Raw genomic sequence first — 56,981 nt, 5'->3', positions numbered from 1 at the left:
CGCAGCCGCCTGGCATGCTTTTCAGGCTGCGAAGTTCCGGGAGCCGCCGCTTTTTCTCTATCGCCCTCTGACGCTGCAAGTGGAAGCGGAGAAACGGAAGCTCTTCTCTATCGCCTTCGATCGTTTTGAAGACCCGGTCCTGCACCAGCTTTATCGGGAAAAGCAGCAGGAACTCGATCTCCAGCTTTCGATGATTTCAGCCCGGGAGACCGCGCGCTTCGTGGAATACGGTCGCGCCCTTTACGGACCTGTGGAGCGCCCTCTTCTCAAGGCCGCAACCGATCTTCTCGCGCAAACCGCAAAACACGCGGGCGAAGATGACGATCCCAGCGGCGACATCCCTTATGACTGGCAGGAGATCGTTGCGGCCGCCGAGGCGATGATTGCCGCCTATCGCCAGGTCTATGCCGGCTTCGAGGCGACAGTGGAGGTTCGCGATGACCTGCCGTCCGGCCTACTCGTGTCGAGCGGCAAGCTGCTGGTCGCGCGCGGCACGCTGATTGCCGCAAACCGGTTGGAAGCCCTGCTCAGTCACGAGGTCGGCGTGCACCTTCTGACCTACGTCAACGGTTCCGCCCAAGGGTTGCGCCTGTTCCGCTCCGGTCTTGCCGGCTATGAAGGCATGCAGGAAGGCCTCGCTGTCTTTTCCGAATATATGGTTGGCGGCATGACGCCTGCGCGCCTGCGATTGATTGCGGCCCGTGTCGTCGCCTGCGCCTCGATGCTGTCGGGTGCGGACTTCATCGAGACGTTCAATCTGCTTGTTCGTGACCATGGTTTCCGTCCCGCTGGAGCGTTCCACCTGACGTTGCGGATCTATCGCGGTGGCGGTCTTGCCAAGGACGCCATTTATCTGCGCGGTTTGCTGGAGCTTCTCGCCCATCTCGAAGCCGGTGGTGCGCTCGATCCGTTCTGGATGGGCAAGATCGCCGCCTCGCATTTCCGTGTGATGCAGGAGCTCGGCCTTCGCGGCCTGCTAAAGGTTCCCGCCGTCCGTCCCGCTTTCCTCAAAGCCCATGGGGCACAGGCGCGCCTCGACAACGCCCGCGCCGGCCTCTCTCCCCTCGTCATGATCACATCCTAGGAGCCCGTCCCATGCGCATCGCGTTTTTCGTCAATTCCATCGAGGGTGAGGCTGCCCATTATACCACTGCCGCGCTCGCCGTCGCGGCCATGGCCCGGGGTCACGATGTCTGTTACGTCACCCCCGGAGATTTCGTGCTCAGGCCGGATGACAGCCTGATGGTGCGCGCCACCGTGCTGCCCTCCAAGAAATACCGCAAGACTGACGCTTTCGATGCCGCGCTGAAAAGCAGCGAGGCAACGATAGAGACCCTCGATACGGCCGAAGTCGATGTGATCTTTCTGCGTAACGATCCCTCGCTCGACGCTGATGATCGCCCTTGGGCTGCTCATATCGGCGCGATGTTCGGCCGGCTTGCGTGTGAACGCGGCGTCCTTGTCGTGAACGACCCTGCCGGTCTGGCTCTCGCCCAGAATAAGCTCTATTTTCAGGGTTTTCCGGAATCCGTGCGTCCGACAACGCTGATTTCCAAGAGCATCGAGGAAATCCGCGCCTTCATAGCTGACAACAAGAAAGGCGCCATCCTGAAGCCGCTCCAAGGGTCGGGCGGCAAGAACGTCTTCAAGATTGCCTCACCCGATGACGCCAATCTCAATCAGATTTTCGAAGCCGTCAGCGGCGAGGGTTACCTCATCGCGCAGAGCTATCTGCCGGAGGCAAAGGCCGGCGACGTCAGGTTCTTCATGATGAACGGCAAACCACTGGTGCGCGACGGTGTCTATGCTGCCTTTCGCCGCGTTCCTGCCAAGGGGGAGGTTCGCTCCAACATGCACGCAGCCGGCACAGCAGCCGAAGCCGTTATCAACGACCAAATTCTCGCCATCGCCGAGATGGTCAGGCCGAAGCTGGTGGAAGACGGCATGTTCCTTGTGGGTCTAGATATCGTCGGCGACAAGATCCTGGAGATCAACGTCTTTACCCCAGGCGGCCTGCCGGATATCGCCGCGCTGCACGATATCGACTTCTCCCAAGAAGTGATCGTCGCGTTGGAAAACAAGGTTGCGATTCACAAGGCCTATGCCGGCCAGCTCTCCAACCGGGCAATAGCCACGCTCTGACAACCGGCTGTCACCGGGGTGGTGCCACATCCCTCATCTGTGCTATCGCGCGGGCATAAACCCCTGAAGAGAGAACGCCCGTGCTTCCCTGGATCCAGCTCGATATCGCGACTATGCCCGATGGCGGTGGGGAATTGCGACTGAAGCAGCGCGGCAGCGAATTCTCGATCATGCTCGGCACAATCGAGCTGATGAACAGCTGGCTCAGCGGGTCTGAAGAACAGCTGGCGCGGCTCTCGTTCGATCGCATCAGGAGCCATCCGAAGCCGCATATGCTGATTGGCGGGCTGGGCATGGGGTTTACGCTACGCGCGGCCCTTGCCATCCTGGGTGATGATGCGCGTGTCACCGTCGGTGAACTGGTGCCGGCCGTCGTCGAGTGGGCGCGCGGACCAATGGCGGAGGTGTTCCAAGGCTGCCTCGATGATAGCCGTGTCAACATCAGGACTGGTGATGTCGGGCTGCTGATCAAATCGGGCAAGGTTGCCTATGACGCCATTCTGCTTGACGTTGACAACGGTCCCGAAGGCCTGACCCGCCGCAAGAACGATGACCTCTACAGCGTTGCAGGCCTGCGGGCCGCGCGAGCGGCGTTGAGACCAAACGGCGTGCTCTCCGTCTGGTCATCCGCGCCTGATGCAGGCTTTACCCGAAGGCTCCATGAGGCCGGTTTTTCCGTTGAGGAACTGAAGGTTCGCGCCAGCACCAAGGGCAGCGGTGCCCGTCACGTCATCTGGATGGCGACGAAAGCGGCTCACTGAGGTCTGCGGGCTATAAACCCTCGCGCTCCAGCAGTGTGCGAACCTCCTCGAATCGAGCCTTGTTTTCCTCGTTCTTCTCGTCCGCCGAATAGCAGGTGCTGGATAGGCAGAAACGGCTAAGCTTGAAGGGGGGCTTCGTCGCGCCGAACTCGCATTCGATCGTATCCACCATATCCTTTTTCTCGACGCCATCCCGGCTCGAATAGGTCATCCGCGCCCTTGGCGGCTTGAGTTCGGGGAAGGATTGCACGACGCCGACATGCAGCGTTTCGATCATCAGAAGATCCTTGGCAACCTTCTGGCAGACATCTTCGACTTTCAACTCCTGCGCGGCTGCCGGGGAGGCCAGCAAGGCGAGGACAAGGATCAGCTTTTTCATGGATATATCTCCTGCGCGGGTCCGGCGTCGGGGCCTTGGGCGGAGGTTTGAAAGCCGAAATGCCAGCCATGCCTCCGCGGGGCGAGGAGATAACGGAAATGCTGCTTTTTGGTTCCGTTCTAGAGACTTGCGATCCGGCGAAGATCATCGATGGCGCCCGGCGCGGCTGCAAGGACGGGCGCCCCTTTTATCAGCCGATCACCCTCCACCGGGAAAGGATGAAACCAGCCGCCCGCCTCGCGGACAAGGCAGAAGCCGGCCATGCAGTCCCAGGCGTGCATGTAAGGCTCGTAGTAGCCGACAAGTCTGCCGGCTGCGACATAGGCAAGCATCAACGCCCCTGAGCCGTTGCGGATGAAGTTGCCGCCCGCATCCAGAAGCTTTTCAACCATGTTGCCGACGAAGGCGGGCGTCACATAGCTGTTGGCGCCGATGCCGGTGACGGCGTTGCGAATTGTGCGCTTGGGATCGAGGGACAATACCGTGCCGTTGAGCGTCGCGCCTTTGCCGAGTGCGCTGGCATAGATCTCGCCATGGCAAGGCGCCACGATCACCCCGATCACCGGCTGACCGTCTCGCAGTACCGCGACCGACACGCACCAGTTCGGCATGCCGTTGACGAAGGGGCTGGTCCCGTCGATCGGATCGACCACCCAGGTATAGCCGGAAGTGCCGGCCAAAAGGCCATATTCCTCGCCAAGAAAGCCATCATCGGGATTGGTCGCGACTACCTGTGCGCGGATCAGGTTCTCCACTTCGCGGTCGGCGATCGAAACCACGTCCTGCGGATCTCGCTTGGTTTCGATGATCAGGCTCTCGCGGTTTTCATAGTAGCCAAGCGCGACCTTGCCGGCTTCCTCGGCGATCGCGAGAGCCAGGGCAAAGCGGGCGTCAAGCCCAAAATTTTCTGATTTCATGTACGGTCTCGGGAAGCTGTGTACCTTGGCGAGGATGCCGGTCGTCAGGCTGCAACTCACACGGCAATATGTTTGCAAGCGCGTGCAACATTGGTCCAATCAGGGCGCTGATGTCAACGCCGGAGGCGTTCTTTTTGGACGGCGTGATTTCGCTAAAGATTCGCTAAACACGTAAATGGATTGTGACAATCCGTTTGTATAAAGCGGATTTGCACATCGTTGCAAAAAAACGCAGGACCTGTCGGAAGACCAGTGAGGAGCTTCGTGGTGTCGCCAAAGATTTTTGTCAGCGCGCAGGAAGTTGCCGAGCGTGCCGGCGTTTCCCGGTCCGCAGTTTCACGCACCTTCACGCCCGGGGCCAGCGTGTCACCTGAAACCCGGCGCAAGGTGATGGAAGCTGCCGACGCGCTTGGATATCACGTCAATCATCTCGCCCGTGGATTGATGCGCAACGAAAGCGGCATCGTCTGCCTGATCGTGGCCGATCTCGGCACGCCGTTCCGCGCAAATCTGATCAAGGCGCTGACGGACGAACTACAGACGGCGGGCAAGGTGGCGATGCTGATCAACACCGATCGCTCGGATGGAAGCGTCGATGCAGCCTTGCGCCAGGCGATCCGGTATCGGGCGGATGCTTCGATCGTGCTGTCCGGTATGCCGGACAAGTCGATCACCGATCTGTGCATGAAGAACGGCCAGACGCTGATCCTGATCAACCGTGATGACAACCGCCCAGGGCCTCTGCGCATCAATCTCGACGACCGCGAGGCGGCCCGCACTGTTGTCACCGCATTTCTCAGGGCGGGCTGCAGACAGCTGGCCTTTGCCAATTCCGAAGCCGGCACGCCAAGCCTGATGGCCCGTGAGCACGGTTTCATCCTCGCTGCCGGGGAGCAGGGTCTTGAGGTTGTTGTCGAGCGTTTCGGGCGCACAGGCTATGAGGCTGGCAGGGTTTTGGCCCAGCGGCTGCTGATGCGCAGGGAGCGCCCGGATGCGGTGTTCTGCGCCACGGATCTGCTGGCTTGCGGCTTTATGGACGCCGCCCGCCATCAATTTTCGCTCAGTATTCCAGGAGATCTCTGCGTGGTCGGCTTCGACGATATCGAGCAGGCGTCGTGGACATCTTATGATCTAACCACATTCGGCCAACCGATCGCGGAAATCGCCAGAAAATCCGTGTCGTGGCTCGCGGCGGGCATGCCAGACGATGAGGCACGTGAGCCGGTGGAACTGCACGCCCAGCTCGTCTGGCGCCGTTCGATTCGCGGAGCCTGATCGCTTCGTCAAGAATATGGCGCAGGTGCGAGATTTTCCCTTCGGCTCCGCACAAAAGCAGGTTAGTCTTTTTTCATTCAGCGAATCCCGGACCCGCCTGGCTCTCAACCGGGCTGGGTTCCCCTAGTCCCGCAAGCACGGTGCAGATGCAAGAAAAATGTTCTGAAGGGAGGCAGGCCTGATCCAAAAAGCGTTTTGGAATCAATATATTGCATTGAAGCCGTTGACTTCACGATAATATGTCTGCGCGCAATCGCAGTTGTACCTGAACTTTACGGAACAAAGGTGTTCGAGCCGAGTTCCAGCGCAAAATAGTGAAGGAGAACAGCATGAGCGATATCAAGGAAGACGACATCCAGAAGCGTGCCTACGCACTCTGGGAGGCTGCCGGGCGCCCCGAAGGTAGCCACGAGAACCATTGGCATCAGGCGCGCGAGGAACTTTGGAGCTCGACCGTCCCGAAACCTCAAATCAAGGTGAGGAAGGCCTCTGCCGAGAAGCCGGTAAAAACGGCCGCAAAGAAATCCGATGCGGATGAAGCGATCGTGGCGCCGGCGGCCATTAAAGGGCGGGGAAAGAAGGCATCGACCGCGACGACCAACGGGACCGTGAAATAAGCCGCGTCCATTCATCGAAGACCACGCAAAATTGTGCCCGGGGTTGTTGACCCGTGCGATTTGCAAAAGGCAGCAAGGGCACAGACTTCGTGAACATCTTATCGGTGACGTCGGAAATCTTTCCTCTCATCAAGACCGGCGGTCTTGCCGACGTTACCGGCTCTCTTCCAAAGGTCCTCAAGGCGCATGGCTGCTATACGCGTAGCCTTGTTCCCGGTTATCCGCGGGTCATCGAGCGACTTGACGAAATCTCGCGGGTCCATTTCTTCCCTGATCTTTTCGGCGCCCCCGCGCGCCTTCTCGCCGCAACGGGGCAGGGGCTCGATCTGCTTGTTCTCGATGCGCCGACGCTCTATGACCGGCCGGGCGGGCCCTATGTCGATGAAGACGGTGTCGATTTTCCCGACAACTGGAAGCGCTTTGCTGTGCTTTCCTACGTCGCCTCAGCAGTCGCCGGCGGTCTGCTTGAGGACTGGATACCCGACATCGTCCATACCCATGACTGGCAGACAGCCCTGACCTCCGTCTACATGCGCTATTCGAGCAATGCGTCCCATGTGCCGAGCGTTCTGACGATCCACAATCTTGCCTTCCAGGGCCAGTTCGGAGCGGATCTCATCAACGAGATCGGACTACCGCCTGAGGCCCTTTCGGTGGATTGCCTCGAATATTACGGCGACATGAGCTATCTGAAAGGTGGTATTCGGACGGCCACTGCCATCACCACGGTCAGCCCGACCTATGCTCGCGAGGTCATCTCGACCGATCTCGGCATGGGCATGGATGGTGTGCTGGAATCGCGGCTGAATGCCTTCATCGGCATCGTCAATGGCATCGATACGGAAATATGGAACCCGGCAACGGACGATTATCTGCCGGTCAAATACGACCGCACCCGCACGCGCCAACGCACCGGTAATCGCCAGCGCCTGCTGGAAGCTTTCCAGCTTGAGGACACGCGAGGCCCCATCTTTGCTGCAATTACGCGCCTGACCTGGCAGAAGGGTGGCGACATGCTGGCCGATGTAGCCGAACATATTCGCCACAAGGGCGGCAAGCTGGTCGTGCTCGGCAAGGGAGATCCTGGCGTGGAAACTGCCCTTCTCGCAGCGGCCGGCCGGCATCCCGGCTGGATCGGCGTTAAGGTCGGCTATGACGAGGCAACCGCGCATCTCATGCACGGTGGCGCCGATGTCGTCATTCAGCCGTCGCGCTTCGAGCCCTGTGGGCTGACCCAGCTTTACGCGCTGCGCTACGGCGCGGTGCCGTTGGTTTCACGCACGGGCGGTCTTTCCGAAACCATCATCGACGCCAATGACGCCGCCTTTTCCGCGCGCGTTGCAACCGGCTTCCAGTTTCATCCGGCGACCAGCGAAAACCTTCGCTCAGCGATTGACCGGGCATTCCATGCCTATCTCGACCCGAAAAAATGGGCTCGGTTACAAGGTCAGGCGATGAAGGCTGACTTTTCCTGGGAGCGAAGTGCTACACAATATGCAGCGCTTTACGCGCGCCTTTTGCCACCTGCACCCAGGAAGCAATCGCCGATCATCCGCGCTGCGGAATAAAGACGATCAATCTTCGTATATCTCTCGCAGCGTTTTCAGGGTGTGTTTTAGGACAGGCGGCGGCACCATGCCGAGGAGCCTGATCAAACGTTTTCTATCCACTGAACGTGTCTGGTCCAGCAAGATAAGTCCATCGACGCCCTGGAAAGTGACGGGCACGCGGAATCCCGCGGGGCGATTCGCGGATGTCATGGGGGCAACGATGACCGTGCGTAAATGATCGTGCATTTCAGCAGGCGAAATGACCAGACAAGGGCGTGTTTTCTGGATTTCGCTGCCAATTGTCGGATTGAGTGCAGCAAGCCATACCTCGCCGCGCGTTACCATTTAAGCTTTCCATCTTCCTCATTGGTAAACTCTGGCCAGACGAGGTGATCATCACCCTCGGCTGCAATGCGTTTCGCATCTTCAGCCCAACCCTGGCGTATGGATTTCACCACCCGCTCTATGACGATGCGGTCTCCCTCCACGTGCATCTCAACACTATCGCCAGCTTCTACTCCGACCTCAGATAGGAGGGGCTTGGGAATAATGACACCTGCAGAGTTTCCGAACTTTTTGACTGAGCTGATCATGGCGGCCTCCATATTCCATCGCATATCACGACAGGCCATGCCGTTACAACATTGTTATTACGACGGCGCGCGCATCGCGAAACAGTCTCACGATATCGTTCACAAATAGAAGACAATCCGTTTGACAGTCGCGGGCTATCGCTGAACGGCGGATAGGCACATCTATACGCCATACAACGGCCCCAGGGGCAGAAAGGGACTCAACCATGCTCGACCAGATCAAGGGTTTGCATCACGTCACGTCGATGGCTGCCGATGCCCGCACCAACAACAATTTCTTCACCGACACGCTCGGCCTGCGCCGCGTCAAGAAGACCGTGAACTTCGATTCACCTGATGTCTATCATCTTTACTACGGCGACGAGACCGGCTCGGCCGGCACCGTCATGACCTACTTCCCGTTCCCGGATATCGGCCGTGGCCGTCCCGGTACAGGCGAAGTCGGCACGACCGTGTTTTCGGTTCCGCAGGGCTCGATCGGCTTCTGGCAGGATCGCCTTTCGCAGAAGGGCGCAACGGGCCTGAAGACAGAAGAGACCTTCGGTGAAAAACGCCTGAACTTTGCCGGCCCCGATGGCGATGGCTTCGCATTGGTCGAAGTTCGCGATGACAGTCGTGCGCCCTGGACCCATGGTGGCGTCAGTGAAGATCATGCGATCCGCGGCTTCCATTCGGTTGCGATGCGGCTGCGGGATGAAGGCGCCACTGCCGACCTCCTGAAGTACATGGGCTATGAAGCGCTCGAAACCAAGGATGGCGTAACCCGCCTGATCGTTCCGGGCGGCAATGGCGCCGGCCTGATCGACCTTGAAACCATGCCGAACATCCAGCGTGGCCTGCAGGGCGCAGGTTCCGTTCATCACGTCGCCTTTGCCGTCGACAACCGCGAAAAGCAGCTCGAAGTGCGCAAGGCGCTGATGGACACGGGTTATCACGTCACGCCGGTAATCGACCGCGACTATTTCTGGGCGATCTATTTCCGCACGCCGGGTGGTGTACTGTTCGAAATCGCCACCAACGAGCCGGGCTTCGACCGCGACGAGGATACGGCTCATCTGGGCCAAGCGCTGAAGCTGCCACAGCAGCATAAGCACCTGCGCCCGATCCTGGAGCAGCAGCTCCAGAAGCTCGACAACTAAGGAGGCATCCATGACCGAACATGGTTACGTGCACCGGCTGAAGGCCGGTGCACCCGGCAAGCCGATCTTCTTCACATTCCATGGCACTGGCGGAGACGAGAACCAGTTCTTCGACTTCGCCGCCCGGCTTCTGCCGGATGCGACGATCGTCTCTCCTCGAGGTGACGTCTCGGAATATGGCGCTGCCCGCTTCTTCCGCCGCACGGGTGAGGGCGTGTACGACATGGCCGATCTTGCCCGCGCAACGGACAAGATGGCCGCCTATGTCGCGGCGATGAAAGAGCAGCATCAGGCCTCCGAAGTCTACGGCCTTGGCTTCTCCAACGGCGCCAACATTCTGGCCAACGTGATCATCGAGAAGGGCGACCTCTTCGACCGATCGGCCTTGCTGCATCCTTTGATCCCGTTTCAGCCACGCGACAACAGAAAAATTGCCGGCAGGAAAATCCTGATCACCGCAGGTGAGCGCGATCCCATCTGCCCGGCACCATTGACGCAGGCGCTTGCGGATTATTTCGAGCGCCAGAAGGCTGACGTGACAGTCGAGTGGCACTCCGGCGGACATGATATCCGCCAGAACGAGATCGAGGCGATCAATCGATTGTTTACGTAGAAGTGAAAAGCCCTCTCCCCGTCCGCGGGGAGAGGGGAAGAACTGGAGCGCCTCAATACCCGCGCGCCGCACCAGCTCCGGCGCGGCTATCCATTGCCCCATAATATCTCGCTCCGCCACCTTCCTTGATCTCCGCTAAATCCTCGCCGCCGACGAGGATGCCGGCTGCCTGTCCCCAAATCGGCCAGTCCATGTCGATCGAGACATCGTGGCCCATCTCGGACAGCAGCTTCATCGTATCCGCCGAAAGCGCAAAGGGCTCCATATAGACCTTGTCGGGTAGCCACTGGTGATGGACGCGGGGCGCGTCGATCGCTTCCTGGATCGTCATGCCGTGATCGATGACATTGATGATTGCTTCAAGCGTGATGGTGATGATGCGCGCGCCACCGGGGCTGCCGATCACCATGAACGGCTTGCCATCCTTTGAGATGATCGTCGGGCTCATGGATGACAGCGGCGATTTTTTCGGCTCGATCGCATTGGCCTCGCCCTGCACCAGTCCATAGAGATTGGGCACGCCGGGCTTTGCGGTAAAATCATCCATCTCGTTGTTAAGCAGGATGCCGGTGCCCGGCGCCATCACGCCGGCGCCGAAGGAGCCGTTCAGCGTATAGGTGACGGCGACCGCGTTGCCGTCCTTGTCGATGATCGAATAATGGGTCGTTTCTGTGCTTTCGCCGGAAGCTGCCGGCTTGAGATCAGCGGAAATGCCGGCCTTGAAAGGGCTGATCCTTTCACGGATTTCTGCAGCATAGCCCTTGTCCAGCAGTTTGGAGACGGGGTTCTTGACGAAATCTGGATCGCCCAGCGCCGAGTTGCGATCGACATAGGCGTGCCGCATCGCCTCGATCATCACATGGACGGTCTCGGCCGATCCATATCCGAGATAAGCAATCGGATAGGCTTCGAGGATGTTGAGGATTTCGCAGATGATGACGCCGCCGGAACTGGGCGGTGGCGAGGAGACGATCTCGTAACCGCGATAATTGCAGGTGACCGGGGCAAGCTCCCGCACCTGATATTGCTCGAAATCCACTTTTGCGAGGATGCCGCCGGCTGACGCGCTTGCCTTGACGATCTCCTCCGCGATGCCACCCTTGTAGAAGGCATCCGGCCCATTTTCAGAGATGTTGCTCAGGCTGAGGGCGAGATCAGCCTGTTTCAAGGTTTCACCGATCTCGAACGGCTTGCCGTCAGGCTTGAGGAAGATCGCGGCGGATGCTTTGTCCTTCGAAAGCTTCTTGAAGCCGGCTTGCAGCGAGGCGACGTCGCCCTGTTCGAGCCCAAAACCTTCCGAGGCCAGCCGAATGGCCGGGGCCATCAGCTCCTGGCGCGGCAAGGTACCATAACGCTCACGGGCGGCTTCCAGCCCCGCGACAGAGCCCGGCACGCCAACGGCGAGATAGCCTGACGTGCTCAGCCCTTTTACCCTCTCGCCCTTGTCATCGAGATACATCGTCTTCGTCGCGGCAAGCGGCGCGCGTTCGCGAAAGTCGAGAAAGGTCGTTTTGCCATCCTTCAGCCGAATGGTCATGAAACCGCCACCGCCGATATTGCCGGCGGTCGGATAGACCACGGCGAGCGCATAGCCGACTGCCACCGCGGCATCGACGGCATTGCCTCCCTTTTTCAGGATATTGATGCCGATATCGGACGCGAGATGCTGGGCCGTCACCACCATCCCGTTTTCGGCAGAGACGGGATGAGGGGAGGCCGGATAGGCTGAGCCGACGGGCGCAATCGTAATGGTAAGGGAGAGCAGAAGTGCCTTTGAGGGCGAGCTGGACATGCGAAATCCTCCGCAGTTGCTTCGACGTTCATGCCGATGCGGAAGGGTATCTCAGAACCGCGGCGAGTGGAATTGTTTTGGGCGTCCGACCTGAGCAGATCAGACCGGCGGTAGCACCTTGCCCGGATTGAGGATGCCGTTTGGATCGAGCGCTGCCTTGATGTGGCGCATGACGGCAAGTTCTTGAGGGCTGCGGGAATGGCCGAGATAATCGCGTTTCAGCGTGCCGATACCGTGCTCGGCCGAAATCGAGCCGCCGTACTGACGTACCAGATCATAGGCGATCTCGTCGATCGTATGCGCATCGTCCTCTGTGCCGGCCTGCGTCGCGATGGTGACATGCAGATTGCTATCACCGATATGCCCGAAGAACGAGACATGTGCACCCGGGAAGCGCGCCAGCATCGCCCTCCCGCATTCGGCGGCATAGTCACCGATCCGGCCAATCGCCATGCTGATATCGAGATTGACGAGCGAGGGCAGCATCTTGTCCATGGTATAGCCCTCGCGCACGGACCAGAAATTGCGCGCTTCCTTCTCAGATTGCGCAATCAACGCATCGTCGATCAGGCCTTCCTCGAAGGCGGCGGCCAGAAAGGCCTCGAAACGCTCGCCGCCCTGATCATTTCCGAAGAGATCCTCTTCCACGATCACGAGGAAGGGATGATCCACGTCGAAGAACTTGAGCCCGAGAGCCTCAGCATTGAAGCGAAAATAGCTGTCCCACATCACTTCGAAGGCGGAGACATTGGCAAGCATCAGCTTTGCCATGCGCAGGAGTGAGACGACCTTCTCGTAGCTTGTCGCCGCACAGAGCGCCGTCGACCGACTGCTCGGCAGCGGTTTCAGCTTCAGGACAGCGCGGGTGATGATGCCGAGCGTGCCCTCGGAGCCGATGAAGAGTTGGCGAAGGTCATAGCCGGTGTTGTTCTTCATCGTCTTGTTGAGCGATGAGAGAATAGTGCCATCGGCGATGACGGCTTCGAGCCCCAGTACATTGTCACGGGTCACGCCATGGCGGATAACGCGGATGCCACCGGCATTGGTGGCGATATTGCCGCCGATCTGGCAGCTGCCGCGCGACCCCAAATCGATCGGCAGCAGAAATCCTGCCTTCTCGGCCGCTTGCTGGGCAACTTCGAGTGGCGTTCCAGCCCGCACCGTCATCGTTGCCGCCGCTGCATCGATTTCCTCGATGCCGGTGAACCGTTCCAGCGAAAGCGCGATATCGCCGCCGCGCGGATTGGCGCCGCCGGCAAGGCCGGTCAAACCACCTTGTGGTACGACACTCTGGCAGTGACGGTCGCAGATCGCGAGCGCCTGTGAAACCGCTTCGACAGTTGCCGGACGCAGGACCGCAAATGGCAAGGCACGGCCAGAATGGCTTTCGTCGCTGCGGTAGCGTTCGCTGATCTGGTCGCCCGTCAGCACCACGTCATCCCCGAGCGCCGCTTCGAGTTCATCAAGAAGAGCCATTTAGTGCCGTCCTTTCCGTCTTACGCGACCGTGTGGGGAGTATGTAGCGAGGCCGGCAGGTCCCGCACGGTAGCGCATCCTAGCTGCGCCATGGTCGATTTTAACTCGGCTTTGAGAATGCCGATCAGGTGATCCGCCCCATCATGGCCGATTGCCGCACTCGCGAAAATAAAGGGCCGGCCGATCAGCACCATATCCGCACCGAGCGCGATCATGCGCGCGACATCGAGGCCAGAGCGAATACCACCATCGGCGAGAATGACGGCGTCGGGACCCAGCTTCCTGCGGATGAGCGGCAACATATCCACGGCACTTGGTGCCGCATCCAGCTGTCGTCCGCCATGATTGGAGACGATCAAACCGTCAGCACCCAGCGCTATATAAGCGGCGGCTTCTTCAGGATCGAGCACGCCCTTGACGAAGATCTTGCCTTTCCAAGCCGCGCGGATCTGCGCCGTGCGCTCGGCAGTGATATGGCCTTGCATGACACGACCGACGAATTTGGCTGATGCGGCAAGCGATGCGCCCTTCGGATAGTAGGGAGACAGATTCTCGAACTCGGGGATGCCGTGGCGAAGCACGTGCAACGCCCAGGCCGGATGCGTTGCGATTTGCAGCATCGTGGCAAGATCGAGCCGGGGCGGCACGGAAAGACCATTGCGGATATCGCGTTCGCGGCGGGTTGGAGCCGGAATATCGACCGTCAGAACCAGCGTTTCGTAACCCGCCTTTCCCGCGCGGACGAGCATGTCGGCTTCCATCGCAGGATCGTTCGGCGGATAGAACTGAAACCATCCGTTTTCACCGGCAACCGGCCGGATCGTTTCTATCGAACGATTGGAGAAGGTGCTGAGAACATGGGAAACGTTATGCCCGCGAGCGGCACCAGCGATCGGCACCTCGCAGCCCGGCCAGAGAAGGCCGGCAAGCCCAAGCGGCGCCACGGCAAATGGCGCGGCAAAATGCCGGCCGAAGAGCGTAACCGCCGTGTCAGGGGTAGAAGCATCGGAGAGATAGCGAGGCATCAGTTGCACGTCGCGCAGGCTTTCGACGTTGCGACGAACGTTGTCTTCACGGCCAAGACCACCGATCAGATAATCATGCACGAAGCGCGGCATCCGCCGCTTCGCCGCCTTCTCCATATCTGCCACGCAGGGAAAACGTCGCTGCAGATCCACCATTTCGGCTGAGAACTCCCGGAATCAGTCGCGCCGGACAGCGCGCTCTCGGCAGTTATGCTTTTCCGGACAAAGGGTTCAAGGGGATTGCAGTCATTCTAGTTTGGTTGGCGAAACAACGTCTTCTAACTCATCGGAAAATTCTGGATTAATCAACTTTAATCATTATGATTGATAACGATTAAAAAGGATAAGAAGATGGAAACTAAGGTCCTTACCGCGCATGTGCCTTTGCCACTTGCAGAGAAGATCGATCAAATCGCCGCACGCCTTGAGCGTTCCCGTGGGTGGATTGTCAAACAAGCTTTGTCTGATTGGATTGATCAAGAGGAAGAACGCCGACGCCTGACGCTTGAAGCTATGGCAGATGCCGATGCCGGCAATGTCATCAATCATCAGGCCGTTCTAGCTTGGGCAAACAGCCTTGATAGCGAAAATCCTCTGCCGCCGCCGCTATGACGAACATCATCTGGTCGAAAAAAGCCGTTGCCGATCTTACTCGGCTTCATGACTTTTTGACACCCGTCAACCCGCAAGCCGCGGCGCGCACTGTGCAATCAATCGCGGCTGCGCCTTCCCGCCTTCAGGAGCAACCGCGTCTCGGCGAGCGTTTGGAAGAATTCAGCCCACGCGAAGTAAGGCGCATTCTCATTGGCTCCTATGAGATGCGCTACGAAATAAAACAGTCAACCATCACCATCATACGATTCTGGCACACGCGTGAGAAGCGGTAGCCACTCTACTCGGCAACAGTCGGTTCCATCGTTCCCACCACCTTCCGCCGCCGGAACGAACGCAGGGTGACATAAAACACCGGTGTCAGGAACAGCCCAAGGATTGTCACCCCGAGCATGCCGGAGAAGACGGCGGTACCGAGCGCCTGGCGCATTTCCGCACCCGGTCCCTTCGCAATCATCAGCGGCACGACACCGAGAATGAAGGCGAAGGCGGTCATCAGGATCGGGCGCAGACGCAACCGGCTGGCCTCGATCGCGCCCTCCACCGACGTCATGCCCTGATCCTCTGCCTGCCGCGCGAACTCAACGATCAGGATCGCATTTTTGGCGGCAAGGCCGATCAGCACGATCAGGCCGATCTGGGTGAGGATATTGTTGTCCAGCCCGCGCAGGAAGACCCCGACAAGTGCGGCCAAAACCGCCATCGGCACGACGAGGATGATGGCAAGCGGAAGGACCCAGCTTTCATATTGCGCCGATAGCGCCAGGAAGACGAAGATCACCGACAGCGCGAAGATGAAGATCGCCGTATTGCCAGTGTTCCGCTCCTGGAAGGCAAGCTCGGTCCACTCGAAGGATGTGCCTGGCGGCAGGATCTGGCCGGCAAGCGCCTCCATCTTGAGCAGCGCCTCACCGGTGGAGACGCCGGGGGCGGCATTGCCCTGCAACGGAACGGAGACGTACATGTTGTAGCGCTGGACAAGCGACGGACCGGAAGAATCGCGGATGTCGACGATCGTGCCGAGTGGCACGAGGGCGCCCGTTGCGGAACGGACCTTCAGCGCCAGAATGTCCTCGCGCTCCATGCGATATTGCTGATCGGCCTGCGCGCGCACCTGATACACACGGCCGAGCGTGTTGAAATCGTTGACATAGGACGTGCCGAGATTGATCGAGAGGGTCTCGAAGATATTGGGGATCGGCACATTGAGCGCCCGCGCCTTGTCGCGGTCGATCGCCAGGAAATACTGCGGGCTGGAGGCCGAGAAGGTTGTGAACACGCCGGTCAGACCTGGGGTCTGGTTGGCGGTACCCATCATCTGATAGGCGAGCCCGAGCACCCGGCGCATGTCGGCGCTTTCCAGGTCGAGCAGATGCATCTTGAAGCCGCCGGAATTTCCGATGCCGGAAACAGGCGGCGGCGGTACGGCGATGATGAAGGCTTCCTGGATGCTTTGGAGCGATCCATAAAGCTGCCCGATGATCTGCGGGGCGCTTTGGCCGTGTTTCAGCCGTTCTTCGAACGGCTCGAAGGAGGCGAAGACCACACCGGAGTTCGAAGCATTGGTAAACGTCGCGCCGCTGAAACCGGAGAAGGCAACGGCATTCTTCACGCCCGGAACCTTGCGGATGATCTCGGAGGCTCGTTGGATCACGGCATCCGTGCGCGCCAGCGATGCCCCGTCTGGCAATTGTACGACAACGATGGCGTAGCCCTGGTCCATGGTCGGGACGAAGCCGCGCGGCACGAGTTGGCTCATATACCAGGTTGCGCCAAGCAACCCGGCGAAGACGACCAGCGTCGCAAGGACAGCGATCCCCGTGCGCACTAGGTGGCCGACGATCCAGGCGTAGCCTGAGGACAGTCGATCAAAACCACGGTTGAACCCATTGGCGATCCCGCGGCCGAAACGGGCTATGGGATTGCTCGATTCGTGATGGTTGTGAGGTTGAAGGATCAGCGCCGCCAGCGCCGGCGAAAGCGTGAGCGAGTTCAACGCGGAGATAGCCGTCGCAACAGATATTGTCACCGCAAACTGCAGATAGAACTGCCCAGAAATACCCGGAATGAAGGCCGTCGGCACGAACACAGCGATCAATACCAGGGCGATCGCCATGACGGCGGTACCGACCTCGCTCATCGTTGCGTGGGATGCCTCGGCGGGCGACATGCCGAGCGCGATGTTACGCTCCACATTCTCGACGACGACGATCGCGTCATCCACGACGATGCCAATCGCGAGCACCAGCCCGAACAAAGTCAGCATGTTGAGTGAGAAACCGAAGGCGAGCAGAAAAGCGAAGGTGCCGATCAGCGAAACGGGAATGGCAATGATCGGTATAATCGCCGTTCGCCAGGATTGTAGAAAGACCAGAACGACGATGGCAACGAGGATCGCGGCCTCGAGGATGGTCTTGTAAACCTCATCGATCGATTCCGAGATGAACTCGGTCGGATTGTAGACGATGCGGTATTCGAGGCCTGGGGGGAATGCCTCTGAAAGACGCTTCATGTTGGTCTGGATCGACGCCGCCGCCGCAAGCGCATTGGTGCCGGGCCGCGCGAAAATGCCGAGCGCAACAGCCGGCTTGCCGTCAAGATAGGAGTTGGTGACATAGTCCTTGGCACCGAGCTCGATGCGGGCGACATCCTGCAACTGGACGAGCCGGCCGCTCTCCGTGGCCTTGACGATGATGTAGCGGAACTGGCGCGGATCGCTGAAGCGGCCTTCGGTTGTCACCGTATACTGAAAGGCATTGGTGCCGGCATTGGGCGGACCGCCAATCGAGCCGCCGGAGACCTGCACGTTCTGGTCACGCAGCGCCTGCACGACATCACCCGAAGTCATGCCATAGGCTCCGAGCTTTTGCGGATCGAGCCAGATGCGCAGGGCATATTCGCGCTCGCCGAACAGGATGACATCGCCGACGCCATCCAGCCGCACCAGCACGTCACGAATGCGCGAGCGGGCATAGTTCGAGACGTAAAGCTGGTCGTAGCGATCGTTCGGTGAGAGAAGGTGCACGACCATCATCAGGTCCGGCGAGCTTTTGGCGGTGGTGATGCCGATGCGCCGTACCTCTTCGGGCAGCCTCGGCTCGGCGATTGCCACCCGGTTCTGAACCAGGACCTGAGCCTGATCGAGGTCGGTGCCGAGCTTGAAGGTCATGGTCAGCGACATCGAGCCATCGGCCGTCGAATAGGAGGACATGTAGAGCATATCTTCGACGCCGTTGATCTCCTGCTCCAGCGGCGTTGCCACCGTATCGGCGATTGTCTGGGCATCCGCGCCGGGATAGGCAGTGCGCACGACAATGGTCGGCGGCGCGATTTCCGGATACTGCGCCACCGGGAGCTGGAAATAGGCGATGCCGCCGACAAGCAGCAGGAACATCGAGATGACCGACGCAAAGATCGGCCGATCGACGAAGAAATGCGCGAACCTCATTGGCCGCTCTCCGCGGTCTTGCCTTCCGGCGGCAGCTCGGTCATCTGCGGATCGACCTTCACGCCCGGACGGATGCGCATCAGGCCGTTGACCACGATCGTCTCGTCGCCGGTCATGCCTTCGCGGATGACACGGTAGCCGTAGAGACGCGGCCCGAGCCGCACTGGCTTGGTGGAAACCGAGCCATCCTCGCCCACCACATAGACGACACGCTGATCCTGATCGGAACCGATCGCATCATCGGGCACGAGAATGCCTTGGTAGTGGTTCGAACCTTCCACCAGGATGCGTCCGAAAAGGCCGGGCTGGAGCACGAAATCGGGATTGTCGAAGCGGGCTCGCACGCGCATCGTTCCGGTTTCGCCATCGACGCGGTTTTCAGCAAAATCCAGCTTACCCTTGAAGGGTTTTTCATTGGCGTCGGTGATGGTAACGGAAACCTCGAGGTTGCCACCCTGTTGCAACACGCCGCCCTTCTGCCGCGCTTCGCGGGCATAGGAGAGCAGGCGCCGCTCATCGACATCGAAGTAGAAATCGATCGGATCAAGCGAGACGATAGTGGTCAGGAGGGTTTGATCCGCCTGAACCAGATTGCCGATGGAGATCAGCTTGCGGTCGATACGGCCGCTCAGGGGAGCGTTAATCACCGTGTATTCCATATCGAGTTTTGCCCGCGCCAGACTGGCCTCGACACCGCGCATATTGGCCTCTGCCGAGAGCAGCTCGCGCCGCCGCAGATCGAGCGTCGAGGTTGGCAGCGTTCCCGCCTTGGCAAGCCCCTCCGTCCGGGTAAATTCCGTCTGGGCGAAATCGAGCGCTGATTTCGCAACTTCCATGGAAGATTGCGCAACGTCGAGCGCCGTCTTGAAAGGACGCTGATCTATCACGAACAGCTTGTCGCCCTTGTTGACGTAGGCACCATCCGTGAAACCGATCTCGTCAAGATAACCGCCAACACGCGAGCGGATCGCGACCTCGTCCACGGCCTCGAAACGGCCGATGAATTCGTCGCTGTCGACTACGTCGCGCACGACGGGTTTGGCGACAGTGACCTGCGGTTTTGGCGGCTCCTGGGCAAGAACGCCGCTGGAAGCAATCAACAGGGAGAAAAAGGTAGCGGTGGTCGCAAGTCGTCTTGAGATCATCTGCACGCTTTCTGAAATGCCTGACACGATCGGTCCAAGACGCAACACGACAAGCCGCAAAGGACGGCTTTGATAGCGCCTGCGTCAATCCGGGCCTGGGTCGGCCCGGCATAAAACAAAGTCAATGCAACTTAGAATACTGACATGGAATCAATGGCGATAACGCCTATCAGGCTATCTGCCCGCATGCTTTAGTAGCGCCAGATTACATGAATTGAACCGTGAGTCATCACAGAAAAGACATCCCTCGACATGCCGTCATCACGTTAATTTTACGACCGGTCGCGGCCTCAGATCATGCCGCCATTCGCACGCAGCACCTGTCCGTTGATCCAAGCACCGTCGGCTCCAACGAGGAATGAGACGGCAGATGCGATATCCTCCGGCGTCCCCAGGCGCTCCAGGGGGTTCATCTTCGCCATTTTTGCAACCAGTTCATCAGACTTGCCATTGAGAAACAGGTCGGTTGCTGTCGGCCCCGGCGCGACGGCGTTCACGGTAATGTTCCGGCCGCGCATTTCCTTGGCGAGAATGGCCGTCAAGGTTTCCACCGCAGCCTTGGTTGCTGCGTAGACACCGTAATTCTCCAGCTTCAAACCAACGACGCTCGTCGAGAAGTTGACGACGCGGCCGCCATTGCGCAGCCGTTTGGCCGCTTCGCGCAACGTATTGAAGGTGCCCTTCAGATTGACGCCGATCTGCCGATCGAAGAGTTCATCCGACGCATCAGCCATTGGTGCGAGCATCATGATGCCGGCATTGTTGACGAGCACATCGACGCCACCAAACGCTGCTTCCGTTGCGTCAAACAGGCTCCTGACGGCCGACGTGTCACTGACATCAGCTTTGAAAGGCAATGCCTTGCCGCCCTTTTCCGCGATGGCGCGCACCAGCGCTTCAGCAGGCTCGGCATTGCCTGAGTAATTGACCACGACGCTGAAGCCGTCCTTGGCCAGACGTTCCGCGATCGCTACACCAATGCCGCGCGATGCTCCTGTGACGATGGCGACCCTGTTGTCGGACATGATTTTTTCCTTCGGCTAACAAATTCTTGCTCGCAGGCACCATGCCTCTTTTCTGCGACCGAATAATCATGCATTCTTTGGCATTACTATCCGAATATAACGAACAATCCGTATGGACCGATTTGAGGCAATGCGTGTTTTCTCCCGCGTGGTGGAGCAGCGTAGTTTTACACGGGCTGCTGAAGATACGGGGTTGCCACGATCGACCGTAACCGATGCCGTCAAGCAGCTCGAGGCGCGACTTGGTGTTCGCCTTCTGCAGCGAACCACACGGCAGGTGAGCCCGACATTGGACGGCGAAGCCTATTATCGTCGCTGCCTTGTCATTCTGGCGGATGTCGAGGATGCGGAATCGGCCTTTGCCGGTTCGACGCCCAAGGGACTTTTGCGCGTCAATGTCCAGGGTCGTCTCGCACGTCATTTTGTGCTGCCCGGCCTGCCCGATTTTATGAAGCGCTATCCGGGTATCCAGCTCTATCTCGGCGAGGCCGACAGGTTCGTGGATCCGATCCGCGAAGGTATCGACTGCGTTTTGCGGGTCGGCGAGGTTCAGGACGGCGATATGGTCGCCCGGCAAGTGGGCCTTTTGCGGGAGGTTACCTGCGCATCGGCAGACTATGTCGCCCGGTTCGGCAGGCCGGAAAGTTTCGAGGAGCTGACCGGCCATCAGATGATCGGCTTCTGGTCCTCCGCCATCGGTGGCCTTATGCCGCTCGAGTTTACCATCGATGGCGGCATTCGCCACATCACTCTTCCATCCATCGTTTCCGTCAACGGTGCGGATATGCTGGCGGCGGTGATGCGCCAGGGCCTTGGCATCATGCAGGCGCCGCGCTATCAGCTGGAAGCCGAGCTGCATGCCGGATCACTTGTCGAGATCCTGCCGGACAATCCCCCGACTCCGACGCCGGTCTCGCTTCTCTATCCGCGCGACAGGCAGCTTTCACCGCGTGTACGGGTCTTCATCGACTGGCTGGTACACGAATTTGCAATGCGGCGTGACGGCAAAAGATTTATCGAATAAGGCTTGTCCGTACGCGCCAAATTACCCATATGCGCGTCCACACCTTCTGAACCCTCCGGGTCCATCCGCCAACCCTGCAGCCAAGATTTCCGATCCCGCGCCTCGGTCAACAGATCCCAGGAACGCCATTCTCGTTCCAATTCCGGACGAAGGCGTTCTGCTGTAGATATGACGGTGCGACAGCCAATCAGGACGACCGCCATGAACGCCGAAGACATCACCTCAATCTCGAATTGGCTGGTCAACAAAGGTTTGAGAGGCCTCGACGAGATGGATATCGTTAACGGCTTCTGCCAGCGTTGTCGCGCTGCCGGATTGAATATCGACCGCGGGCTGGCGCTGATCGATACTCTGCATCCGGTCTACGAGGGACGCGCCTTCCAGTGGGACAGCCAGGAACCGGCCCGGACCGCCTTCGAATATGGTCCGACGAACGAGGGTATTTCCGCCGATAACTGGGAACGTTCGGCCTTCTTCCATCTTCGCATCAATGAGCTGAATGAAGTCCGTCGCCGGATCGGCTTCGGCGAGCCGGCGGAATTTTACGGTCTCGAGGGAATGGTCGAAAACGGCCACAAGGACTACATCGCCATGATCCATCGCTTCGCGCAGGATGCCCAGATCGGCGAGATGGATTGCTTCTACTCCCACTGGACGACGATGGATGAAAAGGGCTTTAGCGACGAAGCCCTGGACGCATTGCGGCAACTTGTTCCGGTTCTGGCGCTGGCGATCAAGTCGGGCTCACTGACGCGAATTTCGCGGACCATTGCCGAGGTCTATCTTGGCGAAGATGCCGCCCAGCGGGTGCTTGAAGGGCGTATTTCCCGTGGCAAGGCAGAGCGCATTTCCGCCGTTCTCTGGTTTTCGGACCTGCAGAACTACACCCAGATTTCTGACAGCCTGCCGCCGGACGAAATCATCCCTTTCCTCAACGACTATGCCGAGGCCGTGATTACGTCCATTCATGATGCCGGTGGCAATGTGTTGAAGCTGATCGGTGACGGCACGCTGGCGATCTTCAAGGCGGAAGAACGGGAGGAGGCCTGCGGCCGTGCCCTTTTGGCGCAGCAGGATCTGCGCGAAAAGCTGAAGGGCATCAACGAGCGCCGACAGATGGAAGGGCAGCCGATCACGGAAGTCTATCTCGGGCTGCATATCGGCGATGTCTTCTATGGCAACATCGGCTCCAGTGACCGGCTGGATTTCACCGTCATCGGCCCTGCCGTCAACGAAGTAAGCAGAATCGCGTCCATGTGCCGCTTTGTCGATCGAGACGTGATCATGTCCCAAAACTTCGTCGCTTCGGCACCTCCGCCGAAATATGCCGAGGTCGTTTCAATCGGTCGTTACGCCCTGCGCGGCGTCAAGCGGGCGCAGGAACTGTTCACGCTCATGCCGTATGAACCCGAGGCAAACTGACTGACTTCAAACCCTGTCGCCGGCCTCGTTAAAGAAGTGCAGCTTGTCAGCCGACAGTCCGATTGAAAGTGTGCCACTCGCGGTGAGTAGTGCCCGGTCGAGCGTAAAGGCCTTGAAGCTCACCTTGCCGAGCCGTAGGTGGAGGATAATGCCGAAGCCTGTCGGCTCCACCAGTTCGACCTCTGCCTTGAGGTCGCCCGGTGCATCGGCTCCCAGTACGATATGTTCCGGACGGATGCCGAGCGTGGCCCGGCTTCCGTCTTTGAGGGCAGGCGGGAAGGGTAGGGGTATGACGTCGCCGCCGCCAATGGCAAAACGCGCCTGATCGCCCGTCAGCATGTAGCGGCCTTCGAAGAAATTCATGCCGGGTGAACCCATGAACCCCGCGACGAACAGATTGGCAGGATTGTCGTAAAGCTCGAGCGGAGCGCCCACCTGCTGGATAATGCCGCCATGCATGGCGACAATCCGATCGGCAAGCGTCATGGCCTCGATCTGGTCATGGGTGACGTAGATGGATGTGGCGCCGAGGTCCTTATGCAGCTTCTTGATTTCGGCCCGCATCTGTTCGCGCAGGCGCGCATCGAGGTTTGAGAGCGGCTCATCGAACAGGAAGGCCTTAGGCTGGCGCACGATGGCGCGGCCCATGGCGACGCGCTGGCGCTGTCCGCCGGATAGCGCCTTCGGGCGCCGCTCCATCAGCGGATCGAGGCCGAGTTTGCTCGCAGCCGCGGCAACGACCGAGGTGATTTTGTCCTTGGCCGTCTTCCTGAGCCGAAGGCTGTAGCTCATGTTCTTTTCCACGCTCATATGCGGATAGAGCGCGTAGGACTGGAAGACCATGGCGATGTCGCGATCCTTCGGGGCGAGATCGTTGACCCGCCTTTCGGCGATACGGATTTCGCCTTCAGTGACATGCTCCAGCCCGGCGATCATCCTGAGCAACGTGGACTTGCCGCAGCCGGAGGGACCGACCAGGACGACGAACTCGCCATCCCGGATCTTGAGGTCAACGCCATGCAGCACCGGGTGAATGCCGTAGGATTTGCGGACATTGGCGATATCAATGGATGCCATGGGATCAGCCTTTCACCGCGCCGGCCGTCAGACCCTGCACGAGGTAACGTTGGATCAGCAGGAAGAACAGGCAGGCCGGGATAAGCGCGAGCACGCCCGCTGCCATCATCTGCCCGAAATCGACCGAGAATTTCGACACGAAGGAGAGAAGCCCGACCGGGAAGGTCGCCGCCGCATTGCCGGAAATCAGCATCAGCGAGAACAGAAGCTCGCTCCACGCCGCCGTGAATACGAAGCCGAGGGTCGCGGCAATGCCGGGCAGCGTCAAAGGCAGGATGATTTGACGGAAGGCGACGAATTGCGTGGCGCCATCGATCATCGCGGCCTCTTCCAGATCTTTCGGGATGCCGTCGAAGAAGGACTGCATCAGGAAGGTCGCAAACGGTACGTTGAAGGCGGTGTAGACGATGACGAGGCCGGTCAGGCTGTTGGTGAGGCCGAGCGGAGACAGGATTTTGAAGATCGGCGCGACCAGCATCACAAGCGGAAACATTTGAGTGAGCAACATCAGCGCCACTAGCCAGTATTTACCGCGGAAGGAGAAGCGCGAAAATGCATAGCCGGCCAGTGAGGCAAAGGCGGTGACAATGATGGCCGTCGAGCCGGAGACGATCAGGCTGTTCTTGAAGAAGATCGGAAAATCGGAGTGTCGCAACACGAAATCGAAATGCTCGAAGCTCATGCGCGACGGCCACATACGAATGCCCTCGGAATAGAGCAGTTTGTTGGGCGTCACTGAGACTTTCAGCAGCCAGTAGAGCGGGAAAAGCGCAAAGACGATATAGGCAAGAATCGCCAGACGATGCGCGAGGATGGGAAGAAGGCGGCGTGCGGTCATCGTCTCAATCCTTGCTCATGAGCCATTGGCGCAGCAGGACGATCAGCATCGAATAGGTGATCAGCAGCACCAGCAGCACGAGCGCGATCGCCGAGGCGTAACCAAAGTCGAGGCGCTTGAAGGCCTGGGTGAAGATGTAGCTGGCGACGATCTGGGTGCGGTCGGCCGGCCCGCCATTGGTCATGACGATGATGAGATCGGCGAAATTCGAGATCCAGACGGTGCGCAGCAGAACGGTGATGGCGATGGTCGGAGCGAGGAAGGGCAGGGTAATCGAGAAGAAGCGCTGCACCGGCCCGGCCCCATCGATACTCGCCGCTTCATAGAGATCGCGCGGGATCGCCTGAAGGGCTGCGAGCAAGGTGATCGCGAAGAAGGGGATGCCCCACCAGACATTGGCGACGATCGGGCCCCACATGGCGAGGTGCGGATCGGACAGGATGTTGGACGGCTCGCTCATGATGCCCATGGCATAGAGCCAATGGGGGATTGGCCCGACGACCGGGTTGAAAAGCCACGACCAGTTGAGGCCGGCAAGAAAGCTCGGCACGGCCCAGGGCAGGAAGACCAGAGCCTGTACGATAGCGCGGCCGTAAAACGGCTTGTCGAGCAGAAGCGCGAGGCCAAGGCCGAGGAAGAATTGCAGGAAGACGGAAGCACCGGTCCACCAGAGCGTGTTTCGCAGCGCCCGGAAAAAGGCCTCATCCTGGGAAAGGGTGCGGAAATGCTCCAGCCCGATGAAGCCGCCGGAGAAGGGATTGAGCAGCTGAATATCCCGGAATGCATAGGAAATGCCCACGGTCAGAGGCACCAGCATGACCGTGACGATGAGGATCAGAGCGGGCGCGCAATAGAGATAGGGCGCGATCGCATCGGCAAGCTGCTTGCGGAGCCGCGTGCGGGGCGGTCGAGGCCCGTCGAACTGGACAGCGGAATGGGACATCGGCACGAAATCCGTTTCTCGGCCATGGCATTGCCCGGCCGGATTGACGTCGGAAAAGCAAGGAGTGTCGCCCGGAAAGGGCGAGACGGTTCACTGCAAAAAAGCGCCGGACCGGCACCCCGAACGCGTCGGGATGCCGGTTGGATTGGCTTACTTGCTGGACAGGAACTTCTGCTGGGCCTTGGTCATGTAGTCGGCCCACTGCTTTGCCATTTCTTCCGGCGTGATATCGCCGAGCATGGCTTCCTGGCTGGTCTTGATCGCCATCGAGTCCTTGAAGAAGGCGAATTCTTCAAGATAGGTCGGCATGACGGTCGGTACGGCGTCCTTGTCGGCCAGTTCCTCGAACCAACCCTTGAAGGCGTCGCCCTGATAGAACGGATCCTTCTCGGCAGCCTTCAATGCTGGCAGTGCGCCGATGCGCTTGTTCCAGTCGATGTTGCCTTCCGGCCCTTCGAGGGTAGCGATCAGTTTCCAGGAGAGGTCCTTGTTGGTGCTGGCTGACATCATTGACCAGCCGGCGTAGCCGATGGTCGGGAAGGTCTTGCCGGATGGGCCCTTCGGCATCGGCACGACGCCATAATCGGCCGCATCCATGCGTTCACTGATGGCGATCAGCGCATCCGGGTCCTGATCGAGCATCGCGCAGGTGCCGGTATAGAAGCCGGCAACGATCTCGTTGAAGCCCCAGTTGACGCTGTCCTTCGGCGCATAGCCCTTCTTGTAAAGGTCGGTGAGCCAGGCAAAGCCCTTGACCCAGCCTTCTTCGCTGAACTTCGAGGTGCCGTCCTCGTTGAAGTAGGTGTTGTCGCCGGCCATCGTGGCCCCGAACATCATCCAGCCATTCAAACCGCCCGGACCACCGCGCATGCAGTAGCCGTATTTGCCCGGAAGCTTGGAGATCTTTTCAGACGCGGCGACGAATTCGTCCATCGTCTTCGGCGGGCCGTCAACGCCGGCTTCCGCGAAGATCTTCTTGTTGTAGAACATGGCGCGCAGATAGAAGCCATAGGGCAGCATATAGGCCGTGTCCTTGACGTCGCGGCCGAGTTCGAGCGCACGGTCGGTCAGGCCGCTCGTGTGCTCCCATTTTGCCAGATAAGGTTCGAGGCTTTCGAGCATGCCGTTGTTGGCATAGAGCGACAGCCAGGTATCCGGCATTTCCATGACATCAGGAATTTCGCCGGCCGAAACCATGGTCGCGAACTTCTGGAAGGCTTCGCCCCAGGGGAGCGAGATAACCTCGACGGTCGTGCCCGGATTGGCCGCCTCGAACTTGGCGACGATGGATTTCAGCGTCTCCGTGCGCTCGGGGCTGGTGATGACCTCCACCAGCTTCAGCTTGGTATCGGCAAGGGCCGTTCCCGCCATCAGCGAGGCCAGAACGGTTGCAGCAATCAGTTTCCTCATTTTCATTCCCCTTTTTGTGATTGCGTTGGTCTTTGTGTGTCAGCCTGACGAGGCGGCTGAGATCGCCGCTTCGAGATCGCTCCAGAGGGCCTCCGTTCCCTCCAGGCCGACATGGAGCCGTACCGACCGCGGGCTGATGCCGAAGGCGACCGCGGAATTGGGTTGTGCTTTCTGCGACAGGACGACTTCGCCGGGGACGATCAGGCTCTCATGCCCGCCCCAGCTGACGCCCAGCTTGAAAAGTTGCAGGTGATCCGAGAAGGTGCGGACATCCACGCCTTCCCGGAAGATGAAGGAAAACAGGCCAGACGTGCCCGAAAGCCCTGAAGGCAAATGGTTGCCGAGGCCGGGATAGCAGACTGTCTCGACCAGCGGATGGGCGCTAAGTCTCTTGGTTATCTCGGTCGCCGAGCGCTCATGCGCCTTCATGCGGATCGGCAGGGTGCGCATGCCGCGGATCAACAGCCACGCATCGAAGGGCGAAAGCTTGCCGCCAAGATAGGGATAGGCTTCGGCCCGGATGCGGCCGATCAACTCCTTGGAACCGGCAACGACACCGGCGACGACATCACTATGGCCGCCGAGATATTTCGAGGCCGAATGGATGACCAGATCGACGCCGAGCGAGATCGGCTGCTGGAAGATCGGACTTGCCCAGCTGTTGTCGATGGTGGTCATGACGCCATGGCTCTTGGCAAGGGCTGCAAGGGCCGCGACGTCATGGGTTTCCATGATCCAGCTGGTCGGGCTTTCCATATAGAACAGCTTGGCGCCCGGCAGGGCTTTCGCCACTTCCTCCTCGTCGCGACCATCGACATAGGTCACTTCGATGCGCATGCGCTTCAGGAAGGTGCCGAACAGGCGAAAGGCATCGGGATAAAGATGCTTGACCGCGACTATCCGATCGCCCGGCTCGACGAAGGAGAGCACGGTGGACGAGATCGCCGACATGCCGCTCGCAAATCCCATCGCGTCTTCGGCGCCTTCGAGCTTTGCTAGCATCTCCTCGAACATGCGCACGGTCGGATTGAGGCCGCGGGTATAAATCGGCCGGACCTTCTCGCCGCGATAGGAGGCGACCATGTCGTCGTAATCCGTGAAGGTGAACAGCGACGTCTGCACGATCGGCGGGACGACGGCGTCATAGGCATTGCCCTCATCATGGGCGACGATGAGGGACGCATCTTCGAACGGATCGAAGTCATTGCTCATTTCGACATTTCCTTGATGTCTTCCTCGACGATGGCGAGGATTTTCAGTGTTTCTTCGCGTGCAGCTTCCGGATCGCCGGCGGCGATCGCGTTGAACAACGTGCGATGGAAGGGGAAAGAGCGCCGAGCGAAATCCGGCCGGTCGAACGGTTTTTCCCAGAAATGCTCGAAGGCGCCGCGCATCTGCTCGAGCAGCTGCTTGAACAGCGGATTGTGGGTGGCGTCATAGATCGACAGATGGAAGGCGAGATCTTCCGGCCCCGACGTTCCCTTGGCGATCTGGACTCGCTCCATCTCGTCAAGCTTCTGCTTGATGTTGACAAGATCCTCCGCCGTGCGGCGACGCGCAGCGACCATGCCGGCCTCCGCCTCGATGCCACGGCGAACCTCAAGCGTCTGCAACAGCACGTCGCGCAACCGACCGGTTTCAAATGAAAGCGGCATGTGAACGGTTGCGCCCGAGATCGGCCGCAGCAGGTACGTGCCGCTGCCCTTGCGGGCTTCGACAACGCCGAGCGCCTGGAAATGACGAATGGACTCGCGGATGGTCGAACGGCCGACGCCGAGCGCTATCGTCAGTTCCCGCTCCGTCGGCAGCCGATCACCGGCACCAAGATTGGCACGGTCGATATAGTCAGCAAGAGCGGCCGTCACCTGCGCTGCCCGGTCCGCCGGGGGCAGGGGCAGGAGGGCCGCTCTTGCATTCGTCATCGTCGCCATGGCTCGGATCCTCGACCAAAATTGGTCTGACATCTGAGCAATAATGCAAATGATTTGCGTCGCGTCAAGCGGGATAAGAGTGGCGGCGATGGGGTGACCGGGCGATAGCTGTGTAGGTCGCGGCTTTCGCATGGAGCCGTGGCATCGATGTCGATTGCGGCGATTTTCCTCTTGTCCCCAGCGGGGAGAAGCGCCGAGCTTGCGAGGCGATTAGGGGTAGCACGGCAAACTCGGAGTATCCGGAAAGTCCCCTCATCCGGCCCTGAAGACCATCTTCTCCCCGCTGGGGAAAAGCGGGAGACTGGCGCATCTCATTCACAGGAGGAATGAGATGCAGCATTTATTTCGCAGGCTCGACCAAACTTTGCGGATAGGTCCGCTCCGCCAACGGCACCATGTCGATTGCGGCGATCAGCTTTTCCAGAAGCAGGGTTTCCGCCTTGCTGCGATGGGCTCTTGGGCTGTTGACCACATAGACATCGACCGCCGGCGGGTTGTCATAGGGCGGCAACTGCCAGAGCTCTCCTGCCGCAACCTCTGCGGAAACCACATGGATCGGCAGCGGCCCGAAGCCGAAACCGATCTTGATCAGGCGCTTGACCTCTTCCAGATTGGTGAAGAGCCCGGCAACATGACCGTTGAAATTCTCCCGTCGCCTGAGCCGGGCGATCGGTGCCAGTGCCCCTTGCGGGTGATCCGTTCGGAACGAAACGTAATCGAGCGTGGCGAGATCGGAGACGGCCACATCCTGCCTGCCGAAAAGCGGATGACCGGGGCCACAGAAGAAGCCGAAATGCTCGCGATAAAGCGGACGATAGTCGAGTTCCGGCTGTTTTTCCTGTGAAAGGCAGATGCCGAGACAAGCATCGTTTGCCAGCACCGCCTCTGTCACATCCTGACTGGAAAGCACCGTCGTCGAAAAGCTGACACGTGGGAAAGTTTGGTGAAATTCGGCGAGGAAGCGATCGAGGAATGGGCATTCGATATGGCTGGCAAACGCCATGTCGACATGGCCGGTGACCTGATCCGGATCGTCGCTGACGAGATCGGGAAGTCCGGAGGCGAGGTCGAACATCGTGAGGCAGGCGCCCTGCAGGCGTTCACCCGCCGGGGTCAGGCGAAAATGGTTGGCCGAACGCTCGATCAGCCGGCAGGCCATGTGCTCTTCCAGCCGGCGCAACGCGTTGCTGATCGTCGGTTGCTTCAGCGACAGGCGATCTCCGGCCGCCGTCAAGCTTTTCTCCTCCGCGATCACCATAAAGGTGCGAAGCAGGTTCCAATCGAGTTCCCAGACAAAGCGACGGCGCGGGGCGATCATGCGTTCTCATAGATTTCATGAATGCTTATGCTTCAGCTAATGTATTTGTGCTGCGCCGTCCATGATGATCTTATCGGCCCGGTATTCTTGCTGCGGAGGCAGGCTTTGACAGATCGCATTTTTCCGGATTTCGGGCTGAGCGCCGAAGAGCGGCGCTTTGCCGTGCGTGGTCACTATTACGAATATCCCGGCATGGATGGCATGCGTGGCGAGATCTGGTGCTACGTCAGCGCCTATACCTATCGTCCCGGTGCGACTGTGGAACTTCATATCAGTTCGACGGCAGCCAGCTGCCGGCTCGAAGTCGTTCGCGACGGTGCGACGGAGACCGTCGTTCTCGTGAGAGGCGATATCGCCACTCGCTGGCAGGAGACACCGGATCAATGTTCGGTCACCGGCTGCGAATGGGAGGTGACGACAGCTTTCGAGATCGACCCGAGCTGGCCCTCCGGCGCTTATCGTATCACGCTGACGGCGGAAGGTCGGGACGGCGCACCGATCCAGTATGACCACCTGATCATCGTGCTGCCCGGTGCAGGCTCGAAGAAAGGCCGCATCCTGCAGGTCGCCGCAACCGGTACGTGGAGCGCGTACAATACCTGGGGCGGTTCCAACCACTATCAGGGTATCACCGGCCCGAATCGTGACCAGTTCGCGACCACCGTCAGCCTCGAACGGCCCTTCTGCCGTGGCTTCGTCCGACTGCCGACCGATGCGCCGCGTGTGCCGCTGGAGGTCAGCCTGCCGCCGGGCACGATCCCGCGCTATCCGCACATGGAATGGGCCTATGCCAACGGCTATTCCAAGAAATACGCCTCCTCCGGTTGGGCAAGCTATGACAGCTTGTTCTTCCGCTGGGCGGAAGCGCAAGGTTATCAGGTCGATCTCGCAAGCCAACACGAGTTGCATTTCGACCCGGCCATACTCGATGGCTATGACTGCGCCGTCTTCGTCGGCCATGACGAATACTGGACCTGGGAAATGCGCGACGCTGTCGATGCCTTCGTCGAGCGCGGCGGAAAAGCAGCGCGTTTCGCCGGCAATTTCATGTGGCAGACGCGGCTGGAGGACGAGGGTTGCCGACAGGTCTGCTACAAATATGTCGCCCGGGCTGAAGATCCTGCCTATCGCGGCGGTGATGTCACGCGTGCCACGAACTCATGGGAAGCACCGGAGATCGGCCGCCCCGGCGCACTGACCTTCGGCCTCAACGCCACCAATGGCGTCTATGCCGGCTGGGGCGGTTGCGCGCCACGCGGCGTGCGCGGCTTTCCAGTCTATCGTCCCGGCCATTGGGCCTTTGCCGGAACCGGCCTGTTCTATGGCGACCTGATCGGCGCCGACAGCCATATCTACGGCTACGAGGTCGATGGCCTTTCCTACGAAGTCCGCCACGGGCTTCCCTATCCAGCCGCCGACAGCGGCGCGCCGGACGGCCTCGAAATCCTTGCGCTCGGCATGGCGAGCCAGGTCGAGGAAAGTGACATCCTAGCCCCGGAAGACCAGTTCTTCGGCGACGAGGATGGCCGCTTCATCGCCGAAACCCTCTATGGCGATGCCAGCGACGAGAACATGGAAAAGGTGCGCTACAGCAACGGGATGATCGTCAATTTCAAGCGGGGCAAGGGCGAGGTCTTTCACGCCGGCACCTGCGAATGGGTGGCAGGCCTTCTGCGCCGCGACCCCATGGTCGAGCGCGTCACCGCCAATGTCCTCAATCGTTATCTCAACTCATAAGATCAGGCAGACCCAATGACCTCCGCATCCCATCTCTTCTACCAGACGCGCCTGCGCCGTCCCCTCGTCGATCGAGCCGAGGGCATCTATCTCTATGACCGGAACGGAAAGAAGGTGATCGATGGCTCCAGCGGCGCCATGGTCGCCAATATCGGCCATGGCAATCGTCATGTGATCGAGGCGATGAAGGCGCAGCTGGAGCGCGTTTCCTTCGCCTATCGCCTGCATTTCGAAAACGAGCCGGCCGAGGAACTGGCCCGCCGCGCCGCAGGCTATATGCCTGACGGTATGGACAAGGTGTTCTTCGTCTCCGGCGGCTCGGAGGCGGTGGAATCCTGCCTGAAGCTCGCCCGGCAATATGCTGTTGCCGTCGGGCAGGGGAGCCGCTGGAAGGTCATTTCCCGTTTTCCCTCCTATCACGGCAGCACGCTCGGTGCGCTCGCCGTCACCGGCTATGCAGCGCTCACCGATCCGTTCACACCGATGATGCAGGAGATGCCGAAGATTGTGGCGCCGACGGCCTATCTCGATCGGGACAATTTTTCGATGGAGGAACGCGGCATCCGCTATGCCGACAAACTCGAGGAGAAGATCATCGAGGAAGGACCCGAAAGTGTTCTCGCCTTCATCATGGAGCCGATTGGCGGTGCCTCGACCGGTGCGCTGGTCGCCCCCGACAGTTACTATCCGCGCATCCGCGACATCTGCGACCGGCACAGTATCCTGCTGATCCATGACGAGGTGATGAGCGGTGCCGGCCGCACCGGCAAATTCCTCGGGGGCGATCACTGGAACTGCCAGCCGGATCTGATCGCTCTCTCCAAGGGTTTTGGCGCCGGCTACAGCCCGCTCGGCGCCATGATCGCACCGTCGCGGCTCGTGCAGCCGGTGCTCGACGCCGGCGGCTTCATGCACGGCTATACCTATGCCGGCAATCCGCTCGCCTGCGCTGCCGGGCTTGCCGTTCTGGATGAGATCGAACGGCTGGGACTCGTCGAAAACGCCGCCGTCATGGGCGAGCTTCTGAAGGCCGAACTGGTGAAGCTCTCGGAACGCTTTCCCTTCATCGGCGATGTCAGGGGCAAGGGGCTGCTGCTCGCCGCTGAATTCGTCGTTGATCGCCAGACGATGAAGCCGCTGCCCAAGGAGTTGAACGCCTTCCAGCGCGTCGTCGATATCGCCTATGACAAGGGCCTGATCATCTATTCCCGCCGCACCCGTGGCGGGATCGAGGGCGATCATTTCCTCGTCTGCCCGCCGATGATCATTACTCCCGAAGAAATCGGAGAGGTCGTCTCGATCCTCGATGACACCTTGCTGCAGCTTGCCGGTGAACTCGGCCTGCCGGTCAACACTTGAGGAGATCGTCATGGCAGCCCGCAAAGTCATCATCACCTGCGCCATCACCGGCTCGGTCCACACGCCGTCGATGAGCCCTTATCTGCCGGTGACGCCGGATGAAATCGCGCAACAGGCTATCGAGGCTGCCGAAGCGGGTGCCGCGATCCTGCATCTCCATGCCCGCAATCCGGAAAATGGTCGTCCCAGCGCCGATCCCGCCGTCTTCCTGCAGTTCCTGCCCCGCATACGGCAGGCAACCGATGCGGTCATCAACATTTCCACCGGCGGCAGTTCGCTGATGTCGCTCGACGACAGGCTGGCGGCGGCGCTCACCGCCCGGCCGGAAATGTGCTCGCTCAACATGGGCTCGATGAATTTTGGCATCTATCCGCTCGCCAAGCCCGGCATGGAGTGGCAGCACGAGTGGGAGCCACAGCTGCTGGAAGCCACTCGTGGTGCGATCTTCAAGAACACCTTTGCCGATATCGAGGATATCCTGAAGCGGCTCGGCGAAGGCTGCGGCACGCGCTTCGAATTCGAATGCTACGATGTCGGCCATCTCTATACGCTGAAACATTTTTACGATCGCGGGCTGGTCAAGGGGCCGCTGTTCATTCAATTCGTGATGGGCATCCTCGGCGGCATCGGCGCCGACCCGGACAACCTCATCCACATGAAACATATTGCCGACAAGCTGTTTGGCGGCGACTATCGCTTCTCGGTCCTGGCGGCCGGTCGCCAGCAGATGCCGCTGGCGACGATGGCAGCAACGATGGGAGGTCATGTGCGCGTTGGTCTGGAAGACAATCTCTATCTCGGTCGCGGCGAGCTCGCGACCTCGAATGCCGAACAGGTGCGCCGCATCCGCAACATCCTTGAAGCCCTGTCGCTGGAGATCGCGACACCGGACGAGGCGCGGGTGATGCTGGAGCTGAAGGGTGCCGGCGAGGTGGCGTTCTGATGACCAATGATGAAGAAGCATCCGTCGTCATCCGTCTCGCGGAAGAGAAGGATGCGGAAGCGATCCATAAGGGTTTACTGATGATCGCACGCCACATGAATGCGGACGGCAAGGTGACCTCGACGGTCGAGGACATCCGCCTCCATGCGTTTGGGCCGCGGTCAGCTTTTGAGGTTTTGATCGCGGAGACCGAACAAGCCTTCGTCGGTATGTCGCTCTTCTTTCCCAGCTTCTCGACATGGCGGGGGCGGAGGGGGGCCTATATCCAGGATATCGTTGTCGACGAACGCTTCCGCGGCCGTGGCACGGGGGTGGCGCTTTTGCGGCATACGGCCGCCCACGTTCGCGCACAAGGTGGCACCTATTTGCGCCTGTCCGTTGATGTGAATAATGTTTCGGCACAACGCTTCTATGAGCGCCTTGGGCTTTCCTGGTCGCAGGAGGAACGCATCCACGCCGCCTATGGCGATGCCTTCCAGCTGCTGGCTGGCCTGCATGAAAACGGTGTCTGAGGAGAGACGATGAAGACCTTCCATGCCGAAGAGCAGAAGCGCCACGATCCGAAGATGTTTCTGTCGAGCGGCGCGCCGCAACCCAACCCGGAAAAGCCGGAGCGTATCGAACGTCTGCTGTCCGGTGCGCGTGCGGCAGGATCGGAAATAATCCGCCCACGCGATCATGGCCTGAAGCCGATCTCCGCCATTCATACCCCTGAGTACCTCGACTTCCTTCAGAACATTTTTCTGCGCTGGCAGCGCATCGAGGGCGCTTCGGAAGAGGTGATCCCAAACATCCATCCGCTTGTCCGCTCAGGCCGATATCCGGCCTCCGCTGTCGGCCAGGCCGGCTATCATATGGCCGATACGGCCTGCCCGATTTCCGCCGATACGTGGGGCAGCGCCTGCTGGAGCGCCTGGAGCGCGGTCGAGGCGACGGAGGCTGTGCTTGCCGGCGAACGCTCGGCTTACGCACTCTGCCGACCGCCCGGCCACCATGCCTTTGCCGATGTCGCCGGCGGCTTCTGCTTCTTCAACAACTCGGCAATTGCCGCGCAGCATCTGCTCGGCTCCTCCAAAAGGGTCGCCATCCTCGACGTCGACCTGCATCACGGCAATGGCACCCAGGGCATCTTCTATCGCCGCAACGATGTGCTGACCGTGTCGATCCATGCCGATCCGGTGCGCTTCTATCCGTTCTTCTGGGGCCACGCGGACGAGCGGGGGGACGGCGAGGGGCTGGGCTATAACCTCAATCTACCCCTGCCGCGCCAGACGGCGGATGCCGGATTTCTCGAGGCGCTCTCCGCAGCTTTGCGCCGCATTCAATCTTTTGCACCGGATGCGCTGGTCGTGGCGCTCGGACTCGATGCCTATGAGGGAGATCCCTTCGGGGGCCTTTCGGTATCGACGCAGGGCTTTTCGCGGATTGCGGAGGAAATTGCAGCCCTTGGCCTGCCGACAGTTATCGTGCAGGAAGGCGGCTATCTCTGCGACGCGCTCGGCGATAATCTCACCGCGTTTCTGACAGGATATGCCAGCACTTGAAGTGCTTATTTCTGCGTCGGACTGTTGCGGGTAAGGATGAACAGCGCGCTGCAGCAGAGGATCGCCGCCGTGACAATCGCGACCATGGGTGACGGGTGCGAGGTAAACCACATCAGCGCATAGCTCCCCGCGATCATGATAACCGCAAGAGCCTTTGCCCTGGTTGGGATCGCCCGTTCATCCCGCCAGGTCCGGAGCCCCGGACCGAAGCGCGGATGGTTGAACAGCCAGCTTTCCATCTTCGGTGACGAACGGGCAAACAACCAGATGGCCAGCAGCAGGAAAGGCGTCGTGGGCAACAGCGGCAGGAAAGCCCCAACGACACCGATGGCGACAAGCACCCATCCAAGAACGAGATAAACCCTACGCCTGATCGTCATGTCCCCTTGCTTGGAAGCTACCAGCGGGCGTGGTTACCCGGCAAGCTGCTTGCGCTGGCCGATATTGGACGCTTTCGGCGGACGGCTCAATGCCATGACGCCGATCGTCTGTCCCCGACCACGCAAAGCATGCGAGCCAAGGTCCTCGATGGCGATGGTTTCGGGCATGTCGATGCGTTCGGCAAGCTCGGTCGAAATCAGCAAAGACCGGTTGAGCGTCCGGCACATGGCTTCCAGCCGGGCTGTGGCGTTCACGGTGTCGCCGAAATAGGCGATCTTATGGTGGTCCACGCCGATTTCGGCCGTGATGATCGTGCCGCCGTGCAAGGCGGCCCTAAGTCGCGGAACCTGGCCGAAACGCTTCAACCAGCGCTCTGAGTTGGCCTCGATCACATCCAGAATATCGAAGATACAACGCACGCAGCGCGCCTTGTGAACGCCCCTCGCAAGGGGCCAGGTGATGATCGCGGCATCACCGACATAATCATCAATCGTCCCCTTGTGCCGGCGAACGGGTTCCGCAAAGGCCGCGAACAGTTCTCCGAGAAACTGCTGCGCTCGCAAATCCCCGTTCCTCTCGGCAAAGGCCGTCGAATCCACGAGATCGACGAATAGAAAAACCCGCTCTTCCGTAACAGGGTGCCGGTATTTGCTGATCAGCATGTTTGCGAAAATCTCGCGGCCCAGGAGCTCGCGAACCCGCAACACGAAAATGATCAGGGAGCAGACGCCGAGTGCGTAGAGAAACACCGAGAGCGGCATAACGACGATGTCTTGGATGGAACGAGGCTCCAGCACACCCGTCAAGGAGTAACCAAGTGCGGCCACCGCATAGCCGGCGCTCATCAGAATTTCGTAGATGAAGATGGAAGCAAGGAACAGGGCAACCGTCGGGAACCTCTGGATCTGTCGATGCAGCCGACGAAAGATCAAACCGCGCTCAAAGGCGATGAGCGGCAAGCCCATGCAAATGGCAAAGCCGGCGCCGATCAACGGTGGTTCGCTCGGAAAAGCAATCAAGCCGTAGATGATGCCGCTTGCCGCCATCGCGAGGCAAATCAGCAGCCAGGTCTGCCTGGACGATATGTGTCTCATGCTGCGCGGCCCACCATTACAGCGCCGTGCGTCATATGTGACGCACTCTGTTTCGCCGTAACCTTATACCTGCTGCATAATTTTATTCCTAAACCGATTCCGGTTTGCGGAATTATGCAGTAAAATCCGGATATGGCCTCGGCTTGACGTGTCGTCAAGCGGTTTGCATGAGCGATCGCGACCTCAGGCTCCCTTGAAAGCCGGCGGCCGCTTTTCTATGAAGGCCGCCATGCCCTCCTTTTGGTCCGCGGTCGCAAAGAGTGCATGGAAGGCACGGCGCTCATAGAGCAGACCCTCGCGCAGGCCGACCTCCATTGCCCGCTCTACGGCCTCACGTGCCGTCATCGTTGCCATCTTGCCGTAGCCGGCAATCGTTCTTGCCGCATCCAGCGTTTCCTCCATCAGCCGATCGGCCGGGATCACCCGGGCGGCAAGTCCACAGCGCTCGGCTTCCGTCGCGTCCATCATGCGGCCGGTGAGGATCATATCCATGGCCTTTGCCTTGCCGATCAGCCGCGTCAGCCGCTGCGAGCCGCCCATGCCGGGGATAACGCCGAGCTTGATTTCCGGTTGGCCGAACATGGCTGTATCCGCCGCAAAGATTATATCGCACATCATCGCCAGTTCGCAGCCGCCGCCCAGTGCATAGCCGGAAACCGCCGCGATTTTTGGGGTGCGCAGAGCCGTGAAGCGATCCCACGCGGCGAAATAGTCCTCCAGATACATTTCGGTATAGGATCGTTCGGCCATCTCCTTGATGTCGGCACCGGCAGCAAAGGCTTTGTCGGAACCCTTGATCACAAAGCAGCCGACATCCGGATCGCGGTCCAGCGGCGCAAGTTGTTCGCCAAGCGCCTGCATGATCTGTGCATTCAAGGCATTGCGCGCCGCCGGGCGATTGAGGGTGACGACGACGACGCGATCAAGGCGCTCGATAATGATCGGTTGTTCCATGGCGTTTCCTCTCAGCTTTCGGAAAATAGGGGCTGCGGCGACGGCGTGAAATAAGGTTCCATATCCGCTTCGGTTACCACGTCGAGACTTGCTGGCTGCCATTTCGGATTGCGATCCTTGTCGATCACTGCCGCGCGCACGCCCTCGTAGAAATCATGGCTCTTCATTACGCCGGTCAAGGCGGAAAATTCGCGTTCAAGGCATTCTTCCAGCGAAGCGGAGGATGTGCCGAACCGAAGCAGCCGCAGGGTGACCTTCAGGCTAAGGGGCGATTTGCGGTGAAGCGTCTCCAGCGTTTTCAGGGCAAAATCACTGCTTTCCTCTTCAAGCGCAGCGATGATCTCTTCGATCGTATCGAAACGAAAAAGCCGGTCGATCTCGTCGCGCACCAGCGCGAGCGTACAGGGGACCGGCTCGGTTACAAAGGTGGCGATGGCAGCCCCGACTTCGGCCGCGCCGCATTGCGAGAGGCCAGCCAGTTCGTCCGTCAGGTCTGCAAAACACTCCGAAGGCACATGATGATCGGCGAGCCCGGCAAGGATCACATCTCCTGCACCAAGGATTTCGCCGGTCAGGGCGATATAGGTGCCGAGCTCCCCCGGTCCCCGCGTGAGGAACCATGAACCACCGACGTCGGGATAAAAACCGATGCCTGTTTCCGGCATGGCAAAGCGCGTGCGTTCCGTGACGATGCGGTGGCTGCCATGGACGGTAAGCCCGGCGCCCCCGCCCATGACGATGCCATCCATGAATGCGACGTAGGCCTTGGGATAGCGGGCAATGCGGGCATTGAGCCGATATTCCTCCGCCCAGAAATCGATCGGGGCGGCCGATCCCGCCCGGCCAGCATCATAGACGGCGCGAATATCGCCGCCGGCGCAAAAGCCGCGTTCGCCTTCGCCGCTGATCAGAACCACGGCGATATCATGGTCGCTTTCGAATCGATCCATCGCTTCGTCGATGTCCCTCACCATATCGAGCGTCAGGCTGTTCAGGGCCTTCGGCCGGTTCAGCCGGATATGGCCCAGCGCGCCGTTGCGTTCGACGATTGTCCGCTTTTCGGAGGCTTCAGGCGTGGAGTGCATGACCGAGTGCTTTCATAGCGGCTTCCTGGAAGGCTTCGCTGCGCGTTGGATGGCTGTGCACTGTCGCGGCGATTTCCTCAAGACGCGCACCCATCTCGATAGCAAGCGCGAAACTGCTCGACAATTCCGAAATGCCAGAGCCGACGGCCTGAACGCCCAGCACGAGATTGTTGTCGGCACGGGCGACGATCCGAACGAAGCCATCGTCCGCCTGCATGGTCATAGCCCGTCCGTTTGCCGTGAACGGAAACTGGCCGATGCGGATCTCATGGCCTTGTGCACGGGCTTCATCCGGCGACAGACCGGCGGAGACGATTTCCGGGTCGGTGAAACAGACGGCGGGAATGCAGGCCTTGTCCCAGGCACGCTTGCGGCCGGCGGCGATTTCCGCAACCATTTCGCCCTGCGCGATGGCCCGGTGGGCCAGCATTGGTTCGCCGGTGACATCGCCAACGGCATAGACACCGCGCATGGAGGTGCGGCAGTGATCGTCGATACGCAGGAAACGGCCAGCACGGTCGAGATCGAGTTCCTCCAGCCCCCAATCCTCCAGGCGTGCCTTCCGGCCAACGGTCACGAGAATCCTGTCTGCAGGAAGCGATTTCTCTCCCCCTTCGCGGGACTCGACGACAAGCGCATCGTCCGCCTGTGATAGTCCGAGCGCCTTTGCTCCTGTTTGAACCTCGACGCCGAGTTCGCCGAGCCTGCGTGCGACCGGCTTCGTCAACTCGGCATCATAGAGCGGCAGGATCCGGTCCATCGCCTCGACAATTTTGACCGACGATCCGAGCTTGGCAAAAGCCATGCCCAATTCAAGCCCGATATAACCACCGCCGACGACGACCAGCCGGTCCGGCCGGTTGGTCAGAGACAGAGCCTCAGTGGAAGAAATCACTGGCCCGCCGAAGGGGAGTGCAGGCAGTTCGATAGGCTGAGACCCCGTGGCGATCACGACGGTCTCAGCACGGACGAGTTGCGTGCCGGTCTCTGTTTGCACCTCGACGCTCTTGCCGTCGCGAAACCGGCCGTGACCGTGCAGAATCTTGACGCCCGCCTTTCGCAGCAGGCCGGTAACGCCGCCGTTCAACCGCCCGACGATGCCGTCTTTCCAGGCGATGGTACGGGCGAGATCGATCGTGGGCGATGTGAGGCTGATGCCAAGAGGGCTTTTTCCAGCCGCCACCCTGGTTGCATGTTCGAATTCGTCGGCCGCGTGGATCAGCGCCTTGGAAGGGATACAGCCGACATTGAGGCATGTACCGCCGGCTTTCACGGCTTCGACGATCACGGTGTCCACCCCGAGCTGTCCCGCGCGGATCGCGCAGGCATAGCCTCCTGGTCCGGCGCCGATCACAAGCAGCTTGCAGAGAATTTCCTTCATGGGCTCAGCTTTCGATGAAGATCAGTGCGGGTGTTTCGAGAAACGCCTTGATCCGCTGGATGAAATTGGCCGCATCCCACCCGTCCACCACCCGGTGATCGAAGCTCGATGAGAGGTTCATCATTTTGCGTGGAACAAATTGGCTGCCATCCCAGACAGGTCGGATCATGATCTTGTTGACCCCGACGATTGCGACTTCCGGGTGGTTGATGACGGGGGTCGTGACGATGCCGCCCAGCGCACCAAGGGACGTGACGGTGATCGTCGATCCACTCAGTTCCTCGCGCAGTGCCGATCCGGTGCGCGCAGCCTCCGCAAGGCGGATCATTTCGGCCGCGCAGTCCCATATGCCGCGCGCTTCGGCATGGCGAACCACCGGCACCATCAAGCCCGCGGGCGTCTGGGCGGCGATGCCGATATGAACTGCAGTATAGCGTGTGATGATGCCCGCATTGTCATCGAAGGTGGCGTTGATCGTCGGTTGTTCGGCGATAGTGCGCACCATTGCCCGCATCAGGAAAGGCAGGAGCGTCAACTTCGGCTGCTCGCCCTTGCGATCACGGTTCATTGCGGCGCGAAGGTCTTCCAGGTCCGTGACATCGATTTCCTCGACATAGGTGATGTGGGGAATGCGCGACGCTGCGAGCGTCATCTTCTCGGCAATGCGACGGCGCAAGCCGGTGATCTTGATCTCCTCGAAGTGCGTGTTGCGTGCGAGGCCGGTCGGAGCTGCCGGCTGCGCGCCCCTCGCAAGAAATGCGTTGAGATCGTCATGGGTGATGCGACCGGCCGGGCCTGTGCCCTGAACCTGACGGAGATCGACGCCGCTGTCGCGGGCGCGCAGTCGGACTGCCGGCGAGGCGAGAGGCTTGGTTTGTGTTTCTACGCGAAGGTTTGCCGCGGGCTCCCTCTTCTCCCCAGTGGGGACAAGGTGGCCCGCAGGGCCGGATGAGGGGGACGGCTTGCCCTGGGTTTGCGGAAGTACCCCCTCGTCTGCCCTTCGGGCTTCTTCTCCCTGTGGGGGAGATGAGGGAGTTTGCCGCACCTCCTCGGTCGCCACAGCATCTGTTTCGATGCGGATCAACGGCGCCTTCACCGCGATCCGATCGCCGATTTCAGCGCCGATCCAGGTGACCGTGCCGGTTACCGGGGAGGGGATTTCCACGGTTGCCTTGTCGGTCATGACAGCGGCGACCACCATATCCTCGCGCACGGGATCGCCCGGCTTCACATGCCATTCGACAAGCTCGGCTTCCGCCACGCCCTCGCCCACATCCGGCATCTTGATGGTGAATTCGCCCATGGCTTCAACCCTCCATCACTTCGGCAAGCGCGCGTCCGACGCGCGCGGGACCTGGGAAATAGTCCCACTCCTGCGCATGCGGATAGGGCGTATCCCACCCGGCAACCCGGACCACCGGTGCTTCGAGGTGGTAAAAACAATGTTCCTGCACGAGGGCTGCGACTTCGCCGCCGAAACCGGATGTCAGGGTTGCCTCGTGCACGACGACACAACGGCCGGTTTTCTGAACCGACTGCACGATCGTAGCGAGATCGATTGGCGCCAGGCTGCGAAGGTCGATCACCTCGGCATCGATACCAGTCTCTTCAGTGGCCGCCAGCGCGACATGAACCATGGTTCCATAGGCAACGACGGTCACCGCCGAACCCTGCCGACGGATGTCCGCCTTGCCGATCGGGATGGTGTAATAGCCTTCCGGCACCTCTCCCTGCTCATGTTTCGACCATGGCGTCACCGGCTTTTCATGATGCCCATCGAAGGGGCCGTTGTAGAGCCGCTTCGGCTCCAGAAAAATCACCGGGTCCGGGTCCTCGATCGCCGAAATCAGCAGGCCTTTTGCGTCATAGGGATTGGATGGCACGATGACCTTCAGGCCGCAGACGTGGGTAAACAGCGCCTCCGGGCTCTGGCTGTGGGTCTGGCCGCCGAAGATGCCGCCACCGGTCGGCATGCGAACCACGATCGGGCAGGTGAAGTCGCCATTGGAACGATAGCGGATGCGGGCGGCTTCCTGGGTGATCTGGTCGTAGGCCGGATACATGTAGTCGGCGAATTGGATCTCCACGCAGGGCTTCAAACCATAGGCCGCCATGCCGATCGCAGCGCCGAGGATGCCGGATTCGTTGATCGGCGTGTCGAAACAGCGCGTCTTGCCATACTTCGCCTGCAGGCCCTGCGTGCAGCGGAAGACCCCGCCGAAATAGCCGACATCCTCGCCAAACACGACGACGTCGTCATTGCGCGCCATGGAAACATCCATGGCACTGCGCACGGCCTCGATCATTGTCATTCTTGCCATGTCAGTATCCTGCCTTCTGCCGCTGGCGGCGGATATGGGCCGGCATCTCGGCATAGACGCCTTCGAAGATATCGCGCACCGAGGGCCTGCCGCCGGCATGGAGGGTGCCGTGCCCTTCTGCCTCTTTCTGCGCCTGGATCACCTCGTCGAGAATTTCTGCTTCCGCCTGGGCATGGCGCTCTTCGGACCAGACACCCCTGATAATCAGATGCTTCTTCAGACGCAGGACGGGGTCGCCCAATGGCCAGGATTCGGATTCGGTTTTCGGACGGTAGGCACTTGGATCATCGGATGTCGAATGGGCGCCGACGCGGTAGGTGACGTACTCGATCACCGTCGGACCGAGATTGCGCCGTGCGCGCTCCGCAGCCCACTTCGCCACTGCATAGACGGCAAGATAGTCGTTGCCATCCACTCTAAGGGCCGGAATGCCGAAGCCGAGACCGCGGGCGGCAAATGTGCCCGAGCCGCCGCGGGCAATGCCCTGGAAGGTGGAAATGGCCCACTGGTTGTTGACGATGTTGAGGATCACCGGCGCCTTGTAGGTGGAGGCGAAGACGAGCGCCGAATGAAAATCGGATTCGGCCGTTGAACCGTCTCCGATCCACGCAGCCGCAATCTTGCCGTCACTCTTGATCGCAGACGCCATCGCCCAACCAACGGCCTGCACATATTGGGTCGCGAGATTGCCGGAGATCGTGAAGAAACCGTGCTCCTTCGATGAATACATGATCGGCAGCTGCCTGCCGCGCAGGGGATCGGCTTCGTTCGAGAAGATCTGGTTCATCATCTCGACCATGGGATAGCCATCGGCGATCAGAAGGCCGGCCTGCCGATAGGTCGGAAAGTTCATGTCGCCCTTGTCGAGCGCCTTGCGGAAGGCGCAGCTCACGGCCTCCTCGCCGAGGTGCTGCATGTAGAAGGAGGTCTTGCCCTGGCGCTGCGCCATCAGCATGCGCGCGTCGAACGCCCGAAGCCGCATCATGTCGCGCAGACCTGTCAGGATTTCCTCGTCGGTGAGGACCCCTGCCCAGGGGCCGACCGCCTCGCCATCGCGGTTCAGAACGCGGATAATCGAATAGGCGAGATCGCGGATTTCCTCCGGCGCAACATCCACGATCGGGCGCGGCACCGATCCGGCCTTCGGAATCTTGACGTTCGAAAAATCCGGCGCGCCGCCGGGGCGGACTGCGGGTTCTGGCACATGCAGGCTTAGCGGAGCGAAATCGCCCATTCTTCTCTTCCTCCCATTGCCATGTCCTTCCGCTCTCTCCCGGGAGGACATGGGTATAATTGCCGGAACGGCCTAGAGCCCGCGCGCGATCACCATGCGCTGCACGTCGCTCGTTCCTTCATAGATCTGGCAGATGCGGACATCGCGATAGATGCGCTCCACCGGGTAATCGCTCATGTAACCATAGCCGCCATGGATCTGGATCGCATCGGAGCACACCTTTTCCGCCATTTCCGAAGCGAAAAGCTTGGCCATCGACGCTTCCTGCAGGCAGGGCATGCCATTTTCCTTCAGCTCTGCCGCATGCAGCACCAGATGCCGTGCCGCCTCGATCTGTGTCGCCATATCGGCGAGACGGAAGGCCACGGCCTGATGCTCGATGATCGGCTTGCTGAAGGCGATGCGCTCGCGGGCATAATCCCGTGCCGCCTCGAAGGCGGCTTGCGCCATGCCGACCGACTGCGCGGCAATGCCGATGCGGCCGCCCTCGAGATTGGCAAGGGCTATGCGATAGCCTTCGCCTTCCCCGCCAAGCCTCAATTCTGCGGGAATGCGCATCTCCGTGAAGGCGATCTGGCAGGTGTCGGACGCGTGAAGCCCAAGCTTCTGCTCGACGCGCACGACCTCGTAACCCGGCGTATCCGTTGGCACGATAAAGGCGGTGATGCCTTTCTTGCCGGCATCAGGATCGGTCACGGCAAAGACGATGATCACCTGACCGTTTTTGCCCGAGGTGATAAACTGCTTTGCGCCATCAAGGAGATAATGATCGCCATTCCGGATTGCGCGTGTCTTCAGGTTGGAAGCATCCGAGCCTGCCTGTGGCTCAGTCAGGGCGAAGCCGCCGATCCACTCGCCGCTCGCAAGCTTCGGCAGGAACCTTTCCTTTTGCGCCTCGTTTCCGAATTTCAGGATCGGCACGCAGCCGACCGAACTGTGCACGCTCATGATCGTCGAGCAGGGGCCGTCACCGGCCGCTATCTCTTCCAATGCAGCCGCGTAGGCAATCGTACCCGCATCGGAACCACCGTATTCCTCTGGCACCAGCATGCCGAGAAAGCCGAGGTCGCCCATTTCCTTCAGCTCGGCACGGGGAAAGGCATGGTCGACATCGCGCTTTGCAGCGCCGGGCGCCAGCCGTTCACGGGCAAAATCGCGGGCGACGTCGCGGATCTGGAACTGGGAGTCGGACAGGATCATATCGCCCTCAATGCCGCTCGACGGCGACGGCCGTGGCTTCGCCACCGCCGATGCACAGCGCCGCCATGCCGCGTTTCATATCGTAGCGCTCCATCGCAGACAGCAGGGTGACGAGCACCCTCGCACCAGAGGCGCCAATGGGGTGGCCGAGCGCGCAGGCTCCGCCGTGCACATTGACCTTGTCATGCGGCAGGTCGAGATCACGCATCGCCGCCATGGTGACGACGGCAAAAGCCTCGTTGATTTCAAAAAGATCGACATCAGAAAGCGCCCAGCCGCTGCGCTCGGAAAGCGTCTGAAGCGCACCGATCGGGGCCGTCGCAAAGAGATTGGGCGCCTGGGCATGCGAGGCGTGGGCTACGATGGTCGCAAGCGGCGTCAATCCGCGCTTCTCCGCTTGCGAGCGGCGCATCATCACAAATGCGGCCGCGCCATCCGAGATCGAACTTGAGTTGGCAGCTGTAACGGTACCGTTCTCGCGGAAGGCCGGCTTCAAGGTCGGGATCTTTTCGAGCTTCGCCTTGCCCGGCTGCTCGTCAAAGGTCACTGTCTTTTCCGCCTTGCCGCTCTTCAGCGTGACCGGCGTGATCTCGGCGGTGAATAAGCCGTCCGCAATGGCTTTTTGCGCCCGCAGAAGCGAGGTCACGGCAAAATCGTCCTGCGCCGGCCGAGTGAACTGATAGGCCTCGGCGCAATCTTCCGCGAAGCTTCCCATCAGCCGGCCTTTGTCATAGGCATCCTCCAGCCCGTCCAGGAACATGTGGTCGATAACCTTCCCGTGCCCGAGCCGATAACCGGCGCGGGCACGATCCAGCAGATAGGGCGCATTGCTCATGCTTTCCATGCCGCCCGCTACGGCCACGGCGGCGCTGCCGGCGGCCAGAAGATCATGGGCCAGCATCACGGCTTTCATGCCGGAGCCGCACATCTTGTTGATGGTGCTGGCGCCGGCAGAGCGCGGCAGGCCGCCTCCCAGCGCCGCCTGACGTGCCGGGGCCTGCCCCTGGCCGGCGGGCAGTACGCAGCCGAAAACGACTTCCTCGATCTCGTCAGCCGAAACACCGCTGCGATCGACTGCCGCGCGGATCGCGGTTGCGCCAAGCTCGAATGCGGTCGCGCCTTGCAACTCGCCCTGGAAGCTACCCACCGGCGTGCGGGCCGATCCGACGATGACGATTGGGTCCTGCAGGCTCATGCCGTTTCTCCCGTTTAATTTCCACCTGTCAGCGGGCCCCCATCCGCAGAGCGCCGTCCAGACGGATGACTTCGCCGTTCAGCATGGTGTTCTCAAAGATATGGTGCACAAGCATCGCGAATTCATCGGGTCGGCCGAGGCGGGGCGGAAAGGGCACGCTCTTGCCGAGCGCTTCCTGCACCTCCGCGGGCATGCCAGCCATCATCGGCGTCTCGAAAATCCCCGGCGCGATGGCAACGACACGAATGCCGTGGCGGGCAAGCTCGCGCGCGACCGGCAGCGTCATGCCGGCAACGCCGGCCTTCGACGCCGCGTAGGCCGCCTGACCGACCTGACCGTCAAAGGCGGCGACCGAGGCGGTGTTGACGATGACGCCGCGCTCGCCCTCAGTATCCGGTGTCTCCCGGGCAATTGCCTCGGCGGCAAGCCGCATCATGTTGAAGGTGCCGATGAGATTGATATTGACCGCGCGACTGAAGCTTTCGAGGAGATGCGGTCCTTCGCGACCCAGGACTTTCTCGGCCGGCGCAATGCCAGCGCAGTTCACTAGCCCATGAAGATGCCCGAATCGTTCGAGGGCGGCGCTGACCGCAGCAGCGCCATCGGCCTCCTTCGTGACATCGGCGCGCACGAAGCACGCGGTAGCACCGAGGTCCGAAGCCATGGCTGCTCCGGTATCGGCGTTGAGATCGACAATCATGACGCGCGCGCCTTTACGAACGGCCATCCGCGCGACAGCCGCGCCGAGGCCTGAGCCGCCGCCGGTTACAAGTAGCACCTTGTCGCGCATTAGCATGGCGACGGTCCTGCGCGCTGTGATGTCTGTTGATCGGCCATGCAGTTCCTCCCTGCAACGAGGATCCCATTCGTCACCGAAAGCCTCCCCGCTCTCCATGACGTCAGAGACTCTAAGCCCGCATTTTGTTGCAAACGATGACCGAAGTGTCTCGATCTTTCGGCTGGTTTTGCCATATTGTCTTCCATGAACGCTCATGACACGGACCGCCGGATGATTTCACCCTCCTTCGTGGAGGAGGCGCTCGACAGCCTGCGTCGTGCCGGGAAACCCGTTGTGCCGCTTCTGGCGCGACTTGGACTGCCTGCGCACATCGATCGCTCAATCTCGGCGGAAACCTATGGGGCGCTTTGGCTTGCGGTCGCGGCGGAACTGGACGACGAATTTTTCGGCATGGGGGCGCGCCCGATGCGCAGCGGCAGTTTCACCCTGCTCTGCCATTGTATCCTGCATGCTCCGACGCTCGAACATGCGTTGCGGCGAGCGCTACGCTTTCTGGACGTGGTGCTGGACGACCCGCGCGGCGAACTCGTCATGCGCGAAGGCACGGCGGAAATTCTGCTCAGGGATGGTGGCGGTCCCCGTTCTGCCTTTGCCTATCGTACCTACTGGATCCTTCTGCACGGTATTGCCTGCTGGCTCGTCGGCCGTCGCATCCCCATCCGCCGTGTGGACTTCCGCTGTGCCGAGCCGAGCCAAGGTGCGGACTACCGTCTGTTTTTCGGTGCACCGGTGCAGTTCGGCGCGGACGTCAGCCGCTTGACCTTTGATCGCGCCGTCTTGAAACTGCCGGTCGCGCGTAGCGAACAGGCCTTGAAACAGTTCCTGCGCGGCGCCCCTGCCAACATCCTCGTCCGTTACCGCTATGATGCCGGTCTTGCCGCAGCCGTACGCCGTCGCCTCCGTCAAACTTCCCCGATATCATGGGCAAGCTTCGAGGCACTGGCCGCACAGATGCGCATGTCAACTTCGACCCTCCGGCACCGGCTGCAGGCGGAGAACCAGAACTATGCCGGCATCAAGGACGATATCCGCCGCGATCTTGCTATCGACCGACTGCTGAACGGTGGTGGCAGTATCAGCGAAATTGCCACCGATCTCGGCTTTTCCGAGCCGAGCGCTTTCTATCGCGCTTTTCGCAAATGGACCGGCAAGAGCCCGGCCCAGTTCCGCAAGGAGGGGTAGACTCCGGCGATTACGGCACGTCGTCATTGCCAACGATGCCACCTTCACTTTCGAGAATGGAGATCCGACGGGTCTCGGCGCGGTTGAACTTCAGGCGAACCCCAACGCCACCGCCGTTTTCGGGAATGAAGACCGCGCCTGCCGATTCAAGCGTATTTTCAAGAATGGAAATCGTATCGGCATCTGGCTCGGTAAGTTTGTTTTCAAAGGCGTCGATCACCTCGGCGTCCACCTTCGCAAGTCTGGCAAGGGTTTCCAGCGACAGTTCCGAAAGCGCCCGCGCGGCCCGGCATTGTGCACCCGTGATCATTGCCCACTCCCTTGATATCCATTGTGTTCGATAGAATGCTGCAACCATATCGCCGGTCGTATGGGAGTGCCAGTATCTGTGATGTGGTGCTTGCCGCTCCCGTGCCGGGGTCTGTCCTCTTTTCGCAGCACTGGCAGCCAAGCGTCGGAAGGCAGATATTCCTGTGAGCGAAAACGCCAGGAGCGATTCGGCAATAGGGAGGCCAGCATGACCAAGATCGCATTCGTAGGATTGGGCAATATGGGCGGGCCGATGGCCGCCAATCTCGTCAAGGCTGGACACGCGGTCACCGGCTTTGATCTTTCCCCGGTCTCTCTGGAAGCCGCATCCCGAAATGGCGTTGCGACAGCCGACAGCCTGCCGGAGGCCATCGCGGGCGCCGAATGCGTGATCACCATGCTGCCCAAGGGCGAGCATGTGGTTTCCGTCTGGAAGGATCTCTCGACTCTGGTCTCCGCCGGGACACTGCTGATCGACAGCTCGACGATCGATGTCGATAGCGCCCGAGCCGCCCACGAGATGGCAGCGATCAACACTTGTCCCTCGCTCGATGCGCCGGTCTCAGGTGGTACCGGCGGGGCAGCAGCCGGAACGCTGACCTTCATGGCGGGCGGTTCGCAGGAGGCCTTCGATCGCGCCAAGACCATTCTCGAGGCGATGGGTCGCAAGATCGTTCATTGTGGCGGCGACGGGGCAGGGCAGGCGGCCAAGATCTGCAATAACATGATCCTGGGCATCTCTATGATCGGCGTCTGCGAGGCTTTTGCGCTGGGCGAAAAGCTTGGCCTTTCACATCAGGCGCTGTTCGACGTCGCATCCACGTCTTCCGGTCAATGCTGGTCGCTGACCACCTATTGCCCGGTTCCCGGTCCGGTGCCGACGTCACCTGCCAACAATGACTACAAGCCCGGCTTTACTGCAGCGCTGATGCTGAAGGATCTGACGCTCGCCCAGCAGGCGGCCATCGCCACAGGAGCGTCCACGCCGCTCGGCGCAGAAGCGGCGCAGGTCTACGGTCTCTTCGAAAAGCGGGGCAATGGCGAAAGAGATTTCTCCGCTATTATCGAGATGCTACGGACGGATTGAAGTCTTCGATTTAGACCAGTGTTTCGGAGAGTTCGCTTTATCGGCTCAGTTTCTCCGCCCACGCTCTGGTTGCGGCCGCCATTGTCTTCATATGATCGGCGGCGGTAAAGCCGGATATGCTCTTGCGTGGCTTGAGATCATGGTCACCATCCTCCAGCCATAGAACGTCTATGCTGGCCGATAGGTGATAGGTCTCAACCTCGGGTCTCGTTCCGAATTCGTCGCGCGTACCCTGCACGATCAGGGCGGGTGTGCCCATACCTTCGAGATGGGCTGTGCGCAGGTTTTCCGGCTTTTCCGGCGGATGGAAGGGATAGCCGAGGCAAAGCAGGCCGGCGATCTTGCTAGCGGTGAAAAGATCATCGCCAACCATGCTCGCCACCCGTCCACCCATAGACTTGCCGCCGATGATCAGCCGCCCGGTGGCCGAAAGACGTTCAACCGCAGCAAGATACTCGGGAGTGAGCTTTTCTGCCTTCGGCGGCGGCTTCCGAGAACCACTCGACCGGCGCGAAGCCATGTAGTCAAACTCGAAACGGGCGACGCTAAAGCCAACCGAGGCCAGGGCTGCGGCAGCTAACGTCATCGAGGCTGAATCCATCGGCGCGCCTGCACCATGGGCGAGAAGGATCGTGACATCGGCATCAGGATTGCCGTCAAAGATGAACTGCTGCATCGCCAGCCTCCCGTTGCCGTTGCCTTTCACGGTTTAGCGTCGAGACATGAGGCCGGCAATGGTTTGTTCGCTGCAGAAGCAGCCTCGCCTCAATCGGCGTAGTACTTCGAGTAGTGCTTGCGGAATTTCTCCGGGCCGCCGTATTCGCTGTATTTCGGCAGCTCTGTCATGTCGGTTTTGTTGAGGATGACGCCGAGGATCTTGGTGTTGATCTCCGGCTCCGCATCGAGAAGTTCCTTGACGAGACGCGATGGCGTCTTTCCCCACTCCACCACGAAGATGAAGCCATCGGCCTGCGGCGCGAAAGTCTTGGCATCAACGACCGGACCAAGTGGGGCGAGATCGACCACCACATAGTCGAAGGTCTTGCGTGCATTCTCGATCAACTCGGCCATGGCCGGGGAAGACAGCGTCTCGTTGGTCAGCGGATCGCGGGCGGGGCCGATCTTCGGCGTGATCGGTAGCACGGCAAGCTTCGTCTTCTGATCCACCTTGACTGCCTGCATCCACGCGACTTCTCCAGACAATGCTTCCATCAGCCCCGTTTTCGGCGGCGGGTTGAGCATGCGGCTGAGGCCGGGATTGCGCAGGTCGGCGTCGATCAAAAGCGTGCGCTTGCCAGAGGCGGCAAGCAGGATGGCGAAGTTTGCAGCGACCGTTGTCTTGCCCTCGTTCGGGGCTGATGACACCACCCCGATGACCTTGTTGGGACGTGGCTGGAGCATGGCTTCGCAGGCGAGCTTCGCGTTGCGCAGGGTTTCTGCAAAGACGGAGCGCGGCGCGTCCCAAGCGATCCGGGTCATGCGTTCGAGCGGCAAAGCTTCCTCGGCCTCTGCGCGGTCTGGCTTGGTGAAAAGCGCTTCCTTCAGGTTTCGTTTCTGGCGTGGCTTCTTGCCAACTAGCGGCAGGTAGCCAAGCGACTTATGACCAAGAATGCTCCGTACATCGGTCGACAGACGGAAGCTACGTTCCTGCATTTCGCGGAAAAAGGCATAGGCCGCACCGAACATCAGGCCCAGAACGGCCGAAAGAGCCAGCGTCATCGTCTTCTTCGGTGCCGACGGAGACACGGGCACGCCGGCATCGGAGATAACACGCGCCTTGGCAATCGGAAAAGAGCGTTGCTGGGAGGCCTGTTCGTAGCGGGCGAGATAGGATTCGTAGACCGCCTTCAGCGCATCCGCCTTCTGCTCCAGTTCGCGCAGATGAACGATGGATTGGTTGGCATCGGAATTGGTGCCGGCCACGTTGGCGATGCTGTCACGCAGCGATTCTTCCCGCGAGCGGGCGACCTGGTATTCGTTGTTGTAGCTCGCCGTCAGCTGCTGAAGCTCGCGGAAGATCTGCCCGGACAGATCCGTTTTTTCCGCCCGGAGCGAAACCGCCTGGGCATGGTCTGGTCCAAAGGCGCTTGAGATATCGGCCTCGCGCTTGCTGACGGCAAGATAGCGCTCTTTAAGGCTCTGGATGACCGAGCCGTCCATTTCCTTGGCAGACAGCGTGGCATTTTCGACGGCGTTTTCCGGTCCCTTGTCGATGATAGACTTGAACTGGTTATAGCGCGCCGAGGCGCTGGCGGCATCGGCCTGGGCGATGATCAGCTGACTGTTGAGATCGGCAAGCTGCTGTTCCGACATCAGTTCACCGCGCGCGGACGTCAGATTGTTGGCGCGCTTGTAGTTCTCGACTTCCATGGACGCGGCCTGCGCCCGTTGGCCGAGATCGGAAAGGCGTTCCTGCAGCCAGACGGAGGCGCGCTCGGAAGCATCGAAATTGGCACCCAGCTGGTCGGAGAGATAGGCATCCGCATAGGTGCGGGCAACCTTGGCGGCCAGCAGCGGATCAGGCGAGGTGTAGGACACGGCCACCACGGCGCTGCGGGCGACGCGTTCGACCTTCACACCTTGCTGCAACATGGCCGCCGCTTTCGCCTCGCGGCCACTCCGCGCAGCGTCTTCGGAGACCGGGGATGCTACCGAGAAGGCTGATGTGACCGACTTGAGCCACGACTTGATAATCGAGGCTAGAGACTGCGGTGGGTCGAGCAGGGTTTCGTTATCCTGGAGGCTTGCTTCGGAAACGACGCGCTCGGCCAGTGTTCCCGATTTCAGGATTTCGACGGCACTGGCAATGCGCGTATCGAGCTGTTGGCTGTTCTGCGCGGACTTTTCCTCGTCCTCTGCAAAGCGCGACAGGGTGTCGTCAAGCAGGATCTGGGTCATCGACGTATAGACGGGTGTCGTAACGGCCAGGTAGGCCGCCCCAAGCGCCATGAACACCAGGGTGAAGATCGCAATCGCCTTCACGTGCCGCAGGACGGCTGCCAGCAGACGGTCGAGATCGATAAAGGAATCGGAATGTTCCATTTCCCGCGGCAACGGCCTGCTGAGTGGTAGGCTTCTTTGATTCATGGACGCCTCTTCTTATTGAGCCCTGTTGGTTTAGCGGGATGCCGGCCGGCTTGCCTGATCGGCGCCGGCCGGAATAGATTAATTATGCGACCTGCATGTGGCCCTGATGAGACGCAACCATGTCGCGGATCGACGACAGGAGGGGACCACCGATATCGGCCCGGTCCAGAGCGAATGCGACGTTGGCCTCGATGAACCCCTGCTTGGAGCCACAATCGAAAGTTCGGCCCCCATAGGGATGGGCGTGGAACGGCTGGCTTCCGGCGAGCTTCACCATGCTGTCAGTGAGCTGGATCTCGTTTCCGGCGCCCCGCTGCTGGTGGGCAAGCAGGTCGAAGATCTCCGGCTGAAGAATGTAGCGGCCGTTCAGGTAGAAATTCGACGGTGCTTCCTCGGCGCGCGGTTTCTCGACCATCTGCGTCACGGCAAAGCCGTGCGGCACAGCCCCACCTTTGCCGACGATGCCGTACATCGAGGTATCGGTCGGATCGCATTGCTCGACGCCGACGACATTTCCGCCGACCGTTCCGTAAAGATCGGCAAGTCCGGCCATGCAGCCGCGCGCACCGTGGCAGATCATGTCGGGCAGCAACAGCGCAAACGGCTCATCGCCGATCAGGTCGCGCGCGCACCAGACGGCGTGGCCAAGGCCAAGCGGTGCCTGCTGGCGGGTGAAGCTGACAGAGCCTGCGGCTGGCAGCATCGATTCCAGTTCGAGAATCTGGGCGCTCTTGCCTGAACGTGTCAGCGAAGAAATCAACTCTGGCACGTCATCGAAATGGTCTTCGATTGCCTGCTTGTTTCGGCCGGTCACGAAGACGATGTGCTCGATGCCGGCCTCGCGGGCCTCATCGACGGCATATTGCACCACGGGACGATCGACGATCGTCAGCATTTCCTTCGGCATCGCCTTCGTCGCCGGCAGAAAACGGGTTCCGTTTCCTGCAACCGGGATCACTGCTTTCCTGACGGTTTTCCTGAGGTCCATGGTTTATCCTTTACTGGGGTTATGGGCCTTGCCCGGGATGGAACTGCGTTGATTAGAAGTGTTGCCTGCAAACCTACTGACAATCCGGCGCAGGCGCGCTGTGACCGGCATGTGCAGGTGGCGAACGGCACGGGGATTTCGGACCGCGGTGCAAAGCGCACTGCCGAAGGCGTGCGCCTTCAGATGCTCGACCATGGTCAGAAACGAACGCGCCTCACGGAGACTTCTTTCACGACGGCGCTGCGCGCTACGCGCATCGGTTTGAAGCGCAAAGCGACCGAGGAAGCGCTGATCGCCGGCAATCATCGCATCCACGTGCTCAAGGCGGAGCACCCTGGAGATCGAACCTTCCCGGATATGGTAGACGTAGCCAGCAGACGGTTCGATTGCGCAAACGCCTCCGCAGGCAAGGGCTGAAGCGAGGAGAATATAGTCCTCGCCGATCCTGAGGTGGTCATCGAAACGAAGTTCCTGGGCCTCGATGAACGAGCGCAGGAAGATCGGCTTCATATAGCCGAAATTGTGGGTCGCGCGGAAAAGCCGGTTGGAATCGATGAAGGCTGGCAGGGTGAGCATCGGATGCCGGCGCAGATCTTCGCCGCTGAACATGCGCTGCTTTGCGCCATCACCCGAAATCACCTCAAGATTATCCACGGCGATATCGGCGCCGGCTTCCTCTGCGCGCGCAACCATCAGGGAGAGCCGTTCCGGTTCAATTGTATCGTCGGAATCGAGAATGGCGAGCCAGCGTCCACGTGCGACATCGAAGCCAGCATTGCGGGCCCCGCCCGGTCCGCGATTTTGCGACAGAGATACGAGCCTCACGCGTTCATCGGCAATCGCGCCGACGACCTCGCGCGTGTCATCGCTGGAGCAATCGTCGATGACGACGACTTCAACCGTCAGGCCGCGCTGTGCGAGCGCGCTTTCTATGGCGCGGCTGATGGTGGGGGCGCAATTATAGGCGGCAACAATGAAGGTGACATCTGGCTCGGCAACCATCATGCAGGCGTCTCCGTCGTGCCGTATTGCTCGATTTCGCGCACGCCGGATAGTCCGCTTATCACGCCGGCATGGAGAACCGCACGCAGGCCGTAGCGATAGCGGCTGGCCGGAAAAAAGATTGTTGCCACGCTCGCGAGCGCACAAAAGCCGGCCTTTGCGCCCGCGAGCCCGATCTGGACGGGTCGCGAGCTGCCCCGCTCCGCAAGCAATCGCCCATGGGTCTGGCCCATGCGGAAGCGGCGACGGGCAAGCCATGACAGCGTTGCCCTGTTGTCCGGTACGGGCTCATAAACCCAGGCGTCAGCGGAGAAAGCGAACCGACCGCCGGCTAGTTTTACAAGGCTGAAAAACTCGGTGTCTTCGCCGCCGCTCTTGCCGAGTGCGAGGCTGAAACGACGGCCGGCGAGCGGCTTTGTCTTAAGGTCGAGCAGCACATTGCAGGTATAGCCGGTACAGATTTCGCCGGAAATCCAGACCGGGCGTGTCGAATGGATATCGGCGTGCTTCATCCAGCCCGGAGCAGGTGCTGCATACTCGGCTTTTACCGGACCGAGCACGACATCAACCCCGGTCTCGCGTTTCTGTTCGACGAGGTGCACCAGCCAGTCTGGCGAGGCAGTCTCGTCATCGTCGATGAACGCCAGCAGGTCGCTCCGCGAATGATCGAGGCAGGCATTGCGGGCGATAGATATATTGCCCGCAGGGCAATGGACATAATCCAGCTCGAAGGGGATCTGCCGCCGCATCCGCTCGATAAGCGGACGGGCACTCGCCACGGTATCATTGTCGGCGACGATGATGCGAAGCGAAGCGCCAGCGGGCACATGCAGATTTGCGAGCGAGCGTAGCGTCGCCTCCAATGCCGGGCGGCGAAATGTGCATACAGCGATGTCTATGAGCGACGGAGTGTTCGGGGCGATGGGGTTCATGGTGTCACTCCGCCGATTGCCATCGGAGCCTGATACCGGCGGCCGCGAACGCCCAGAAGCTCACGCCAGAAGCCGGCAGACCAGGCAAAGTGCATGACCATGGCCGAGACCGCCGCAAGCGGGCCATAGGGGTTACGCTGCCCGACTGCCATCCAAAAGCCATAGGCAAGGCAGGCGAAGGCCCAGACGCCAACGGGGATCACCGCTGCCCAATTGATGACAGCAAGCAGGGCGCCCGCGGCGAGTGGGGCAACAGCAAGTGGGATCATCTGTCGCAGGCTTGGCCGTGCGCGATGTTTGAGAACATTGCGCGCACGGCCGCGGCCATAGGCGAAATATTGGCGAAAAAGAGGGCCGACGCTCGAGCGAGGATAATAGATCATGCTCGTGCGGTCGGTCATCCAGATCCGGTAGCCCGCCCCATTCAGCCGGTAGTCGAATTCGGCGTCTTCGTTATGGCTGAAAGCCTCGTCATAACCGCCGACTGCTTTGAAAGCGGCGATGCGCATAACCGCATGATGACCGTGATCGGCCCAATGGCTGCCGGCACCGGTGCGGTGCTTGGAGCCGCCATTGCCGAGCTTGGAGTTCTGCGCGTAAGCCGTCGCCTTCTGGAAGATGCCGAAGCCCACGGTCTGCATCGCCACGACAACGGAATCTGCGTCTGTGGTGATCGCCTCTTCCATCAGCCGCTG

General features: G+C 60.4%; 54 protein-coding genes (2 of these 54 running past the window's edge). 19 read left to right on the top strand and 35 right to left on the bottom strand.

Going from position 1 to position 56,981, the window contains the following annotated elements; genetic code table 11:
• The 3 genes from QO002_RS23315 to QO002_RS23305 all read left to right on the top strand — a co-directional run.
• A protein-coding gene (locus QO002_RS23315) for a flavohemoglobin expression-modulating QEGLA motif protein (protein WP_307234296.1) crosses the window boundary here: on the top strand, nt 1–1,084 show its 3' portion. The gene continues 812 nt to the left of window position 1, outside the view; only the last 1,084 of its 1,896 coding nucleotides appear in the window; its start codon lies beyond the left edge, outside the window; the stop codon is at nt 1,082–1,084.
• An 11-nt stretch (nt 1,085–1,095) separates the two neighbouring features.
• Nucleotides 1,096–2,142 (top strand): glutathione synthase, encoded by a 1,047-nt coding sequence (locus tag QO002_RS23310; RefSeq protein WP_307234294.1) that lies wholly within the window; start codon nt 1,096–1,098, stop codon nt 2,140–2,142.
• An 80-nt stretch (nt 2,143–2,222) separates the two neighbouring features.
• Nucleotides 2,223–2,903, top strand: coding sequence for a spermidine synthase family protein (locus QO002_RS23305; protein WP_307234292.1), 681 nt, complete (start codon nt 2,223–2,225; stop codon nt 2,901–2,903).
• 10 nt (nt 2,904–2,913) lie between these two features.
• Here QO002_RS23305 and QO002_RS23300 read toward each other — a convergent pair whose 3' ends face one another.
• The gene (locus tag QO002_RS23300; RefSeq protein WP_307234290.1) at nt 2,914–3,282 is read right to left on the bottom strand and encodes a hypothetical protein; all 369 of its coding nucleotides are present in this window, start codon (nt 3,280–3,282) and stop codon (nt 2,914–2,916) included.
• Nucleotides 3,283–3,401: 119 nt separating this feature from the next.
• Nucleotides 3,402–4,199, bottom strand: coding sequence for an inositol monophosphatase family protein (locus QO002_RS23295; protein WP_307234288.1), 798 nt, complete (start codon nt 4,197–4,199; stop codon nt 3,402–3,404).
• A 267-nt stretch (nt 4,200–4,466) separates the two neighbouring features.
• Between QO002_RS23295 and QO002_RS23290 the strand changes: the two genes are divergently transcribed.
• From QO002_RS23290 to glgA, 3 genes are all read left to right on the top strand, one after another.
• Entirely contained in the window at nt 4,467–5,474 is a 1,008-nt protein-coding gene (locus QO002_RS23290; RefSeq protein WP_307234286.1) for a LacI family DNA-binding transcriptional regulator, read from the top strand.
• A gap of 329 nt (nt 5,475–5,803) precedes the next feature.
• Nucleotides 5,804–6,091 (top strand): DUF2934 domain-containing protein, encoded by a 288-nt coding sequence (locus tag QO002_RS23285; RefSeq protein ID WP_307234284.1) that lies wholly within the window; start codon nt 5,804–5,806, stop codon nt 6,089–6,091.
• 89 nt (nt 6,092–6,180) lie between these two features.
• Nucleotides 6,181–7,659: a glycogen synthase GlgA gene (gene glgA, locus QO002_RS23280; RefSeq protein ID WP_307234282.1), complete on the top strand. Its 1,479-nt coding sequence runs from the start codon at nt 6,181–6,183 to the stop codon at nt 7,657–7,659.
• A 6-nt stretch (nt 7,660–7,665) separates the two neighbouring features.
• Here glgA and QO002_RS23275 read toward each other — a convergent pair whose 3' ends face one another.
• Together QO002_RS23275 and QO002_RS23270 are read right to left on the bottom strand one after the other, a co-directional pair.
• A complete protein-coding gene (locus tag QO002_RS23275) occupies nt 7,666–7,986 on the bottom strand; it encodes a type II toxin-antitoxin system PemK/MazF family toxin (protein WP_307234280.1) in 321 nt (106 codons plus the stop codon).
• Nucleotides 7,980–8,234 carry an AbrB/MazE/SpoVT family DNA-binding domain-containing protein gene (locus tag QO002_RS23270; RefSeq protein WP_307234279.1) on the bottom strand — a complete coding sequence of 85 codons (255 nt, stop codon included), beginning with the start codon at nt 8,232–8,234 and terminating at the stop codon, nt 7,980–7,982. Before QO002_RS23270 ends, QO002_RS23275 begins: the two co-directional genes overlap by 7 nt.
• 206 nt (nt 8,235–8,440) lie before the next feature.
• Between QO002_RS23270 and QO002_RS23265 the strand changes: the two genes are divergently transcribed.
• Entirely contained in the window at nt 8,441–9,373 is a 933-nt protein-coding gene (locus tag QO002_RS23265; RefSeq protein WP_307234277.1) for a VOC family protein, read from the top strand.
• Between the two features lie 10 nt (nt 9,374–9,383).
• A complete protein-coding gene (locus tag QO002_RS23260) occupies nt 9,384–9,986 on the top strand; it encodes an alpha/beta hydrolase (RefSeq protein WP_307234274.1) in 603 nt (200 codons plus the stop codon).
• A gap of 52 nt (nt 9,987–10,038) precedes the next feature.
• Here the strand turns inward: QO002_RS23260 and ggt are convergent, their stop codons facing one another.
• The 3 genes from ggt to QO002_RS23245 all read right to left on the bottom strand — a co-directional run bounded on the left by ggt (nt 10,039) and on the right by QO002_RS23245 (nt 14,435).
• Nucleotides 10,039–11,778, bottom strand: coding sequence for a gamma-glutamyltransferase (gene ggt / locus QO002_RS23255; RefSeq protein WP_307234272.1), 1,740 nt, complete (start codon nt 11,776–11,778; stop codon nt 10,039–10,041).
• 99 nt (nt 11,779–11,877) lie between these two features.
• Nucleotides 11,878–13,254 carry an FAD-binding oxidoreductase gene (locus QO002_RS23250; protein ID WP_307234270.1) on the bottom strand — a complete coding sequence of 459 codons (1,377 nt, stop codon included), beginning with the start codon at nt 13,252–13,254 and terminating at the stop codon, nt 11,878–11,880.
• A gap of 20 nt (nt 13,255–13,274) precedes the next feature.
• A complete protein-coding gene (locus QO002_RS23245) occupies nt 13,275–14,435 on the bottom strand; it encodes an alpha-hydroxy acid oxidase (protein WP_307234268.1) in 1,161 nt (386 codons plus the stop codon).
• A gap of 195 nt (nt 14,436–14,630) precedes the next feature.
• Here QO002_RS23245 and QO002_RS23240 point away from each other — a divergent pair, with 195 nt between their 5' ends.
• Both QO002_RS23240 and QO002_RS23235 read left to right on the top strand, forming a co-directional pair.
• On the top strand, nt 14,631–14,891 hold the full coding sequence (locus tag QO002_RS23240; protein ID WP_307234266.1) for a CopG family ribbon-helix-helix protein: 261 nt from the start codon (nt 14,631–14,633) through the stop codon (nt 14,889–14,891).
• Nucleotides 14,888–15,166 carry a type II toxin-antitoxin system RelE/ParE family toxin gene (locus QO002_RS23235; RefSeq protein WP_307234264.1) on the top strand — a complete coding sequence of 93 codons (279 nt, stop codon included), beginning with the start codon at nt 14,888–14,890 and terminating at the stop codon, nt 15,164–15,166. The genes QO002_RS23240 and QO002_RS23235 overlap by 4 nt, the downstream gene beginning before the upstream one ends.
• 5 nt (nt 15,167–15,171) lie before the next feature.
• Here QO002_RS23235 and QO002_RS23230 read toward each other — a convergent pair whose 3' ends face one another.
• The 3 genes from QO002_RS23230 to QO002_RS23220 form a co-directional block, all read right to left on the bottom strand.
• A complete protein-coding gene (locus tag QO002_RS23230) occupies nt 15,172–18,339 on the bottom strand; it encodes an efflux RND transporter permease subunit (RefSeq protein WP_307234262.1) in 3,168 nt (1,055 codons plus the stop codon).
• Nucleotides 18,336–19,484: an efflux RND transporter periplasmic adaptor subunit gene (locus QO002_RS23225; RefSeq protein ID WP_307234260.1), complete on the bottom strand. Its 1,149-nt coding sequence runs from the start codon at nt 19,482–19,484 to the stop codon at nt 18,336–18,338. Before QO002_RS23225 ends, QO002_RS23230 begins: the two co-directional genes overlap by 4 nt.
• 290 nt (nt 19,485–19,774) lie before the next feature.
• Entirely contained in the window at nt 19,775–20,509 is a 735-nt protein-coding gene (locus tag QO002_RS23220; RefSeq protein WP_307234258.1) for an SDR family oxidoreductase, read from the bottom strand.
• 112 nt (nt 20,510–20,621) lie between these two features.
• Here QO002_RS23220 and QO002_RS23215 point away from each other — a divergent pair, with 112 nt between their 5' ends.
• A complete protein-coding gene (locus tag QO002_RS23215; RefSeq protein ID WP_307234256.1) occupies nt 20,622–21,533 on the top strand; it encodes a LysR family transcriptional regulator in 912 nt (303 codons plus the stop codon).
• A gap of 201 nt (nt 21,534–21,734) precedes the next feature.
• Nucleotides 21,735–22,955, top strand: coding sequence for an adenylate/guanylate cyclase domain-containing protein (locus tag QO002_RS23210; protein WP_307234254.1), 1,221 nt, complete (start codon nt 21,735–21,737; stop codon nt 22,953–22,955).
• A gap of 6 nt (nt 22,956–22,961) precedes the next feature.
• On the opposite strand, the gene QO002_RS23205 is transcribed toward QO002_RS23210, so the two are convergent.
• From QO002_RS23205 to QO002_RS23175, 7 genes are all read right to left on the bottom strand, one after another.
• A complete protein-coding gene (locus QO002_RS23205) occupies nt 22,962–24,032 on the bottom strand; it encodes an ABC transporter ATP-binding protein (protein WP_307234252.1) in 1,071 nt (356 codons plus the stop codon).
• 4 nt (nt 24,033–24,036) lie between these two features.
• Entirely contained in the window at nt 24,037–24,870 is an 834-nt protein-coding gene (locus QO002_RS23200; RefSeq protein ID WP_307234250.1) for a carbohydrate ABC transporter permease, read from the bottom strand.
• Nucleotides 24,871–24,874: 4 nt separating this feature from the next.
• Nucleotides 24,875–25,813 carry a carbohydrate ABC transporter permease gene (locus QO002_RS23195; RefSeq protein WP_307234248.1) on the bottom strand — a complete coding sequence of 313 codons (939 nt, stop codon included), beginning with the start codon at nt 25,811–25,813 and terminating at the stop codon, nt 24,875–24,877.
• Nucleotides 25,814–25,963: 150 nt separating this feature from the next.
• Nucleotides 25,964–27,223, bottom strand: a complete 1,260-nt coding sequence (locus QO002_RS23190; RefSeq protein WP_307234247.1) for an ABC transporter substrate-binding protein — start codon at nt 27,221–27,223, stop codon at nt 25,964–25,966.
• Nucleotides 27,224–27,262: 39 nt separating this feature from the next.
• On the bottom strand, nt 27,263–28,435 hold the full coding sequence (locus QO002_RS23185) for a PLP-dependent transferase (RefSeq protein ID WP_307234245.1): 1,173 nt from the start codon (nt 28,433–28,435) through the stop codon (nt 27,263–27,265).
• Nucleotides 28,432–29,145, bottom strand: coding sequence for a FadR/GntR family transcriptional regulator (locus tag QO002_RS23180; protein WP_370878588.1), 714 nt, complete (start codon nt 29,143–29,145; stop codon nt 28,432–28,434). Before QO002_RS23180 ends, QO002_RS23185 begins: the two co-directional genes overlap by 4 nt.
• 349 nt (nt 29,146–29,494) lie before the next feature.
• On the bottom strand, nt 29,495–30,472 hold the full coding sequence (locus QO002_RS23175; protein WP_307234241.1) for a LysR family transcriptional regulator: 978 nt from the start codon (nt 30,470–30,472) through the stop codon (nt 29,495–29,497).
• 105 nt (nt 30,473–30,577) lie between these two features.
• Between QO002_RS23175 and QO002_RS23170 the strand changes: the two genes are divergently transcribed.
• Genes QO002_RS23170 through QO002_RS23150 form a run of 5 tightly spaced genes read left to right on the top strand, consistent with a single transcriptional unit; the run spans nt 30,578 to nt 36,055 of the window.
• Nucleotides 30,578–32,209 carry a N,N-dimethylformamidase beta subunit family domain-containing protein gene (locus tag QO002_RS23170; protein WP_307234239.1) on the top strand — a complete coding sequence of 544 codons (1,632 nt, stop codon included), beginning with the start codon at nt 30,578–30,580 and terminating at the stop codon, nt 32,207–32,209.
• Nucleotides 32,210–32,224: 15 nt separating this feature from the next.
• A complete protein-coding gene (locus QO002_RS23165; RefSeq protein ID WP_307234237.1) occupies nt 32,225–33,568 on the top strand; it encodes an aminotransferase family protein in 1,344 nt (447 codons plus the stop codon).
• 10 nt (nt 33,569–33,578) lie between these two features.
• Nucleotides 33,579–34,511, top strand: a complete 933-nt coding sequence (kce, locus tag QO002_RS23160; protein WP_307234235.1) for a 3,5-dioxohexanoate:acetyl-CoA acetone transferase — start codon at nt 33,579–33,581, stop codon at nt 34,509–34,511.
• Entirely contained in the window at nt 34,511–35,023 is a 513-nt protein-coding gene (locus QO002_RS23155; protein ID WP_307234233.1) for a GNAT family N-acetyltransferase, read from the top strand. Before kce ends, QO002_RS23155 begins: the two co-directional genes overlap by 1 nt.
• Before the next feature lie 9 nt (nt 35,024–35,032).
• Entirely contained in the window at nt 35,033–36,055 is a 1,023-nt protein-coding gene (locus QO002_RS23150) for a histone deacetylase family protein (protein ID WP_307234230.1), read from the top strand.
• 5 nt (nt 36,056–36,060) lie between these two features.
• Here the strand turns inward: QO002_RS23150 and QO002_RS23145 are convergent, their stop codons facing one another.
• The 11 genes from QO002_RS23145 to QO002_RS23095 all read right to left on the bottom strand — a co-directional run bounded on the left by QO002_RS23145 (nt 36,061) and on the right by QO002_RS23095 (nt 47,696).
• The gene (locus QO002_RS23145) at nt 36,061–36,435 is read right to left on the bottom strand and encodes a YbaN family protein (RefSeq protein WP_307234227.1); all 375 of its coding nucleotides are present in this window, start codon (nt 36,433–36,435) and stop codon (nt 36,061–36,063) included.
• Nucleotides 36,436–36,468: 33 nt separating this feature from the next.
• Nucleotides 36,469–37,530 (bottom strand): adenylate/guanylate cyclase domain-containing protein, encoded by a 1,062-nt coding sequence (locus QO002_RS23140; protein WP_307234225.1) that lies wholly within the window; start codon nt 37,528–37,530, stop codon nt 36,469–36,471.
• Nucleotides 37,531–37,713: 183 nt separating this feature from the next.
• On the bottom strand, nt 37,714–38,484 hold the full coding sequence (locus QO002_RS23135) for an enoyl-CoA hydratase (RefSeq protein ID WP_307234223.1): 771 nt from the start codon (nt 38,482–38,484) through the stop codon (nt 37,714–37,716).
• A gap of 11 nt (nt 38,485–38,495) precedes the next feature.
• Entirely contained in the window at nt 38,496–39,569 is a 1,074-nt protein-coding gene (locus tag QO002_RS23130) for an enoyl-CoA hydratase/isomerase family protein (RefSeq protein ID WP_307234221.1), read from the bottom strand.
• Nucleotides 39,553–40,950 carry a dihydrolipoyl dehydrogenase gene (gene lpdA / locus QO002_RS23125; RefSeq protein ID WP_307234219.1) on the bottom strand — a complete coding sequence of 466 codons (1,398 nt, stop codon included), beginning with the start codon at nt 40,948–40,950 and terminating at the stop codon, nt 39,553–39,555. Before lpdA ends, QO002_RS23130 begins: the two co-directional genes overlap by 17 nt.
• A gap of 4 nt (nt 40,951–40,954) precedes the next feature.
• Complete coding sequence (locus QO002_RS23120) at nt 40,955–42,253, bottom strand: dihydrolipoamide acetyltransferase family protein (protein ID WP_307234216.1); 1,299 nt, start codon at nt 42,251–42,253, stop codon at nt 40,955–40,957.
• A gap of 4 nt (nt 42,254–42,257) precedes the next feature.
• Entirely contained in the window at nt 42,258–43,271 is a 1,014-nt protein-coding gene (locus tag QO002_RS23115; protein WP_307234214.1) for an alpha-ketoacid dehydrogenase subunit beta, read from the bottom strand.
• Nucleotide 43,272: 1 nt separating this feature from the next.
• Nucleotides 43,273–44,505 carry a 3-methyl-2-oxobutanoate dehydrogenase (2-methylpropanoyl-transferring) subunit alpha gene (locus tag QO002_RS23110; protein WP_307234212.1) on the bottom strand — a complete coding sequence of 411 codons (1,233 nt, stop codon included), beginning with the start codon at nt 44,503–44,505 and terminating at the stop codon, nt 43,273–43,275.
• 72 nt (nt 44,506–44,577) lie between these two features.
• Nucleotides 44,578–45,705 (bottom strand): acyl-CoA dehydrogenase family protein, encoded by a 1,128-nt coding sequence (locus QO002_RS23105; RefSeq protein ID WP_307234210.1) that lies wholly within the window; start codon nt 45,703–45,705, stop codon nt 44,578–44,580.
• A 7-nt stretch (nt 45,706–45,712) separates the two neighbouring features.
• Nucleotides 45,713–46,900, bottom strand: coding sequence for an acetyl-CoA C-acyltransferase (locus tag QO002_RS23100; protein WP_307234208.1), 1,188 nt, complete (start codon nt 46,898–46,900; stop codon nt 45,713–45,715).
• A 28-nt stretch (nt 46,901–46,928) separates the two neighbouring features.
• On the bottom strand, nt 46,929–47,696 hold the full coding sequence (locus tag QO002_RS23095) for an SDR family NAD(P)-dependent oxidoreductase (protein WP_307234206.1): 768 nt from the start codon (nt 47,694–47,696) through the stop codon (nt 46,929–46,931).
• Between the two features lie 213 nt (nt 47,697–47,909).
• Between QO002_RS23095 and QO002_RS23090 the strand changes: the two genes are divergently transcribed.
• Nucleotides 47,910–48,881: an AraC family transcriptional regulator gene (locus QO002_RS23090; protein WP_307234204.1), complete on the top strand. Its 972-nt coding sequence runs from the start codon at nt 47,910–47,912 to the stop codon at nt 48,879–48,881.
• Between the two features lie 10 nt (nt 48,882–48,891).
• On the opposite strand, the gene QO002_RS23085 is transcribed toward QO002_RS23090, so the two are convergent.
• The gene (locus QO002_RS23085; protein ID WP_307234201.1) at nt 48,892–49,191 is read right to left on the bottom strand and encodes a helix-turn-helix domain-containing protein; all 300 of its coding nucleotides are present in this window, start codon (nt 49,189–49,191) and stop codon (nt 48,892–48,894) included.
• 207 nt (nt 49,192–49,398) lie between these two features.
• Here QO002_RS23085 and mmsB point away from each other — a divergent pair, with 207 nt between their 5' ends.
• Complete coding sequence (mmsB, locus tag QO002_RS23080; protein ID WP_307234199.1) at nt 49,399–50,277, top strand: 3-hydroxyisobutyrate dehydrogenase; 879 nt, start codon at nt 49,399–49,401, stop codon at nt 50,275–50,277.
• A 37-nt stretch (nt 50,278–50,314) separates the two neighbouring features.
• Here the strand turns inward: mmsB and QO002_RS23075 are convergent, their stop codons facing one another.
• The 6 genes from QO002_RS23075 to QO002_RS23050 all read right to left on the bottom strand — a co-directional run.
• Nucleotides 50,315–50,953, bottom strand: coding sequence for an alpha/beta hydrolase family protein (locus QO002_RS23075; protein WP_307234197.1), 639 nt, complete (start codon nt 50,951–50,953; stop codon nt 50,315–50,317).
• A gap of 89 nt (nt 50,954–51,042) precedes the next feature.
• Nucleotides 51,043–53,364 carry a polysaccharide biosynthesis tyrosine autokinase gene (locus tag QO002_RS23070; RefSeq protein WP_307234195.1) on the bottom strand — a complete coding sequence of 774 codons (2,322 nt, stop codon included), beginning with the start codon at nt 53,362–53,364 and terminating at the stop codon, nt 51,043–51,045.
• Nucleotides 53,365–53,446: 82 nt separating this feature from the next.
• Nucleotides 53,447–54,352 carry a UTP--glucose-1-phosphate uridylyltransferase gene (locus QO002_RS23065; protein WP_307234193.1) on the bottom strand — a complete coding sequence of 302 codons (906 nt, stop codon included), beginning with the start codon at nt 54,350–54,352 and terminating at the stop codon, nt 53,447–53,449.
• Nucleotides 54,353–54,355: 3 nt separating this feature from the next.
• The gene (locus tag QO002_RS23060; RefSeq protein WP_307234191.1) at nt 54,356–55,357 is read right to left on the bottom strand and encodes a glycosyltransferase family 2 protein; all 1,002 of its coding nucleotides are present in this window, start codon (nt 55,355–55,357) and stop codon (nt 54,356–54,358) included.
• Nucleotides 55,354–56,286 (bottom strand): glycosyltransferase family 2 protein, encoded by a 933-nt coding sequence (locus QO002_RS23055; RefSeq protein WP_307234189.1) that lies wholly within the window; start codon nt 56,284–56,286, stop codon nt 55,354–55,356. The genes QO002_RS23060 and QO002_RS23055 overlap by 4 nt, the downstream gene beginning before the upstream one ends.
• A protein-coding gene (locus QO002_RS23050; RefSeq protein ID WP_307234187.1) for a glycosyltransferase family 2 protein crosses the window boundary here: on the bottom strand, nt 56,283–56,981 show its 3' portion. It continues 324 nt past the right edge of the window; the window shows 699 of its 1,023 coding nt (coding positions 325–1,023); its start codon lies off the right edge, out of view — the gene reads right to left on this strand; the stop codon is at nt 56,283–56,285. Before QO002_RS23050 ends, QO002_RS23055 begins: the two co-directional genes overlap by 4 nt.

This window comes from Pararhizobium capsulatum DSM 1112 (assembly GCF_030814475.1).
GTDB classification, from domain to species: Bacteria; Pseudomonadota; Alphaproteobacteria; order Rhizobiales; family Rhizobiaceae; genus Pararhizobium; species Pararhizobium capsulatum.
Note: the sequence above shows the minus strand (reverse complement) of the source record. Positions and strands in the feature narration are given on the sequence as shown.

Bases quoted from the DNA above. Each gene is read 5' to 3' on its own strand.
- QO002_RS23310 (WP_307234294.1), top strand. From the start codon at position 1,096: ATGCGCATCGCGTTTTTCGTCAATTCCATCGAGGGTGAGGCTGCCCAT.
- QO002_RS23300 (WP_307234290.1), bottom strand. From the start codon at position 3,282: ATGAAAAAGCTGATCCTTGTCCTCGCCTTGCTGGCCTCCCCGGCAGCC.
- QO002_RS23295 (WP_307234288.1), bottom strand. From the start codon at position 4,199: ATGAAATCAGAAAATTTTGGGCTTGACGCCCGCTTTGCCCTGGCTCTC.
- QO002_RS23285 (WP_307234284.1), top strand. From the start codon at position 5,804: ATGAGCGATATCAAGGAAGACGACATCCAGAAGCGTGCCTACGCACTC.
- QO002_RS23275 (WP_307234280.1), bottom strand. From the start codon at position 7,986: ATGGTAACGCGCGGCGAGGTATGGCTTGCTGCACTCAATCCGACAATT.
- QO002_RS23270 (WP_307234279.1), bottom strand. From the start codon at position 8,234: ATGATCAGCTCAGTCAAAAAGTTCGGAAACTCTGCAGGTGTCATTATT.
- QO002_RS23265 (WP_307234277.1), top strand. From the start codon at position 8,441: ATGCTCGACCAGATCAAGGGTTTGCATCACGTCACGTCGATGGCTGCC.
- QO002_RS23260 (WP_307234274.1), top strand. From the start codon at position 9,384: ATGACCGAACATGGTTACGTGCACCGGCTGAAGGCCGGTGCACCCGGC.
- ggt (WP_307234272.1), bottom strand. From the start codon at position 11,778: ATGTCCAGCTCGCCCTCAAAGGCACTTCTGCTCTCCCTTACCATTACG.
- QO002_RS23250 (WP_307234270.1), bottom strand. From the start codon at position 13,254: ATGGCTCTTCTTGATGAACTCGAAGCGGCGCTCGGGGATGACGTGGTG.
- QO002_RS23245 (WP_307234268.1), bottom strand. From the start codon at position 14,435: ATGGTGGATCTGCAGCGACGTTTTCCCTGCGTGGCAGATATGGAGAAG.
- QO002_RS23240 (WP_307234266.1), top strand. From the start codon at position 14,631: ATGGAAACTAAGGTCCTTACCGCGCATGTGCCTTTGCCACTTGCAGAG.
- QO002_RS23235 (WP_307234264.1), top strand. From the start codon at position 14,888: ATGACGAACATCATCTGGTCGAAAAAAGCCGTTGCCGATCTTACTCGG.
- QO002_RS23230 (WP_307234262.1), bottom strand. From the start codon at position 18,339: ATGAGGTTCGCGCATTTCTTCGTCGATCGGCCGATCTTTGCGTCGGTC.
- QO002_RS23225 (WP_307234260.1), bottom strand. From the start codon at position 19,484: ATGATCTCAAGACGACTTGCGACCACCGCTACCTTTTTCTCCCTGTTG.
- QO002_RS23220 (WP_307234258.1), bottom strand. From the start codon at position 20,509: ATGTCCGACAACAGGGTCGCCATCGTCACAGGAGCATCGCGCGGCATT.
- QO002_RS23215 (WP_307234256.1), top strand. From the start codon at position 20,622: ATGGACCGATTTGAGGCAATGCGTGTTTTCTCCCGCGTGGTGGAGCAG.
- QO002_RS23210 (WP_307234254.1), top strand. From the start codon at position 21,735: ATGAACGCCGAAGACATCACCTCAATCTCGAATTGGCTGGTCAACAAA.
- QO002_RS23205 (WP_307234252.1), bottom strand. From the start codon at position 24,032: ATGGCATCCATTGATATCGCCAATGTCCGCAAATCCTACGGCATTCAC.
- QO002_RS23200 (WP_307234250.1), bottom strand. From the start codon at position 24,870: ATGACCGCACGCCGCCTTCTTCCCATCCTCGCGCATCGTCTGGCGATT.
- QO002_RS23195 (WP_307234248.1), bottom strand. From the start codon at position 25,813: ATGTCCCATTCCGCTGTCCAGTTCGACGGGCCTCGACCGCCCCGCACG.
- QO002_RS23190 (WP_307234247.1), bottom strand. From the start codon at position 27,223: ATGAGGAAACTGATTGCTGCAACCGTTCTGGCCTCGCTGATGGCGGGA.
- QO002_RS23185 (WP_307234245.1), bottom strand. From the start codon at position 28,435: ATGAGCAATGACTTCGATCCGTTCGAAGATGCGTCCCTCATCGTCGCC.
- QO002_RS23180 (WP_370878588.1), bottom strand. From the start codon at position 29,145: ATGACGAATGCAAGAGCGGCCCTCCTGCCCCTGCCCCCGGCGGACCGG.
- QO002_RS23175 (WP_307234241.1), bottom strand. From the start codon at position 30,472: ATGATCGCCCCGCGCCGTCGCTTTGTCTGGGAACTCGATTGGAACCTG.
- QO002_RS23165 (WP_307234237.1), top strand. From the start codon at position 32,225: ATGACCTCCGCATCCCATCTCTTCTACCAGACGCGCCTGCGCCGTCCC.
- kce (WP_307234235.1), top strand. From the start codon at position 33,579: ATGGCAGCCCGCAAAGTCATCATCACCTGCGCCATCACCGGCTCGGTC.
- QO002_RS23155 (WP_307234233.1), top strand. From the start codon at position 34,511: ATGACCAATGATGAAGAAGCATCCGTCGTCATCCGTCTCGCGGAAGAG.
- QO002_RS23150 (WP_307234230.1), top strand. From the start codon at position 35,033: ATGAAGACCTTCCATGCCGAAGAGCAGAAGCGCCACGATCCGAAGATG.
- QO002_RS23145 (WP_307234227.1), bottom strand. From the start codon at position 36,435: ATGACGATCAGGCGTAGGGTTTATCTCGTTCTTGGATGGGTGCTTGTC.
- QO002_RS23140 (WP_307234225.1), bottom strand. From the start codon at position 37,530: ATGAGACACATATCGTCCAGGCAGACCTGGCTGCTGATTTGCCTCGCG.
- QO002_RS23135 (WP_307234223.1), bottom strand. From the start codon at position 38,484: ATGGAACAACCGATCATTATCGAGCGCCTTGATCGCGTCGTCGTCGTC.
- QO002_RS23130 (WP_307234221.1), bottom strand. From the start codon at position 39,569: ATGCACTCCACGCCTGAAGCCTCCGAAAAGCGGACAATCGTCGAACGC.
- lpdA (WP_307234219.1), bottom strand. From the start codon at position 40,950: ATGAAGGAAATTCTCTGCAAGCTGCTTGTGATCGGCGCCGGACCAGGA.
- QO002_RS23120 (WP_307234216.1), bottom strand. From the start codon at position 42,253: ATGGGCGAATTCACCATCAAGATGCCGGATGTGGGCGAGGGCGTGGCG.
- QO002_RS23115 (WP_307234214.1), bottom strand. From the start codon at position 43,271: ATGGCAAGAATGACAATGATCGAGGCCGTGCGCAGTGCCATGGATGTT.
- QO002_RS23110 (WP_307234212.1), bottom strand. From the start codon at position 44,505: ATGGGCGATTTCGCTCCGCTAAGCCTGCATGTGCCAGAACCCGCAGTC.
- QO002_RS23105 (WP_307234210.1), bottom strand. From the start codon at position 45,705: ATGATCCTGTCCGACTCCCAGTTCCAGATCCGCGACGTCGCCCGCGAT.
- QO002_RS23100 (WP_307234208.1), bottom strand. From the start codon at position 46,900: ATGAGCCTGCAGGACCCAATCGTCATCGTCGGATCGGCCCGCACGCCG.
- QO002_RS23095 (WP_307234206.1), bottom strand. From the start codon at position 47,696: ATGCTAATGCGCGACAAGGTGCTACTTGTAACCGGCGGCGGCTCAGGC.
- QO002_RS23090 (WP_307234204.1), top strand. From the start codon at position 47,910: ATGATTTCACCCTCCTTCGTGGAGGAGGCGCTCGACAGCCTGCGTCGT.
- QO002_RS23085 (WP_307234201.1), bottom strand. From the start codon at position 49,191: ATGATCACGGGTGCACAATGCCGGGCCGCGCGGGCGCTTTCGGAACTG.
- mmsB (WP_307234199.1), top strand. From the start codon at position 49,399: ATGACCAAGATCGCATTCGTAGGATTGGGCAATATGGGCGGGCCGATG.
- QO002_RS23075 (WP_307234197.1), bottom strand. From the start codon at position 50,953: ATGCAGCAGTTCATCTTTGACGGCAATCCTGATGCCGATGTCACGATC.
- QO002_RS23070 (WP_307234195.1), bottom strand. From the start codon at position 53,364: ATGAATCAAAGAAGCCTACCACTCAGCAGGCCGTTGCCGCGGGAAATG.
- QO002_RS23065 (WP_307234193.1), bottom strand. From the start codon at position 54,352: ATGGACCTCAGGAAAACCGTCAGGAAAGCAGTGATCCCGGTTGCAGGA.
- QO002_RS23060 (WP_307234191.1), bottom strand. From the start codon at position 55,357: ATGATGGTTGCCGAGCCAGATGTCACCTTCATTGTTGCCGCCTATAAT.
- QO002_RS23055 (WP_307234189.1), bottom strand. From the start codon at position 56,286: ATGAACCCCATCGCCCCGAACACTCCGTCGCTCATAGACATCGCTGTA.